The organism is Marinobacter sp. ATCH36, assembly GCF_023555055.1.
Classification (GTDB): domain Bacteria; phylum Pseudomonadota; class Gammaproteobacteria; order Pseudomonadales; family Oleiphilaceae; genus Marinobacter.
This window is the reverse complement of the sequence record NZ_JAMJPL010000001.1, coordinates 519,044-575,009: the sequence shown is the minus strand read 5'-3', so window position 1 is coordinate 575,009 and position 55,966 is coordinate 519,044. Positions and strand designations below refer to the sequence as shown.

At 58.0% G+C, this 55,966-nt stretch carries 55 protein-coding genes (2 of these 55 cut by a window edge); 32 read left to right on the top strand and 23 right to left on the bottom strand.

All coding sequences use genetic code 11. From position 1 onward, the window contains the following. Positions 1-761, bottom strand: partial view of a 1-acylglycerol-3-phosphate O-acyltransferase, YihG family gene (yihG, locus tag M8010_RS02545; protein ID WP_250087922.1) — the 5' portion only. It extends 136 nt beyond the left edge of the window; the window shows 761 of its 897 coding nt (coding positions 1-761); its start codon is at positions 759-761; its stop codon lies off the left edge, out of view. A gap of 153 nt (positions 762-914) precedes the next feature. Here yihG and M8010_RS02540 point away from each other — a divergent pair, with 153 nt between their 5' ends. Further along, a complete protein-coding gene (locus M8010_RS02540; RefSeq protein ID WP_250087920.1) occupies positions 915-1,217 on the top strand; it encodes a hypothetical protein in 303 nt (100 codons plus the stop codon). 148 nt (positions 1,218-1,365) lie between these two features. Here the strand turns inward: M8010_RS02540 and M8010_RS02535 are convergent, their stop codons facing one another. After that, entirely contained in the window at positions 1,366-2,037 is a 672-nt protein-coding gene (locus M8010_RS02535) for a haloacid dehalogenase type II (protein ID WP_250087912.1), read from the bottom strand. Between the two features lie 96 nt (positions 2,038-2,133). Between M8010_RS02535 and M8010_RS02530 the strand changes: the two genes are divergently transcribed. The 11 genes from M8010_RS02530 (at position 2,134) to M8010_RS02480 (ending at position 13,821) form a co-directional block, all read left to right on the top strand. Continuing rightward, on the top strand, positions 2,134-3,351 hold the full coding sequence (locus M8010_RS02530; protein WP_250087905.1) for an alpha/beta hydrolase: 1,218 nt from the start codon (positions 2,134-2,136) through the stop codon (positions 3,349-3,351). Positions 3,352-3,373: 22 nt separating this feature from the next. Then, on the top strand, positions 3,374-4,294 hold the full coding sequence (locus M8010_RS02525; RefSeq protein WP_250087903.1) for a LysR family transcriptional regulator: 921 nt from the start codon (positions 3,374-3,376) through the stop codon (positions 4,292-4,294). Between the two features lie 215 nt (positions 4,295-4,509). Next, positions 4,510-5,715, top strand: a complete 1,206-nt coding sequence (locus M8010_RS02520; protein WP_250087894.1) for a Bcr/CflA family multidrug efflux MFS transporter — start codon at positions 4,510-4,512, stop codon at positions 5,713-5,715. Positions 5,716-5,816: 101 nt separating this feature from the next. Next, positions 5,817-6,314, top strand: coding sequence for a thiol peroxidase (gene tpx, locus M8010_RS02515; protein WP_250087892.1), 498 nt, complete (start codon positions 5,817-5,819; stop codon positions 6,312-6,314). Positions 6,315-6,641: 327 nt separating this feature from the next. Then, complete coding sequence (locus tag M8010_RS02510; RefSeq protein WP_250090097.1) at positions 6,642-7,925, top strand: MATE family efflux transporter; 1,284 nt, start codon at positions 6,642-6,644, stop codon at positions 7,923-7,925. Positions 7,926-8,024: 99 nt separating this feature from the next. Next, the gene (locus tag M8010_RS02505) at positions 8,025-10,835 is read left to right on the top strand and encodes a monovalent cation/H+ antiporter subunit A (RefSeq protein ID WP_250087883.1); all 2,811 of its coding nucleotides are present in this window, start codon (positions 8,025-8,027) and stop codon (positions 10,833-10,835) included. Further along, on the top strand, positions 10,835-11,173 hold the full coding sequence (locus tag M8010_RS02500; protein ID WP_250087875.1) for a Na+/H+ antiporter subunit C: 339 nt from the start codon (positions 10,835-10,837) through the stop codon (positions 11,171-11,173). Before M8010_RS02505 ends, M8010_RS02500 begins: the two co-directional genes overlap by 1 nt. After that, positions 11,170-12,720 carry a monovalent cation/H+ antiporter subunit D gene (locus M8010_RS02495; protein WP_250087874.1) on the top strand — a complete coding sequence of 517 codons (1,551 nt, stop codon included), beginning with the start codon at positions 11,170-11,172 and terminating at the stop codon, positions 12,718-12,720. The genes M8010_RS02500 and M8010_RS02495 overlap by 4 nt, the downstream gene beginning before the upstream one ends. Next, on the top strand, positions 12,717-13,211 hold the full coding sequence (locus tag M8010_RS02490) for a Na+/H+ antiporter subunit E (RefSeq protein ID WP_250087873.1): 495 nt from the start codon (positions 12,717-12,719) through the stop codon (positions 13,209-13,211). Before M8010_RS02495 ends, M8010_RS02490 begins: the two co-directional genes overlap by 4 nt. Beyond that, positions 13,208-13,477: a K+/H+ antiporter subunit F gene (locus tag M8010_RS02485; protein ID WP_250087871.1), complete on the top strand. Its 270-nt coding sequence runs from the start codon at positions 13,208-13,210 to the stop codon at positions 13,475-13,477. The genes M8010_RS02490 and M8010_RS02485 overlap by 4 nt, the downstream gene beginning before the upstream one ends. Next, on the top strand, positions 13,474-13,821 hold the full coding sequence (locus M8010_RS02480) for a Na+/H+ antiporter subunit G (RefSeq protein ID WP_250087869.1): 348 nt from the start codon (positions 13,474-13,476) through the stop codon (positions 13,819-13,821). Before M8010_RS02485 ends, M8010_RS02480 begins: the two co-directional genes overlap by 4 nt. On the opposite strand, the gene M8010_RS02475 is transcribed toward M8010_RS02480, so the two are convergent. Beyond that, positions 13,815-14,246, bottom strand: a complete 432-nt coding sequence (locus tag M8010_RS02475; protein WP_250087867.1) for a thioesterase family protein — start codon at positions 14,244-14,246, stop codon at positions 13,815-13,817. The genes M8010_RS02480 and M8010_RS02475 overlap by 7 nt on opposite strands. Positions 14,247-14,534: 288 nt before the next feature. Here M8010_RS02475 and M8010_RS02470 point away from each other — a divergent pair, with 288 nt between their 5' ends. Further along, positions 14,535-16,172 carry an MBL fold metallo-hydrolase gene (locus tag M8010_RS02470; protein WP_250087866.1) on the top strand — a complete coding sequence of 546 codons (1,638 nt, stop codon included), beginning with the start codon at positions 14,535-14,537 and terminating at the stop codon, positions 16,170-16,172. Positions 16,173-16,209: 37 nt separating this feature from the next. Here M8010_RS02470 and M8010_RS02465 read toward each other — a convergent pair whose 3' ends face one another. After that, positions 16,210-16,368: a YqaE/Pmp3 family membrane protein gene (locus tag M8010_RS02465; protein ID WP_250087857.1), complete on the bottom strand. Its 159-nt coding sequence runs from the start codon at positions 16,366-16,368 to the stop codon at positions 16,210-16,212. Between the two features lie 221 nt (positions 16,369-16,589). On the opposite strand from M8010_RS02465, the gene M8010_RS02460 reads away from it, so the two are divergent. Both M8010_RS02460 and M8010_RS02455 read left to right on the top strand, forming a co-directional pair. Beyond that, a complete protein-coding gene (locus M8010_RS02460; protein WP_250087849.1) occupies positions 16,590-17,861 on the top strand; it encodes a succinylglutamate desuccinylase/aspartoacylase family protein in 1,272 nt (423 codons plus the stop codon). Positions 17,862-17,917: 56 nt separating this feature from the next. Next, complete coding sequence (locus M8010_RS02455) at positions 17,918-18,841, top strand: DMT family transporter (RefSeq protein WP_250087846.1); 924 nt, start codon at positions 17,918-17,920, stop codon at positions 18,839-18,841. Between the two features lie 14 nt (positions 18,842-18,855). Here the strand turns inward: M8010_RS02455 and M8010_RS02450 are convergent, their stop codons facing one another. Beyond that, complete coding sequence (locus M8010_RS02450; protein ID WP_250087839.1) at positions 18,856-20,037, bottom strand: MalY/PatB family protein; 1,182 nt, start codon at positions 20,035-20,037, stop codon at positions 18,856-18,858. 116 nt (positions 20,038-20,153) lie between these two features. Here M8010_RS02450 and M8010_RS02445 point away from each other — a divergent pair, with 116 nt between their 5' ends. Further along, positions 20,154-21,041 carry an AEC family transporter gene (locus tag M8010_RS02445; RefSeq protein WP_250087837.1) on the top strand — a complete coding sequence of 296 codons (888 nt, stop codon included), beginning with the start codon at positions 20,154-20,156 and terminating at the stop codon, positions 21,039-21,041. Then, entirely contained in the window at positions 21,034-21,924 is an 891-nt protein-coding gene (locus M8010_RS02440) for a prenyltransferase (protein ID WP_250087835.1), read from the top strand. Before M8010_RS02445 ends, M8010_RS02440 begins: the two co-directional genes overlap by 8 nt. Here the strand turns inward: M8010_RS02440 and M8010_RS02435 are convergent. Then, a complete protein-coding gene (locus tag M8010_RS02435; RefSeq protein ID WP_250087833.1) occupies positions 21,914-23,557 on the bottom strand; it encodes a methyl-accepting chemotaxis protein in 1,644 nt (547 codons plus the stop codon). The genes M8010_RS02440 and M8010_RS02435 overlap by 11 nt on opposite strands. A 238-nt stretch (positions 23,558-23,795) precedes the next feature. Here M8010_RS02435 and M8010_RS02430 point away from each other — a divergent pair, with 238 nt between their 5' ends. Further along, on the top strand, positions 23,796-26,303 hold the full coding sequence (locus M8010_RS02430) for an acyl-CoA dehydrogenase (protein WP_250087831.1): 2,508 nt from the start codon (positions 23,796-23,798) through the stop codon (positions 26,301-26,303). Between the two features lie 156 nt (positions 26,304-26,459). Here M8010_RS02430 and M8010_RS02425 read toward each other — a convergent pair whose 3' ends face one another. Continuing rightward, positions 26,460-27,419, bottom strand: coding sequence for a LysR substrate-binding domain-containing protein (locus M8010_RS02425; RefSeq protein WP_250087830.1), 960 nt, complete (start codon positions 27,417-27,419; stop codon positions 26,460-26,462). Positions 27,420-27,656: 237 nt separating this feature from the next. Between M8010_RS02425 and M8010_RS02420 the strand changes: the two genes are divergently transcribed. Next, positions 27,657-28,562: a DMT family transporter gene (locus M8010_RS02420; RefSeq protein ID WP_250090096.1), complete on the top strand. Its 906-nt coding sequence runs from the start codon at positions 27,657-27,659 to the stop codon at positions 28,560-28,562. Here the strand turns inward: M8010_RS02420 and M8010_RS02415 are convergent. From M8010_RS02415 to M8010_RS02390, 6 genes are all read right to left on the bottom strand, one after another. Continuing rightward, a complete protein-coding gene (locus tag M8010_RS02415; RefSeq protein WP_250087822.1) occupies positions 28,535-28,990 on the bottom strand; it encodes a hypothetical protein in 456 nt (151 codons plus the stop codon). The genes M8010_RS02420 and M8010_RS02415 overlap by 28 nt on opposite strands. Before the next feature lie 206 nt (positions 28,991-29,196). Beyond that, a complete protein-coding gene (locus tag M8010_RS02410) occupies positions 29,197-30,693 on the bottom strand; it encodes a hypothetical protein (RefSeq protein WP_250087812.1) in 1,497 nt (498 codons plus the stop codon). A 136-nt stretch (positions 30,694-30,829) separates the two neighbouring features. Continuing rightward, positions 30,830-31,387 (bottom strand): gamma-glutamylcyclotransferase, encoded by a 558-nt coding sequence (locus M8010_RS02405; RefSeq protein WP_250087804.1) that lies wholly within the window; start codon positions 31,385-31,387, stop codon positions 30,830-30,832. A gap of 26 nt (positions 31,388-31,413) precedes the next feature. Continuing rightward, positions 31,414-32,037, bottom strand: a complete 624-nt coding sequence (locus tag M8010_RS02400; RefSeq protein ID WP_250087801.1) for a MarC family protein — start codon at positions 32,035-32,037, stop codon at positions 31,414-31,416. A gap of 79 nt (positions 32,038-32,116) precedes the next feature. Next, positions 32,117-33,064 (bottom strand): 23S rRNA pseudouridine(2604) synthase RluF, encoded by a 948-nt coding sequence (gene rluF, locus M8010_RS02395; RefSeq protein ID WP_250087791.1) that lies wholly within the window; start codon positions 33,062-33,064, stop codon positions 32,117-32,119. A 35-nt stretch (positions 33,065-33,099) separates the two neighbouring features. Further along, on the bottom strand, positions 33,100-34,104 hold the full coding sequence (locus tag M8010_RS02390; RefSeq protein ID WP_250087788.1) for a GlxA family transcriptional regulator: 1,005 nt from the start codon (positions 34,102-34,104) through the stop codon (positions 33,100-33,102). Positions 34,105-34,214: 110 nt separating this feature from the next. Between M8010_RS02390 and M8010_RS02385 the strand changes: the two genes are divergently transcribed. Further along, complete coding sequence (locus tag M8010_RS02385; protein ID WP_250087778.1) at positions 34,215-35,123, top strand: alpha/beta hydrolase; 909 nt, start codon at positions 34,215-34,217, stop codon at positions 35,121-35,123. A gap of 65 nt (positions 35,124-35,188) precedes the next feature. Beyond that, complete coding sequence (locus tag M8010_RS02380; RefSeq protein WP_250087777.1) at positions 35,189-36,061, top strand: alpha/beta fold hydrolase; 873 nt, start codon at positions 35,189-35,191, stop codon at positions 36,059-36,061. Between the two features lie 4 nt (positions 36,062-36,065). Here M8010_RS02380 and M8010_RS02375 read toward each other — a convergent pair whose 3' ends face one another. Continuing rightward, complete coding sequence (locus M8010_RS02375) at positions 36,066-36,884, bottom strand: hypothetical protein (protein ID WP_250087775.1); 819 nt, start codon at positions 36,882-36,884, stop codon at positions 36,066-36,068. Then, complete coding sequence (locus tag M8010_RS02370) at positions 36,874-37,494, bottom strand: TetR/AcrR family transcriptional regulator (protein ID WP_250087766.1); 621 nt, start codon at positions 37,492-37,494, stop codon at positions 36,874-36,876. The genes M8010_RS02375 and M8010_RS02370 overlap by 11 nt, the downstream gene beginning before the upstream one ends. 337 nt (positions 37,495-37,831) lie before the next feature. Here M8010_RS02370 and M8010_RS02365 point away from each other — a divergent pair, with 337 nt between their 5' ends. The 5 genes from M8010_RS02365 (at position 37,832) to M8010_RS02345 (ending at position 44,698) form a co-directional block, all read left to right on the top strand. Further along, positions 37,832-39,928 carry a 3-hydroxyacyl-CoA dehydrogenase NAD-binding domain-containing protein gene (locus M8010_RS02365; RefSeq protein WP_250087764.1) on the top strand — a complete coding sequence of 699 codons (2,097 nt, stop codon included), beginning with the start codon at positions 37,832-37,834 and terminating at the stop codon, positions 39,926-39,928. A gap of 31 nt (positions 39,929-39,959) precedes the next feature. Further along, positions 39,960-41,141 carry an acetyl-CoA C-acyltransferase gene (locus M8010_RS02360; protein ID WP_250087763.1) on the top strand — a complete coding sequence of 394 codons (1,182 nt, stop codon included), beginning with the start codon at positions 39,960-39,962 and terminating at the stop codon, positions 41,139-41,141. 419 nt (positions 41,142-41,560) lie between these two features. After that, the gene (locus tag M8010_RS02355; protein ID WP_250087760.1) at positions 41,561-42,748 is read left to right on the top strand and encodes an acyl-CoA dehydrogenase family protein; all 1,188 of its coding nucleotides are present in this window, start codon (positions 41,561-41,563) and stop codon (positions 42,746-42,748) included. A gap of 9 nt (positions 42,749-42,757) precedes the next feature. Continuing rightward, the gene (locus tag M8010_RS02350; RefSeq protein ID WP_250087748.1) at positions 42,758-43,906 is read left to right on the top strand and encodes an acyl-CoA dehydrogenase family protein; all 1,149 of its coding nucleotides are present in this window, start codon (positions 42,758-42,760) and stop codon (positions 43,904-43,906) included. Positions 43,907-43,924: 18 nt separating this feature from the next. Then, a complete protein-coding gene (locus M8010_RS02345) occupies positions 43,925-44,698 on the top strand; it encodes an SDR family oxidoreductase (protein WP_250087740.1) in 774 nt (257 codons plus the stop codon). Positions 44,699-44,716: 18 nt separating this feature from the next. Here M8010_RS02345 and M8010_RS02340 read toward each other — a convergent pair whose 3' ends face one another. Next, positions 44,717-44,914, bottom strand: a complete 198-nt coding sequence (locus M8010_RS02340; RefSeq protein WP_250087738.1) for a hypothetical protein — start codon at positions 44,912-44,914, stop codon at positions 44,717-44,719. Positions 44,915-44,938: 24 nt separating this feature from the next. Then, complete coding sequence (locus M8010_RS19920; RefSeq protein ID WP_284047933.1) at positions 44,939-45,061, bottom strand: hypothetical protein; 123 nt, start codon at positions 45,059-45,061, stop codon at positions 44,939-44,941. A 181-nt stretch (positions 45,062-45,242) separates the two neighbouring features. Here M8010_RS19920 and M8010_RS02335 point away from each other — a divergent pair, with 181 nt between their 5' ends. Together M8010_RS02335 and M8010_RS02330 are read left to right on the top strand one after the other, a co-directional pair. After that, positions 45,243-45,842: a nucleotidyltransferase domain-containing protein gene (locus M8010_RS02335; protein ID WP_250087728.1), complete on the top strand. Its 600-nt coding sequence runs from the start codon at positions 45,243-45,245 to the stop codon at positions 45,840-45,842. Next, positions 45,823-46,275, top strand: a complete 453-nt coding sequence (locus M8010_RS02330; protein WP_250087726.1) for a hypothetical protein — start codon at positions 45,823-45,825, stop codon at positions 46,273-46,275. The genes M8010_RS02335 and M8010_RS02330 overlap by 20 nt, the downstream gene beginning before the upstream one ends. Here M8010_RS02330 and M8010_RS02325 read toward each other — a convergent pair. Next, positions 46,175-47,752: a flavin-containing monooxygenase gene (locus tag M8010_RS02325; protein ID WP_250087724.1), complete on the bottom strand. Its 1,578-nt coding sequence runs from the start codon at positions 47,750-47,752 to the stop codon at positions 46,175-46,177. The genes M8010_RS02330 and M8010_RS02325 overlap by 101 nt on opposite strands. A 320-nt stretch (positions 47,753-48,072) precedes the next feature. Here M8010_RS02325 and M8010_RS02320 point away from each other — a divergent pair, with 320 nt between their 5' ends. The 3 genes from M8010_RS02320 (at position 48,073) to pntB (ending at position 51,794) form a co-directional block, all read left to right on the top strand. Beyond that, the gene (locus M8010_RS02320; RefSeq protein ID WP_250087716.1) at positions 48,073-48,705 is read left to right on the top strand and encodes a TetR family transcriptional regulator; all 633 of its coding nucleotides are present in this window, start codon (positions 48,073-48,075) and stop codon (positions 48,703-48,705) included. Between the two features lie 104 nt (positions 48,706-48,809). Beyond that, positions 48,810-50,387: a Re/Si-specific NAD(P)(+) transhydrogenase subunit alpha gene (locus M8010_RS02315; RefSeq protein WP_250087706.1), complete on the top strand. Its 1,578-nt coding sequence runs from the start codon at positions 48,810-48,812 to the stop codon at positions 50,385-50,387. 12 nt (positions 50,388-50,399) lie between these two features. Further along, positions 50,400-51,794 carry a Re/Si-specific NAD(P)(+) transhydrogenase subunit beta gene (pntB, locus tag M8010_RS02310; protein WP_250087703.1) on the top strand — a complete coding sequence of 465 codons (1,395 nt, stop codon included), beginning with the start codon at positions 50,400-50,402 and terminating at the stop codon, positions 51,792-51,794. 4 nt (positions 51,795-51,798) lie between these two features. Here pntB and M8010_RS02305 read toward each other — a convergent pair whose 3' ends face one another. From M8010_RS02305 to M8010_RS02285, 5 genes are all read right to left on the bottom strand, one after another. Further along, positions 51,799-52,929: a patatin-like phospholipase family protein gene (locus M8010_RS02305; RefSeq protein WP_250087702.1), complete on the bottom strand. Its 1,131-nt coding sequence runs from the start codon at positions 52,927-52,929 to the stop codon at positions 51,799-51,801. Positions 52,930-52,960: 31 nt separating this feature from the next. Continuing rightward, entirely contained in the window at positions 52,961-53,500 is a 540-nt protein-coding gene (locus M8010_RS02300; protein WP_250087701.1) for a hypothetical protein, read from the bottom strand. Between the two features lie 69 nt (positions 53,501-53,569). Then, on the bottom strand, positions 53,570-54,157 hold the full coding sequence (locus M8010_RS02295; protein WP_250087694.1) for an exopolysaccharide biosynthesis protein: 588 nt from the start codon (positions 54,155-54,157) through the stop codon (positions 53,570-53,572). Positions 54,158-54,184: 27 nt separating this feature from the next. Further along, positions 54,185-54,496 (bottom strand): outer membrane protein assembly factor BamE domain-containing protein, encoded by a 312-nt coding sequence (gene bamE, locus M8010_RS02290; protein WP_250087689.1) that lies wholly within the window; start codon positions 54,494-54,496, stop codon positions 54,185-54,187. Positions 54,497-54,625: 129 nt separating this feature from the next. Further along, positions 54,626-55,738: an NADH:flavin oxidoreductase gene (locus tag M8010_RS02285; protein ID WP_250087688.1), complete on the bottom strand. Its 1,113-nt coding sequence runs from the start codon at positions 55,736-55,738 to the stop codon at positions 54,626-54,628. Between the two features lie 90 nt (positions 55,739-55,828). Between M8010_RS02285 and M8010_RS02280 the strand changes: the two genes are divergently transcribed. Beyond that, positions 55,829-55,966 carry the beginning of a winged helix-turn-helix transcriptional regulator gene (locus tag M8010_RS02280; RefSeq protein WP_250087686.1) on the top strand. The gene runs 345 nt beyond the window's last position, so 138 of the gene's 483 nt are visible here — the first part of the coding sequence; its start codon is at positions 55,829-55,831; the stop codon falls past the right edge of the window.

Below are 55,966 nucleotides of genomic sequence, written 5' to 3'. Positions count from 1 at the left end.
GTGTCGATCTCCATTTTCACTTCGCGAACCCGACCGCACATGAAATCCCAGAACGTCGGCGCACCGCCCGGGTAGGCTATGGTCACATCCACCAGCGTTTCGATGGTATCGCCCATGGCATCCAGCACAAAGGCTGCACCGCCGGCTTTGGGCGTCAGAAGGTGGGTGTATTTAGATTTCTGCTGGTCGTGCTTGGCCTGGGTAAACCGGGTGCCTTCCACGAAGTTCATGATACTGACCGGGGTATAGCGGAATTTTTCACAGGCCTGGCGGGTCGCTTTCAGGTCTTCCCCGCGCTTTTCCGGGTGTTTGATCAGGTATTCACGGCTGTAGCGTTTCATGAACGGGAAATCCAGCCCCCACCAGGCCAGGCCGATAACGGGTACCCAGATCAACTGTTGCTTGAGGAAGAACTTGAGAAACGGCGCGCGGTGATTGAAGACCCGCTGCATGGCGAAGATGTCGACCCAGCTCTGGTGGTTGCTTAGTACCAGGTACCAGCTTTCGCGCTCAAGTTTTTCATCGCCATGAACGGTCCATCGAGTGCCCTGAGTGAGTTTCATCCAGCCGGTGTTGCAGGCGACCCAGGCTTCGGCGATCCAGATGATGGCTTTGGTGCAGAGCACGCGGAAGCCTTTGTGGGGGATGATGAGTTTGAGAATTGCCGGGATGTAGAGCAGCAGGCACCAGAACAGGGTGTTGAGACCCAAAAGGATGGAGCTGATAACGCCGATGACCGGGGCTGGCAGGAAGCTGAGCATGGTTGTCCTGTTGTTGGTTTTGTTTCGGTGCGTGAATGATACCAATGGTTGGCGTGTTTGGGCAGTGGCGCGAAGTGACCGGTTTGCCAATTACGGTGGACGTTCTTGCCATAGTTTTAACTTGTGCCGGTAGTCTAGTCTTATCCGACACTGGTGGCTGTGCAGGACGCGGTAGTCCGCCTGTGGATCGACAACGAACTCTCCAAAGGCCAGATCCAGATCGGCGAAGACATCGCCCGCCTGGAAAACGTCAACGCCAACCTCCTCGCCATCGCTGGCGACACCGACACCCTGGCAACCCCCGACGCGGCCAAACGCATTGAAGACCACGTCAGCTCCAAAGACGTCACCTTCCGGGTTACCCCTGGCGGGCACATGGGTATTCTGGCCGGCAGTAAAGCGCCGAAGGAAAGTTGGCTGGAAATGGCGGAGTGGTTGGCTGAAAGGTCAGACTGAACTGACAAAACCGACTCCCAACTATGGGCGGAGTGCGTCTAGGGCTTTCCAAAACTGTGCGGAGCCAGGGATGGCGGAGCCCAAGCGTACATGGACGTATTCACAGCGTGTTTTGGAAAGCCCTAGACGCACTTCGCTTCCACCAGGGTCAGAGGTTAGCCAAGGTAGCAGGCAACTCCGAAAGACTACGAATCACCGCATTAGGCTGAATCCCCCAGTCCTCAAAAACCTTCCCGGGGTCCCGCTGCACCCAAATAGCCATCAACCCCGCCGCCCGGGCCCCGATCACATCCCAGGCATTACTCGATACCAAACACAACGGCTGATCCATCGCCCCCGTAGCACGCCGCGCATAGGCATACACCGCAGGGTCCGGCTTGAAACTTTTAATGTCATCCACCGACACCAGCCCGTCAAACATCGCCAGCAGATCATTGTGCCCCAGCACCTTCTCCAGCGCCGGATAAGTTCCGTTGGAGAAGGCATACATCAGATAATCCCCCTCCAGGGACAGCAACGCCGGCAGCGCATCATCAAACGCCGGCAGCGAAAGATAGGCAGCCATAAGCTCATCCTCCCTCTCCTGGCTTAACGCAAAACCATGGCTGGCTATCGCATACCGCAGTGCCTGACGGGTACAGGCCCCGAAATCCTCGTACATCCGCATCAACCCCTTGCGGAAGGAAAACTCCAGCTGCTTCTCACGCCACTGGGCGCTGACCGATTCCGCCGCCTCGCCGGCATCCGGGGCCAGCAGTTCGGCCATACCAAGCGGGTCCACCAGGGTTCCGTAAACATCGAAGGCCAGAATTGGCTTCATCAGGTGCTCCTTTGTCATCCAGTCAGGTTTGATTCATCGTAAACTATTCGACACTACATTTTGAATGAACATTCAAAACTGTTCGCAAGGGAACTCATGACCAAAGCCCCCACCAGAGCTCTACTGATCATCGCGCTGGCACTGGTATCCGCGTGTAGCTCATCACCAGTGATGTATGAACCTGCAAATGAGCAACTGACCGTGGGTAATGGAGAGGACTTCGCCCAATACCTGGAGCAAACGCGCAAGCACCTGGATGACAACCTGGTTGCTGTACCCGACTTCCCCCGGAAACAGCAAATTGAATGGAACATGCCTTTCCGGATAACACCTGCCGCGCACTGCAAGTCAGAGCAAACCCGGGGAATACTGCTGGTGCACGGCCTGAGCGATTCTCCCTTTGTGTTTCGCGACTTCGCTAGAGTACTCGCTGACCAATGCGTGGAAGTCCGCACGGTTCTGTTACAGGGCCATGGCACGCGGCCCGGCGATCTGGTGACTGCCGATGCAGATGTCTGGCGAGCGCAGGTTCGCGAACATTTCGATGCCCTCGCAGAAGACGTGGACATTCCCTTTATCGGTGGCTTCTCCCTCGGCGGGGCCCTTGCCACCGAGCGCGCCCTGGCAACTGACAGCGCCAGGCCCGCTGGCCTGGTGGTGCTGGCACCGGCCTGGGAGCTCAACGGCCTTAAGGACTATCTCTGGCTGGCCAGTACTGCGCGGCTGTTCAGGGATTTTGTAGAAGAAGAGCCGGAGCTTAATCCGGTCAAGTATGAGTCGTTTGCCACCAACTCCGCAGTCCAGCTGTCCGATGTGCTCAATAATGTTCAGAACCTGCTGTCGCAATACCGGCAAATCGACCTGCCCGTGCTGGTGGCGGCAACAGAGGCGGACTCGGTGATCAACCTGGAATTCCTGGTCAACCAGTTCCGCACCCGCTTCACCAACCCGGACAACCGCATGCTGGTGTTCCGCGACCTGCGGGAGCCCTGGCCGGAAGCCTGGCGGGATGATCGCATCGTCAGCTTTAACAGTTATCTGCCGGATAACAACATCCTGGAATTCTCCCATCAGTCGCTCGCCATTGCGCCAGACAACGAGCTCTACGGGCTTGGCAAACCGCTACAACGTTGCCTGGAACCCAACCTCATCAGCCTTAAGGATTGCCGCCAGCTGGCAGAGAAAGACCTGTGGTTCAGTGCCTGGCACGACACTGAAAAGCCGGTACTCACCAGCCGCCTGACCTACAACCCCTGGTTCAACGAAGTAGCCGAAGCATTAACGGAATTTGTGCTGACACAGGAAAAGCTCTGAGTCCTGGCGTACAATTCCACTCATGAACCCCATTGATACATTTAACCTGGACATCCGCTCCCTCAGCACCTTTATCGCCGTGTTGGACGAGGGCAGTGTCTCCAGAGCCGCCGTGCGCCTGGGCGTGAGCCAGTCAGCAGTCAGCCACACTCTGGACCGCCTGCGACAGGCCCTGGGCGATGCCCTGTTCGTAAAATCCGGCCGCGGCATTGTGCCCACCCGTTACGCTGTGCAGGCCGGCCCACACGTTCGCCAGATCCTGGACGACCTCCACTCCCTGTCCTCCGGCCCGCCGTTCACCCCGGCCAGCGCCGAATTCACCTTCACCATCGCCGCCAACGACTACCAGCGTGACCTGCTGCTACCCGGCCTGCTGTCGGTTCTCCGGCGGGAAGCGCCCGGCATCCGCCTGCAGGTGATTCCTTCCGGAATCCCCACGGCTGATATGCTGCGCAAGGACCTGTGCGACCTGATTCTCTCGCCCCATGCCCCGGAAGCTACGGACATCATGCAACGGGGCCTGATGGCGGATCGAATGGTGGTTTTTTATGACCCCGCCCGCCGGCAACCTCCCGAATCCCTGGCGGATTACCTGAAAGCAGACCACATCGGCATCCTTTTCGGCACCGGCGAGAAAACCGCCTTTGAGGGCTCCCTGTCCGCCCGGGGCCTGACCCGCAAAACAGCAGTCACCGTATCCAACTTCTCCGGCCTGCCCGGCTTCCTGCACGGAACCGACATGCTGGCCACGGCACCCAGGCGCATGAGTGAGCACTTACTGAAGGACTTTGCCTGGGTACACCTGCCTTTCGACTACAAGCCGTTCACCATGCTGATGCTGTGGCACAAACGAAACCAGAATGACCCCGCCCACCGCTGGATCCGCAACCACGTAAACGGTGTTGCTGCCGCCATGAACAGCCAGAATGACCATTCCATCTGATTTGTTCATATATTGTATGAAACGTTAGATAGTTATCTCATCAAAAGCACGAGCGTAAACTGCCCGGATCTGATCAAGCGCTGGGTGTGAGCCGGCCTTCTGAAACCGTGCGGAGCCAAGGATGGCGGAGCCGAGCGTACAGGGACGTATTCACAGCGTGTTTCAGAAGGCCGGTTCACACCCAGTGCGATACTCCGAAGATTCCGGGAAAAGCAATGCTTGCACTTACCAGTGTATGGACAACGATATTATTGGCAGCAGCTGTCGCCCTGGGACCGCTGGCGATTGATATGTATCTGCCGGCGCTGCCCAGCATGGGGGAGTCCCTGGCGGCGAGTACCGGACAGGTTCAGTTGACGCTGAGCGTCTACATGGCGGGTTTCGCCCTCGCTCAGTTGATCTGTGGGCCGTTGGCGGATCGCTTTGGTCGCAAACCGATCATGATTGGCGGCTTCCTGCTGTTTGCGGTTGCCAGTGTTATCTGTGCTCTGGCCACCAACATTGAAACCCTGATCCTCTCCCGCTTCCTGCAAGCCCTTGGTGGCTCTGCCGGACCGGTACTGGGCCGAGCGGCTGTCAGGGATATTTATTCACCCCGGGAGGCGGCAAAAATCATGGCAATTCTGGCCAGCATCATGGCGCTGGCACCGGCCATTGCGCCGACCCTGGGTGGCTTCATGGTGGTCGGGCTTGGCTGGGAGTCAATCTTCCTCGCACTGGGCGGTTATGCCCTGATTATGGCGGCCGTGATTGCTGTTGGTATTCCCGAGCCCATGCGCCCGGAAAACCGACAGTCCCTGCGCATTGGCAACCTGGTAAAAAACTACCGGGCCATTGCCTCGGATATCAGTTTCCTTGGCTACACCCTGACCAATTCCCTGACGTTTGCCGGCCTGTTTGCTTTCCTGTCCGGGTCGTCGTTTGTGCTGATCGACTTCCTGGGCGTAAAGCCGGAACACTTCGGGCTGTTCTTCGCCTGCATGGTAGCCGGCTATATCGGGGGTAATCTCAATGCCGTTCGCCTGGGCCGCCGCCTGGTGCCAGACCAGATCCTGATCAGGGGTCTGGTTGTTTCGGTAGCGGGTGGCGGGCTGATGGCTGCGCTGGCGGTAACAGAGGTCTACAACGTCTGGGCCGTGATCCTGCCTCAATCCCTGTTCATGATTGGCGTTGGCATGGTGCTGCCCCAGACCATGGCCGGAGCCCTGGCCAACTTCCCCCGCATGGCGGGCTCTGCTTCTGCGCTTTTCGGCTTTACCCAAATGGTCGTTGCAGCCATCATCGGTATGCTGGTGGGGTATCTGCACGACGGTACTTCACTGGTAATGGCCGCTACCATCGCTACCTGCGCTGTAGCGGCCCTGGCCAGCTACCTATTGCTGGTACAACGTCACCCGGCGCCGGGATTCGAGCCCGCCTGAAAGCAACTTAATCCTGCCGCTGGGTGAAAAAGCATCCAAAATGAACTACACAGAGTAAGTTGTTACGCACTAATTCATTAAGCCAGCGAAGGGAGTTCTCTATGAGCAATGTAACACTCGGCGGCGATCCGATTACCGTCAGCGGCAACTTGCCGCAAAAAGGCGACACCGCCCCCGATTTCACCCTGACCACCCAGGGCCTGGAAGACGTCAACCTCGGCAACTGGGCCGGCAAACGCAAGGTCCTCAACATCGTTCCCAGCGTCGACACCCCAACCTGCGCTACTTCTACCCGCAAATTCAACGAAAAAGCCAGTAGCCTCGACAACACCGTCGTGCTCGTTATTTCCGCAGACCTTCCATTTGCCGCCGGTCGTTTCTGTGGTGCTGAAGGCCTGAAAGACGTTATTACGCTGTCCAGCTTCCGCAACTACAGTTTCCAGCAGGATTATGGCGTTGCCATTCAGGACGGCCCCCTGGCCGGTCTTACCGCCCGTGCGGTGGTGGTTCTGGATGAAGACAACAAGGTGTTGCACAGTCAGATGGTCGGTGAGATCAAGGACGAGCCGGATTATGAGGCGGCTTTGGCAGTGCTTTGATTTTTGATCGGTCAGCTTTGTTGTCGGATTACGGCTTCGCCTTTTACGCCCTTCACGGGTAAATCCGACCTTGGGAGATAACTGTGTTGTTAGGTCGGGTCCGGGGTGGGGTGTATTTTCTGGCGGGAAAAGGTGTCTGAGCCAAGCGAGTTCTTTTCCCATAAGAAAAAACACCCCACCCCGGACCCAGCCCCGTAACCCGCAGCCTGCCACCTCCCAAGACAACAAACCTGCTAGAATCGCCCTCCGAACAAAAGACCAGGAACCAAAGCCCTCAAAGTGACCAACGCCGAACCCCAAGCCAGCCTGCCACGCCAGTTGTTTACCATGACCTGGCCCATGCTCTTCGGCGTGCTGTCACTGATGACCTTCCAGCTGGTGGACAGCGCCTTCATCGGCCAGCTAGGCCGCGACCCACTGGCGGCGCTGGGCTTCACCCTGCCCATGCAACAACTGATCATCGGCCTGCAAGTGGGCCTCGGCATTGCCACCACCGCCATCATCTCCAGAACACTGGGTGCCCGCGATCAGCTCCGGGCAGAGCGCCTGGGCGGCCTGGTGGTTACCGTGGGCGCCGCCCTGGTCTTCATTCTTTGTATCGGCCTGTGGCTGCTTCAAACCCGGATCATGGACATGCTCGGGGCCGAGGAAAGCCTGCTTCCCCTGATCCGCAACTACTGGATACCCTGGCTGATTTCCGCCTGGACCGGTGCCATGCTCTATTTCGGTTACAGCGTGTGCCGCTCCCACGGCGACACCAAACTGCCCGGCTACATGATGGTGGCCACCAGCCTCGCCAATATTGCCCTTGATCCACTGTATATCTTTGTCTTCGGCTGGGGTCTGCCCGGTGCCGCCCTGGCCACCATTACCGCCTTCGGCATAGGCTGTCTGTTTATCTACCCCAAACTGCTCCGTTGCGGCTGGTTGCGATTCGATCTGAAGCAACTGGCTCTTGGCAAAGCACTCAGGCAGCTGAACGGCATTATGGCCCCCGCCATGGTCAGCCAGCTGATGCCGCCCGTCTCGGCGATGGTGGCTACGGCACTGGTGGCCGGTTTTGGCTCCGCCGCGGTGGCTGCCTGGGGCCTGGGTACGCGCCTGGAATTTTTCTCCATTGTGGTGGTGCTGGCACTGACCATGTCGATGCCACCCATGGTCGGGCATATGCTCGGCGCCGGCGAACTTGGGCAGATCCGCAAACTGGTCCGGCTTGCGGTTCGTTTCGTGGTGATATGGCAGCTGGCCATTGGTTTGATCTGGCTGATGGCCTCGGGGCTGGTATCCGAGTTGTTCACCAGCGACCGCGATGTGAGCGATGTGCTGGGCAGCTATCTGATTCGGGTGCCGCTAAGCTATAGCGGCCTGGGTATCTGCATGCTGATGGTGTCTGTGTGCAACGCTCTCGGACTGGCGATGCGTGCCCTGCTGGTATCTACCCTTCGCCTGTTCATCTGTTTTTTGCCTTTTCTCTGGATCGGTGCCCAGGTTGGCGGCATCGAAGGGCTGATGAGTGGTGCCTTGGCTGGTAACCTGTTGGCAGGCGCCATGGCTTATTCATTTTACCGCCAGGGCATCCGGAAACTGGCGGATCTGCACGCTGTTTCTTGACTTATAAGAATGAAAAAGCCTCAAAAATTAGCTATACATGAAGATTGCTAATAAGCTGAATACATTTAAGAACTCACTCCTGACCGGCTGAATTCCGTTATGGACATTGGGCTTCTCGTCTTTTTGCCCGTATTGGGAGCCATTGCTTCGCTCCTCTCAAGACAGAAGCGGCCCGGCCCGGATCATGTGTCGACCCACGCGCTGGTTGCGCTGATCGCCCCGGCCATCTGCCTGCTGCTTCTGCTCAGTTATCTTCCCCGGATCCAGTCCGGAGAAGCCCTTGTCTATTCCCTCAACTGGGTGCCCGAGATTGGCCTTGGCCTCGCCTTCCGGCTGGACGGCCTGAGCTGGTTATTTGCCACCCTGATTACCGGTATTGGCTGCCTTATTATTCTCTACGCCCGCTATTATTTCGCCGGCAAGGACACGGCAGGCCGATTCTTCATTCTGATCCAGCTGTTCATGACCGCCATGCTCGGCATCGTGCTGTCAGAGAACCTGCTGTTCATGCTGGTGTTCTGGGAACTTACCAGCCTGGTGTCCTTTCTGTTGATCGGTTTCACCTGGTCCAGCCGGGATGCCCGCCGGGGTGCGCGCATGTCGCTGGTGATCACCGGCGGGGGTGGCCTGGCCCTGCTGGGGGGAATCCTGCTACTGGGGCAGATTGTTGGCAGCTACCAGATCAGCGATGTACTGGCGGCTACCGATACCATTGTCAGCGATGACCGCTATCCGCTGACTCTGTCACTGATTCTGCTCGGTGCCTTTACCAAGTCCGCCCAGGCGCCATTCCATCTCTGGCTTCCACACGCCATGGCGGCGCCCACGCCAGTGTCAGCCTACCTGCACTCGGCCACCATGGTGAAAGCAGGCCTGTTCCTGATGGCCCGCCTGCATCCGGCCATGGGTGATACCGAGCTCTGGTTCAGCCTGATTACCATCACCGGTATGGTTACCCTGATGGTTGGCGCGTTTGTGGCCATGTTCATGCATGACATCAAGGGCTTGCTGGCCTATTCGACCATTTCCCACCTGGGGCTGATCACGCTGTTAATTGGCATGGGCAGTGAAATGGCGATGGCCGCTGCCCTGTTCCATCTGACAACCCACGCCCTGTTCAAGGCTCCTTTATTCATGATGGCGGGCATTGTTGACCAGGCAACCGGCAGCCGGGACATGCGCAACATCAACGGTCTCTGGAAAGCTATGCCGGCGCTGATGCTGATAACGGCCATACCGGCGGCGGCCATGGCGGGCCTGCCACTGATGAGCGGCTACCTGAGCAAAAAGATGCTGTTTTCCGAAAGCCTGCTGGTAACCGCACCCCATTGGGCCAACACGCTGATTCCGGCGTGGGTGACCATCGCCGGACTGTTTTCCGTGGCCTATTCCGTGCGTATTTTCCATAACGTGTTTTTCAATGGCCAACCGGTAGATCTGCCCCATTGGCCACCCCGCAAAAAGCCGGCGGGTATGCTGATACCGCTGTTTATTCTCGCATTCGCCTCATTGCTGGTGGGGCTGGCACCTCAGGCAACCTACGACGGGTTGATTCATCTGGCCGTCATGGCCACTTCCATGACTCACCTGCCACTGTACGACTTCTCTGCGCTGGCTGATGCCCAGGTGCCTGCCATGATGAGCATGATCGCTATGGTTGGTGGGATTGTGTTCTATCTCGCCCGCGGTCCTCTTTTCGCGATTCACCGCCAGTTACCGGAAGTGGATGCCAAGAATATCTTTGAGCAGATCATGCAGCAGAGCATTCGCTTCGCCCAGTCGCTCGTCTATCGACTGGAAAACGGCTCTTTGCAACGCTACCTGGCGTTTATTCTGGTCGCGGCTATCGCACCGGCGCTGTGGATGCTCAGCGGTTACAGTGGCTGGCAGGGGCCGTCGGAGTTGACGGAGGTTAACCCGATGGTGGCTTTCGGTGCTCTCATCCTTTGCCTGTCTGCACTCGGTGTTGCACTGTTTCACCATCAGCGCCTGCCAGCACTGCTTCTGTTATCAGTCACCGGCCTGTTCGTCACCCTGGCCTTCGCCCAGTTCTCGGCCCCTGACCTGGCACTTACCCAACTCTCCGTAGAGGTCATGGCGGTGGTCATCATGATGCTGGCGCTGTCGTTCCTGCCCCAGACCTCGCCCAGGGAATCCGGATTTGGCCGGATATTCCGCGACCTGAGCCTGGCCGGGCTGGCAGGGATCGGCGTTGCACTCTTCGCCTACGCGGTGCTGACCCGGCCCGCCGAGACCATTTCCGGGTACTTCCTGGCCAACAGCGTTCCCGGAGGCGGCGGCACCAACGTGGTCAACGTCATACTGGTGGATTTCCGGGGCTTTGATACCCTTGGAGAAATTACTGTGCTGGGCATCGCCGCCGTGGCGGTATTCGCCTTCACCCGTGACCTGCACCTGAAAGAACGGGTTGCCAGTGCCGGCTCCGCAAAAGGGTTCGCCGAGCCTCATCCGGTGATCCTGCAAATGGTATCCCGCATGGCCCTGCCCATTGCCCTGCTGGTTTCCGCCTATATCTTCCTGCGCGGCCACAACATGCCCGGCGGTGGTTTCATCGCCGGGCTGGTGACTGCGGTTGCACTCACCCTGCAGTATATGGCTGGTGGGCTGGTATGGGCCCAGGAGCGGATGCTGACGCATTTCCGCCCATTGATTGGTGCCGGCCTGCTGATTGCAACCATCACCGGGCTGGGGAGCTGGTTTGTCGGCTACCCGTTCCTTACGTCCGCCTTCAGCCACATGGACTGGCCGCTGATTGGCGAGTTCGAGCTCGCTACCGCATTGTTGTTTGATCTGGGGGTCTATACAACCGTGGTAGGGGCCACGCTGCTGATTCTGGCGAACCTTGGCAAACTGATGACCGTGGCCGGGCCCGGCCAGGAGGTGGGCTGATGGAGCTGTTGGTTGCCATCACCTTGGGTGTTCTGACCAGCACCGGTGTTTACCTGATGTTGCGGGCCCGCACTTTCTCTGTAGTGCTGGGCCTGACGCTTCTGTCTCACGGCGTGAACCTGTTCCTGTTCAGCATGGGCCGCCTGACTACGGCCTCCCCGGCTGTGATCGGGCTGGTAGAGAAGTATACCGACCCGCTCCCCCAGGCACTGGTGCTCACCGCCATCGTAATCAGCTTTTCGATGACGGCATTTGTCGTAGTACTGGCCCTGAAAGCGGCGGTGGAACTGCGCAGTGATCACGTGGATGGCGAAGATCCGAACGAGGACCGCCAATGAACCACCTGATGATCATGCCCATCGTCATTCCCCTGTTGACTGGCGCATTCCTGCTGGTGATGTATCGCTACAACATCGGCCGCCAACGGTCGCTGAGTATTGGCTCAACCCTTTTGCTCGTGGTCTTAGCTGTGTGGGCCGTGCTTCAGGCGGGTGTCACGGACTACACCCTCTATTATCTTGGCAACTGGCAACCGCCATTCGGGATCGTGCTGGTACTCGACCGGCTCAGCGCCATCATGCTGCTGCTGACCGCCCTTCTCAGCCTGTTCTGCGTTCTCTACGCCAGCCGTGGATCGGATCGCGAGGGCTCGCACTTCCACGCCCTGCTGCAGTTTCAGCTCATGGGTATCAATGGTGCCTTCCTGACCGGTGATCTGTTCAATCTGTTTGTGTTCTTCGAAGTGTTGCTCATCGCCTCGTATGCTCTGCTGCTGCACGGTGGTGGACGTGCCCGCAGCCGCGCCGGGTTGCATTATGTAATCATCAATCTGGCGGGTTCGGCACTATTTCTGCTGGCGCTGGGCATCCTTTATGGCCTGGCCGGCACCCTGAATATGGCGGATCTGGCCCATTCTATTGCCAACGCGCCTGAGACAGATCTGCCCTTATTAAAAGCGGCCTCGCTCCTGCTGATGGTCGTGTTCGGTATCAAGGCAGCACTGTTGCCACTGCTGTTCTGGCTACCGCGGGCCTATTCCGCTGCCAGCGCCCCGGTCGCTGCGCTGTTCGCCATCATGACCAAGGTGGGTTTTTACGCCATGGTGCGGGTATTTCTGATGGTGTTCGGTCTCGATGAAGGGGCGCCCGCCAACGACACGGTATTGGCATGGCTCTGGCCTACGGCGTTGATCACGCTGGCGCTTGGCGGTATCGGGGTGCTGGGCGCGGCCAGCCTGCGGACACTGACGGCCTACATGGTGATCGTGTCCGTCGGAATACTGCTGGCGACCCTTTCACGCAACGACGAACAATTGCTGGCCGCCAGCCTGTTTTACCTGCTGCACAGCACCTGTATGACGGCGGTTTTCTTCCTGTTGGCGGATTTGATCGGCCGCTACCGTGATGATGGTTACGACCGTTTTTCTGTGATCTCACCTCTTTCCCATCGCTGGGTTCTCGGTAGCGTATTTCTGATTGCGTCCGTCAGCATTGCCAGCCTGCCCCCCTTCAGCGGGTTCGTCAGCAAGGCCTGGATTCTGCAAGCATCCTCCCGGCTGCCGGACTATCTGTGGCTGTGGGCGGCCATTCTGATCTCTGGCCTGTTGATTATTGCCGCCCTGAGCAGGGCCGGCTCAGGCTGGTTCTGGCGGCCGGAAGAACATTCCACCGCCAGAACCCGGGCCATTGAGAAAACCCAGCAGCTCGATCATGCCCGCATGGCCACCGTGTGCGTAATGATTGCCATCAGTTTCGCGCTAGCCCTTTTTGCCCAGCCGGTAATGGACTACCTGGACGCTGCCACAAAACTGATCTATCAGCCTTCCGGTTATGTGGATACGGTGCTGGGTGACTATGTCAGCCAGGGCGAGGAGGTGACAGAATGAATCGCCGCGAATTCTGGCTGCCCAGACCACTGTTCTCGCTGTTTCTGGCTCTGCTCTGGCTGCTGATGGTTAACAGTTTCTCGGTCGCCCATACGCTGCTGGGGCTGGCTCTGGGTATGTTTATTCCATTCATTACCCGGGCGTTCTGGCCGGAACAGGCCAAAGTGCACTACCTGCTGCCATTACTGAAATATTTCATGGTGTTGATGGTGGATATTGTGCTCTCCAACCTGGTGGTGGCAAAACGTATTCTGTTCTATCCCAACCAGCTCACGCCCAGCTTTTTCACTTACCCGCTGGAGCTCGATGATGACTTCGCTATCACCATTCTGGCCAGTACAATTTCGCTGACACCGGGAACGGTAACCGCTCATTACGATACCGAAGCACGAACACTGCTGATCCACTCGCTGCACGTTACGGATGAAGAGGCACTGATCCGGCAGATCAAGGATCGTTACGAACGGCCATTGCAGGAGATTTTCCGATGATTGAGACCGTTATTCCGTTCGTCATTGGCATTTTCTGCATTGCCATATTGCTGAATCTATACCGGCTGGCGATCGGCCCGGATATTGTCGACAGGATTCTGGCGCTGGACACACTGATGATTAACAGCATTGCGCTGATTGTGCTGGCGGATATCCAAATGTCGCTGGGCATTCTGTTTGAGGCGGCCCTGCTGATTGCGTTGATGGGCTTTGTGGGTACGGTCGCCATGACCAAATATCTGTTACGGGGGGATGTAATCGAATGAACAGCCCGGATATACCCCTAGTTCTGGAACTGATCATTACTTTTTTTCTGGTGGCAGGCGCCATAGTGGCGTTGATCGGCTCTATCGGCCTTGCCCGCCTGAAGGATGTCTACATGCGGCTGCATGGTCCCACCAAGGCCAGTACGCTGGGTGTGGGCTGTATTCTGATCGCTTCGCTGCTGTATTTCAGCTTTCTGAAGAGCGGGCTTTCGGTTCAGGAGGCACTGATTACGCTGTTCCTGTTTGTGACCGCGCCGGTCAGTGCCCACATGATGGCCAAGGCGGCATTGCACCGGAAACTGCCTTGTTCCCCCCGGACCCGTCAGGGCCCGCCGGATCAGTGACCACCAAAACGTGCCCGGAAGCGTTCGGGCATGGGCACAACGGACTTGCGCTGGTAGTTGAAAAACACGAAACCATATTTCGCCAGCGCCACCGGTTGGCCACTTTCAGCCTTGGTCACCCGGAACACGAAGTCCCCGCCGTATTTGTTGAAGTCCATCAGGCCTACCTCGAACCTGAGCATCTCGGGAAAGAAGGATTCCGACTGGTACATGGTTGCCAGGTCAGTGACGATTATACCCATGCCGTTTTGGTCGGCCTCCTGGACACCATAGTTCACCAGGAACTGGGCCCTGGCTTCGGAAAGCATGGAAATCAGGGCGTCATTACCAAGATGGTTGGCACCGTTGATATCGGTGATGCGAACCGGCATCTGGGTTTCAAAGTAAAATACGTCGTCCGGGAAAGAGAGCTTGATTCGAGCCAAGTTTAGAATCCTGCTTGGTAGCGGTAATGAGGATGGGCAATGATACTTGGTTGTCTGTCTTCGTTCATCCCGGGACATCAAGTTCAATATTGGTTATCTTGGTTTTTATTTCAGGCGCGTCTAGCTTGGGGCACCGGGGATTGGGATAGCTCTTTCAAAACACGCTCAAGCACATCCCTGTGGCGCTTGAGCTCCGCCATCCATGGCTCCGCACAGTTTTGAAAGAGCTATCCCAATCCCCGCCTCAAATTTTGACGCGCACGAACATACAAATACAACGGATGCTTTATGGATATTCGCCCTGCTGCGACGCTGGTTCTGACAAGAGACACTGCCGAAGGTCTACAAGTGCTGCTATTGCAGCGGACCTGGGAAGCGGTATTTATGCCCGGTTTCTTCGTATTTCCCGGTGGTTCCGTGGACGAGCAGGACATCGGTGGGCGGGTTCATGCCATCGGGCGGGGTGATAGCGATATCAGTCAGACCATGAGTCTGGATGAGGGCGGGGCTGATTATATGCTGGCAGCAGTGCGCGAATGTTTTGAGGAAGCCGGCGTTCTGTTGGCACTGGACAAGCAGGACCAACCGGTTGCCACCGATCATCCGGTTCATGACGATCGGGATGCGCTGTTCCGGGGCGAGCTGACGCTGTCGGAACTGTGCCAGCGGCACAAATTGTCGATTCCGTTGGACCGGCTGGCTTATCTCGGCCACTGGATAACACCGCCAGGGCCTCCGCGGCGGTTTGATACGCGGTTTTTCGTGACCGTCGCACCTGACGACCAGCTTGCCAGCCACGACGGGGTGGAGACGATTGACCATGTCTGGATCAGCCCATCGCAGGCGTTGGAAGATCATCGTTGTGGGCGGCGTCTGTTGGGGCTGCCTACCATTCGCACGTTGCGGATTCTGAGTGATTTTGACACTACCGAGTCGCTGATGCGCTACGCCCATGCTAATCCCCCTGAACCCTATCCCAGCAAGCCTTGGCCGGCGGTGAAGAAGGGCAAGCCGGTGATGCTGGAGCCCGGGGCGCCGGCTTATGACGAGGCAGCGAAGCTGGACCCTGAAGGCGAAGGCTCAACCCAAGCGGAGATTGTTCCCGGCGAACCGGTGGAGGTGGCTGCCGGTGTGGTGCGATTGACGGCGCCCAATCCGGGAATGATGACCGGCCCTGGCACCAATACCTACGTGCTGGGGCACAAACGCTTCACCGTGCTGGATCCGGGCCCGGATAAAGCAACTCACATTGAGCGGATTCTGGAGGTGACAGGTGGGGCGATCGACAAGGTGGTGGTCACCCACACCCATCAGGACCACTCCCCGGGCGTGGCGGCACTCAAAGCCAGCACCGGTTGTCGTGTTTATGGCTGGCCGGCGCCTGAAGGCGCTGCTCAGGACCGGACGTTTGCGCCTGATGACGAGCCGGCGCACGGTGACCTGATCCAGACTGACGCAGGCACCCTGAAAGTACTCCACACACCCGGGCACGCCTCCAATCACTTGTGTTACGTGCTTCTGGAGCAGGAGCTGCTGTTTTCCGGCGATCACATCATGCAGGGGTCCACGGTGGTTATTAATCCCCCGGACGGGGATATGAAGGCCTATCTGGAATCCCTTTATGATCTGCTGGACGAGCCGGTTCGCTACATCGCCCCCGCACACGGTTTCCTGATGGGACATCCTGAAGCGGTGATCGATTATCTCATCACCCACAGGCTGGCCCGGGAGCACAAGGTGGCGAAGGTATTGAAAACCCTGACCACCGCCAGCCTCAGGGATCTGACGGCCGAAGCGTACGATGACGTTCCCGCGGCCATCCATGGTGTCGCTGCACGATCAGCACTGGCGCACCTGCTGAAGCTGGAAGCGGACGGCAGGGCGGCCAGGGAGGGCGAAACCTGGCACGCCACTTCGCATACCTGAGCCCGGCGGGGCTTCGATGCCCCGTGGGAGGGGCGGGTTACTTTTTGGCGATGATATAGACAGCGTGGACGATACCCGGAATATAACCAAGAAGGGTCAACAGGATGTTGATCCAGAAATGCTTGCCTATCCCCACTTGTAAAAATACACCCAGGGGCGGTAACAAAATCGCAATCAAAACTCGCAAAAGATCCATACAGTTAACTCCCTTTCAGACGTATAACGGGTACAGAACCGTAATATGCGTCCTGTCGCCTCAATGAATAGGCCATTTTGCGGAAATACACAAAGAATTCATGAAAGTGGCATTAAAACTTTGTCACAGGCGTATTCATGGAACTTTGGGGCCTCTATCCTTGTGCCGCCTTACACATTCCGGGCACCAGGCCCCGACTGGCCAACAACCTGAGAGGAACTATGTTGTACCGCTGGCTAACAGACCTGTTTCGCGCTGGCCTGATTTCCACACTCTGCGGCAGTCTGGTAGCCCTGCCGGCTGCCAACGCGGAGCAGTCGAGTCATTCTGAAAAGCAGGAAGTCCTCGTTGCCGAGCTCGCCAAGGACGAAAGTGTTGAAGACGTTGAACACTCCGAACCCCTGCAGTCATCAGGACGAAAACCTGAACAGGAACCACACGAGCCGGTGGCGGAAAGTGAGAAAATCACTGCAACCGCGCCTGACGCCCCAGAACAGCCTGAAGAACCCGACCAAACCGAGCGCACAGAAGAAGCCTCAAGCCTTGAGCTGCTGGGCTCGGAAGTACCACCGGGAACGGCCACCCGCCTGTCCTGGTCACCGGCCATACAGATTGCCGGGCTGTCTCAACCGACACCGGTGCTGGTAGTCAATGGTACCAAACCCGGCCCCAACCTGTGTCTGACCGGAGCGGTGCACGGCGATGAGCTCAACGGTATAGAAATCATTCGCCGCACCATGTATGACCTGGAGCCCGATAAACTGTCAGGCCGTGTTATCGGTGTGCCGATTGTTAATCTGCCCGGTTTTCAGCAAGGCAGCCGCTACCTGCCGGACCGCCGCGACCTGAACCGGCATTTTCCGGGCAGCACCGATGGCAGCCTGGCAGACCGCATCGCGCACTCGCTGTTTGAAAGCGTGATTCGCCATTGCGATATGCTGGTGGATATCCACACCGGATCGCTCAAACGTACCAACTTGCCCCAATTAAGGGCTGATATGAATAACCCCGAGGTAGCGGAGCTTACCCGCGGGTTTGACCGTATGGCCGTGGTCCACAGCACCGGCAGTTCCGGCATGCTTCGCTACGCCGCGATTGATGCCGGCATCCGTGCGGTCACCATGGAAGCGGGCGAATCGCTGCGAATTCAGGAGCATCAGATAAAAGCCGGCGTAAACAGCCTGACCAGCCTGATGGACAAGGAAGGCATGATTTCGAGGATGTTCGTCTGGGGTGATCCGGAGCCGGTGTATTACGACTCGGAATGGGTGCGAGCCGAACACGGCGGCATACTGTTCAGTGAAATCAAGCTTGGCGACAAGGTCGGCGAAGGGGAAATTCTCGGCTACGTCTCGGACCCGATTACCAATAAACAACACCCGATCCGGGCGAGAAGCGATGGCCGGATTATCGGAATGGCGGTGGACCAGGTCGTCATGGCTGGCTTTGCAGCCTACCACGTTGGTACAGAGGCAAAAGTACCGGGAGAGTAGTACCCTGTCGGATCCCTGAAATTCGTCAGGGGCGAAGAATTCTGACAGGAGCCGGTGTGACTTCAGAAACCTCCAAACCATTGTGGCTGGCCTACACGGGCCTGGTTCTGACTCCGCTATTCTGGGCTGGTAATGCGGTTGTTGCCAAAGGCGTGGTGGGGGAGATTCCGCCACTGTCCATGTCATTCTGGCGCTGGGTTATAGCGCTGGCGATTCTGTTGCCCTTTGGCTTACCGGGAGTCTGGCGTCAGCGCCAATTGATTCGTCAGTACTGGCTGTCGATACTGGCCCTCGCCACCTTCAGCGTGGGTGCTTTCAACTCACTGCTCTATTTTGCTGCCGTGACCACCACGGCCACCAATATTGCCCTGATCAACGCCACCATCCCCATTATGGTGGCGTTGCTGGCGTGGATACTGCTGGGTGACCGAACCCGCCCGGTACAGGCCCTGGGTATTGCGCTTGCGGTTCTGGGTATTCTGGCGGTTGTCGCCCGGGGGGATATTTCCGTACTCACGGGCCTGCAGGCACAGCCCGGGGACCTTATCATGGTGCTGGCGGTATTCAGCTGGGGCCTGTTTTCGGTGCTGTTACGCCGTCAGGCGGTGCCCCTGCCACCATTAACCTTCCTGACGGTTCAGATTGCCTGCGGCACCATGGTGATATTGCCGTTTTACCTGGTGGACCTGCTGTTTTTCTCGGGCGGGTTTGAGCTGAACCGTTCCACTGCCCTGCCAATGATGTATTTTGCGATCTTCCCCGGTATTCTGGCCTACGGGTTCTGGAACCACGGCGTGCACCGGATCGGCCCGGCGAAAGCCGCCATCTTCATGTATCTGACGCCGGTTTTCGCGTCGGTGCTGGCGGGCATTTTCCTCGGTGAACGACTGGGCGTATTCCACATTGTCGGTGGCCTGCTGATCCTCGCCGGCCTTTTCCTGGCCACGCGCACCAACGAGCTTCGCCGCAAATACCGCTGAAAGCGTGAATGGGATTATCCCGGCAGCGCTTCCAATGCCTGCCGGATTTGATTCAGTGCCGTTTCCAGCACCTGCCGCGGGCAGCCAATGTTCATGCGCATGAATCCACTCCCCGCTTCCCCGAAGGTAATGCCCGGGTTCATGCCGATGCCGGCCTGATGCACGAAGAATCGCTTCAGGTCCGAATCGTCCATCTCCAGGGCCCGGCAATCCAGCCACAACAGATAGGTGCCCTCCGGTTCCGTCACCTTGATCGCGGGCAGATGCTGCTGAACGTAACCCATCACGTAATCACGGTTGCCCTGTAGGTAGCCCATGAGCTGGTCGAGCCACTGGCTACCGTTTCGGTAACCCGCCTCGAAACCTGCGATGCTGAACGGGTTGCACTGGATCATGTGCATGGCGTCGAACACGTCTTTCAATGCCTTGCGATGCTCTGCATTTGCCACCACCAGCGCCGACAGGCCCAGCCCGGGCATGTTGAAGGTTTTAGTGGGCGCCACGGCCGTGACCAGTGCGTCGTCCTCCCGGGCGAGGTTTGCCAGCATTTGATGGGCGGAGGCATCCGGATACGTCAGATCACAGTGGATCTCGTCCGAGAGAACCACCAGGTTGTGACGCCGAGCAATCGTCAGTACCGCCATCAGTTCGCTTTGGGTCCATACACGGCCCACGGGATTATGGGGTGAACACAGTAACAGCACCCTGGCGTCTTCCCGCGCCGCGCAGGCCTCCAGATGCTCAAGGTTCATCTGATAGCGGCCATCCACTAGCTCAAGCGGGCTCTCGATTACGACGCGACCGGTTTTCTGAATGGAACTGAAAAACGGAGGATAGACCGGCGGCTGAATAATGATGCCTTCACCCTTCCCGGCAAACGCCATGGCCGCTGCATGGATTGAAGGCACCACACCGGGTGCCATCAGTAACCAATCACGCTTGATGGTCCAGCCATGGCGGCTTTTGAACCAGTCGATGATGGACTCGTACAGGCTCTCCGGAAACAGTGTATAGCCGTAGACCGGGTGCCTCGCCCGATCTTCCAGAGCTTGCGTAACCGCCTCCGGTGCCGGAAAATCCATATCCGCCACCCACAGCGGAATCACATCCTCGCGGCCAAATACTGCTTTACGGGCATCAAACTTTACCGAGCAGGTATTTTCCCGCCGAAGAAGCCGGTCAAAGGATTCTGGCACGAAAAGCCTCCGTTGTTACGATATTGGTTTAAGGGTGGTAGATACGAACGTCATTCTGGGGCAGGATCGATACCCCCCGCAACCGCCAATACTTGCGAAACTGACGGAGCCTTTGAATGCTTGCCCAAATCCTGTCCACGATGTTGCCGGTATTTCTGATCGCCGGCTGTGGTGCTCTTTATGGTCGCTACCGCACACCCGATATTCAGGGTCTGAACACCCTCAACATGGAGCTGTTTGTGCCCATGCTGGTGTTTGCGGTACTGGCAGACCAGCAGGCCCCACTGCAGGAGTATACCAGCCTGGCGCTGGCGGCTTCGGTGGTGGTACTGGGCTCTGGCATCGTTCTCTACCCCGTGGCCAGAGTCCTGAACCTGAACCTGAAAACCTTCCTGCCGCCGATGATGTTCAACAACTCCGGCAACATGGGTATTCCGATCCTGGTATTAGCCTTCGGCGAGGCAGCCCTGCCGGCAGCCGTTGTGCTGTTTGTTGTGGAAATGCTGCTGCACTTCACCGTGGGCATCTATATGCTCGATCCGCACACCTCCATCATCAGAAGGCTGCGCCTTCCGGTCATTCTGGCCAGTATTGCCGGCCTTGCCGTCAATTTCGGCGGTGTGCCCATGCCTCAGTGGCTGCTGGAAACCCTGAACATGCTCGGCGGTGTCTGTATTCCACTGATGCTGTTTACCCTGGGGGTGCGCATGCTCGATGTGGATTTCGGTGACTGGAAACTGGGTATCCTCGGCGCTATTGCCTGCCCCGCCTCGGGACTGATCCTGGCCTGGCCGATGATTGCGATTCTGGACCTCCCCGGTTTGCAGGTGGCCGCCCTGTGGGTCTTCGCCGCCATGCCATCCGCCGTGCTGAACTACATGCTGGCGGAGCAATACCAGCAGGAGCCCGAAAAGGTCGCGTCACTGGTACTGATCAGCAACCTGGGCAGCATTGTGGTGATGCCCTTCGTTCTTGGCCTGGTGTTTGCGGCAGGCTATGTCTGAAACCATTGCCGTCGTTCGCGCCTCCCGTCCCAATTTTCTGGTGCTCGCGCCCCTGTGTGCGGGGCTTGGCGTTGCATTGGCCTGGCAGCAGGGCGAACCGCCCGCATTGCTGGATACCCTTCTGGTGCTTGTGGGTGCATTGCTGGCCCACGCCGCGGTCAACCTGCTCAACGAATACGAAGATTTTGTCTCTGGCCTCGACCTGATCACCCGGCGTACCCCGTTCTCCGGAGGCAGCGGAGCGCTTCCAGAAATACCTGAGGCCGCAACCAGAGTTCTGATTGCCGCTTTCGCAACGCTCGCCCTGGTGATTGCCATCGGGCTGTACTTCCTCTGGCTTCGGGGATTGCCAATGCTGGTGCTCGGTAGTGCTGGTGTTGTGCTGGTTCTGACTTACACGCGCTGGATTACGCGCTCGCCCCTCATTTGCCTGCTGGCGCCGGGACTGGGCTTCGGCCCGGTGATGATACTGGGCAGCCTGATTGCCCTTGATGCCCGGCTGGATTCCGTTGCTCTTATCCTCTCTCTGATCAGCTTGCTACTGGTAAGCGAGTTGCTGCTGATTAACCAGATCCCCGATGCCGATGCCGACCGCAAAGTCGGGCGCCGACACCTTGCCATTACCCTTGGAAAACCGACAGCCGCTCGACTCGTGGGGTGCATGTTGCTGGCCAGTTACGGCGCACTGGTGGCGGGATTATTGGCAGGCTGGCTGCCGGCATGGAGCATACTTGCCCTGATCCCGGCACCAGCGGCCCTGTGGATAAGCCTGAGGCTACCGAGGGTTCTTACCAACCCCTCACAGCTCAATACCGTCCTTGGCGTCAATGTTGCCGTACTGCTGGCCACACTTGCACTGCTGATCTGCGGCCTTAGCCTTTAAGCCGAAACACACTGACCCTGCCACTTAACTGCTCTGCCAAGGCGGCAAGATCGCGGCTGGCACCGGCAACCTGCTCGGAACCGGCAGATGTTTCCACAGTGGAGTCGTGTATGCGGCTGATGTTGCGGTTTACTTCTTCAGCCACACTGCTTTGCTCTTCCGCAGCGCTGGCAATCTGAGCGTTCATATCATTGATTTCGCCCACTTCCTGACGGATCTGAGCTAGCGCCTGCTCCGCCGAACGGGTCTTTTCCACGGTGGTTTTTGCCAGGTCCCGACTGGTTTCCATCACTTCCGCCGCTTCCGAGGCACCGTTCTGAAGTTTGCCAATCATTTCCTGGATCTCACGGGTGGAATCCTGGGTGCGGGTTGCCAATGAACGCACCTCGTCTGCCACGACTGCAAAACCGCGGCCATGGGTGCCGGCACGGGCGGCTTCAATCGCCGCATTCAGCGCCAGCAGGTTGGTCTGCTCGGCGATGGCGTTGATCACTTCAATGATCTTTTCGATATTGGCGCTGTCGTCGGAAACCCGGTGCACGGTTACCGCTGCTTTCTCGAGGGTGTCTGCCAGTTCGCCGATGGCGACAGCCGTTTCCTGCACCACCCGGTTACCGGTTTCAACTTCCTGATCAGCCTTGCCTGTCGCTGTCGCGGCGCTGGAGGCAAACCCTGCTACTTCGTTCACCGTTGCCGCCATCTGATTGATGGCCGTTGCCATCTGCTCCGCTTCCTCGGACTGGATGCGGATCTGATCGTTATTGTTGTCCGAGGTCGACAACAACTCCGATGAGCTCCTGGACAATTCCATTGCGGATTGGCGGACTTCGCTGATTATTCCGGCGAGTTGCTCCACCGTGTCCTTCAGGGCGCCCATAACGCTGTCCGGATACTTCGTCTGGATGTCCTGGTCAAGGAGGCCATCCGAGAGCCTGCGAATGGCATCTGCCACGTCATCCGGCTCCGCACCCAGGGTCGAACGGATCTTGCGGATGATAAGCACCGCCACAACAATACTCAGCAACACGGCAATACCGGTGACCAGAAAGATTAATTTATTAAAGTTACCGGCTGCTTCCCGCACTGCGTCCACATTGGTGGTAATAAAGCCTTCCTGATGGTCAATGAACGCGTTTATCCGATTAAGCCAGGTGGTATAGGCGGGAGATACGTCTTCCAGCAAAAATTCCCGGGCTTCGTCGATACGTCCTTCCTGACGCATCTCCAGTAATTCATCCGTCAACGCCAGCGTACTGCGTTCAATCTCCTTGATATCCGCCAGCAGTTGCTGTTCACGCTCAGAGGCTCCGGCCGACCTGAACAGCTGGTCCATGGGCCTGGCCGATTCCACGTAGAAATCCTTCAACCGCTGGATATCCTGGAGATGAGTTCTCAGAGCCCGGTCGTCCCGAACCAGAACCGCGTCGCGGATGGCGATGGCCCGGTCATGGACACTGCCACGAAAGTTGATGGCGTAACGCTGTTTCACAGCCGCATCATCGCCGACTTCGGTGAGCGTGCTGTCGATAAAACCGACTCGATGATTGCCAATCAGGCTGACCAGCACCATCAGCGAAAGAATAAGGCCAAAACCCAGGGTGAGTCGCTTGGCGACAGTGAATTTATTGAACATCATCTACTCCGGCTGTTCAGGATCATAAAAAGAATCTATGTATTCATGATTCATGCAACATCGGATCAATGGGTTTGCCGGATATTGGTGATCTTTTACAATTATTTTCAATGCTACATATTGTTACATTCTGTGCCGATTAGCCGGCATTACCAGCGGATGCGCTTGCAACCATTCCGGCTTTGGCCGAAGGTAAGACTATTCAGGTTGAATTTCATTTCGATACGGAGATCTGCCCATGAGCGTTCTGCTTCTCCTCCTCAGTGCGTTGGTACTGATTTATCTTGGAATTGGCGGCACCACTGCCGCTGCTGTTCTTGTCATCGCAACCGTTATCGGGCTGTTCCAGGATGGCTGGCACATCCTCAGCATATTATTTGGTGGTGGCTTGCTGGCTCTGGGCCTGGTGTTGGTAATGCCTGGGGATCTGAGACGGGAGAAGTTAAGTACGCCACTCCTTGGCTGGGTGCGCGGGAGGCTCCCCAAGCTCTCGGATACAGAGGCCGAAGCGTTGCGCTCGGGCACAGTGGACTGGGATGGCGAGCTGTTTTCCGGTCAGCCGGAGTGGTCGAAGCTACTGGATGCCAGGCCCGCCCACCTTTCCAGTGAAGAGCAGGCGTTTCTGGACGGTCCGGTGGAAACGCTCTGCGGCATGCTGGACGACTGGAAAATCACCCACGAAGACTATGACCTGCCCAACAAGGTCTGGAAGTTCATCCGCGAGAACGGTTTCTTCGGCCTGATGATCCCGAAGGAGCAGGGTGGCAAGGGCTTCTCCCACACGGCCCATTCGGAAATCGTGATGAAGATTTCCACTCGCAGCGTATCCGCTGCCGTGACCGTGATGGTGCCTAACTCCCTGGGGCCGGGTGAGTTACTGATGGAGTACGGCACTGATACCCAGAAAGAGTATTACCTGCCCCGGCTGGCTGGCGGAGAGGAAATTCCCTGCTTTGCCCTGACCTCCCCGGTAGCCGGTTCCGACGCCGGCGCGATCCCGGACAAGGGCATTGTCTGCAAGGGCCAGTGGGACGGCAAGGAAGTACTGGGTCTGAAAATCACCTGGAACAAGCGCTACATAACACTGGCCCCCGTCGCCACGTTGATTGGCCTGGCCATCAAGGTGTACGACCCGGACAAACTGTTGGGTGATTCCGATGAGATCGGCGTGACCTGCGTAATGGTTCCCCAGGATCTTGAGGGCGTTCACTCCGGTGCCCGTCACTTGCCGATGAACACGGTCTTCATGAACGGCCCGACATGGGGCAATGACGTCTTCATTCCCATGGACCAGGTCATCGGTGGCCAGGACATGCTGGGTAAAGGCTGGAAGATGCTGCTGGAATGCCTGTCCATCGGCCGCTCCATCTCCCTGCCTGCGCTGGGCACGGGTGCCGGCAAGGTCGCCAGCCTGGCGACCGGCTCCTACGCCCTGACACGGGAGCAGTTCGGCCGCTCCATCAGTCAGTTTGAAGGGGTTCAGGAAGCCCTCGAGCCGATCGCCGGCTACACCTACATGATGGATGCCGCACGATTGCTCACCTCCGGCATGCTGGACCGGGGCGTGCGGCCCTCAGTACCCTCGGCGGTGCTCAAGTACCGCAATACCGACCTGATGCGCACAGTGATCAACCATGCCATGGACGTGGTCGCCGGCCGCGGTGTCATTACCGGCCCCCGCAACTTCCTCGCCCGGGCCTACCAGGCGGTGCCTATCGGCATTACGGTTGAGGGCGCCAACATTCTCACACGCAGCCTGATGGTGTTTGGTCAGGGGGCGATCCGCTGCCACCCGTTCATCGTCGAGGAAATCGAGGCGGCGGGCATGGAAGACAAGAAGGCCGCGGTTGAAAAGTTCGACGGCATTTTCTATCGCCACATTGCCCACACCACCCGTAATGCACTGCGGTCATTCCTGCTGGCGCTGACTGGCGGTATTCTCGAACCGGTGCCACGCCAGGGCAATATCCAGTCCAGTTACCGCCAGCTTGCCCGCTTCTCGGCAGCCTTTTCGCTGATGACCGACGTCACCCTGCTCACGGTCGGCGGCGGCCTCAAGGCTCGCCAGCGGCTGTCGGGCCGCATGGCGGACTGCCTGGTGCATCTGTATTACGCCACGGCGGTAATCAAGCAATGGCACGAGGAAGGCTACCCGGATGACCAGCGCCCGCTGGTGGACTGGTGTCTCCAGACCAGTCTGCGGGACCTGAAGACATCCATGCGCGAGCTGATCATCAACTTCCCGGTGCCACTGTTGCGCTGGCCGCTGCGGGTGCTGGTGTTCCCGCTGGGTGCTACCGGCCTGAATGGCCCGGACGATAAGCTGGGCACCGAGGTTGCCGCGAGTATCGTCAAGGATACTCCGCTGCGCCAACGCATCAGCCGCGGCAGTTACGTCAACACCGACCCTGATGATCCGCTGGGCCGGGTGCTGAACGCCTACCGGCTGGCCAATGAGACCCGTGAAATGCGCGAACGGCTGCACGAGGCCCTGCGCAACCGGGATGAAGATGAGTTGGGTGGTATTGACCTGCTGATGGGTCATCAGCGCAAGGAATTGGTGGACTGGGCCTGCGACCAGGGTGTTGTGAAAGGCGAAGAGTGCGACAAGCTGCTGGAGGCGCTGGAGGCACTCTATGACGTCATCCGCGTCGATGCCTTTGAACCCGATGGTCTGAAGGCGCTGTCACGATGCGCCAAGGGCAAGCGCACGGTAGTGGAGCGTCCACCTCGAGACGAGGAATAGCCCTTCAATAGGTGGCCTGAAACTTTGAGAGGAGCGTTTGGCTGGACGGAGCCTCCCAAAACACGCTCCTTCGGCACATCCTTGTGACGCTTGGGCTCCGCCATCCATGGCTCCGCACAGTTTCGGGAGGCTCCGCCCAGCCAAGCGCCCTAGCAATCAGGTAGCTTCATCTTTATTTCTTAAGCCGCTGTGGATGGCTTCGTCCACTAACCATCGCCGCAGCAGTTGAATTCCCTTTTCTCTCCGGCGGCTGGTTTTCCAGGCGAAGTAGAACTTATCGCCGGTCATAACCGAGTGGCAGGGTAAACGGACGAAATCCCCGGAATCCTTTCGTGTGCTGAGCATGTAATCGTTGGTCAGGGCGATGCCCTGATGGAAACGCGCCGCCTCCAGAGACAACAGCATATGGCTGGAATGCAGCAACCGGCTTGAAGCGGGCAGCTTCAGGCCAGCCTCTTGATACCAGGCCTCCCAGTCACCCCCCTGCTTGTCGTAGATACTGTGGGTAGACAGCAACGGAAACTGTGCCACCATCTCCGGCGTTAACGACACCGAATCAGGATCAGCATTGACCTCATCCAGCCCCAGCTCACGACGAATCCGCTGCCAGTAATCCTGGCTGCACACCGGAAACAGCCGCTCGGTATACAACAGGTCATAACTGAACGCTGCCGACGCGGGCTTGATGGTGATAAAACAATCTGCCACACGATCGGACAACGTCGGGTTCTCGCTGCTCATCTCCAGCGACAGCTCCAGTTGCGGATGCAGCCTCTGCAGGTCCGGCAACCTTGGCGCCAGCCAGCGCACCGCAAAGGAACTGAACACCGACAGCCGCAACCGCGACTCCTCGTGCCCCAGCAATTGCTCACTGACCCGCTCAATCTGCAACAACGCCGACCCCACACCATCCAGATACTGCCGCCCCTCATCAGTCAGCGTCAGCGTCCGCCCACTACGCCAGAACAGCTTCTCGCCCAGGTAGGTTTCCAGCAGTTTGATCTGATGACTGACCGCACTCTGACTAACAGCCAGCTCCTCGGCCGCCAGCGAAAAACTGTTCAACCGCGCAACGGCCTCGAATACGGGCAGTGATCTCAGAGGTGGAAGCTTCATTATCTATTTTTCTAATACCTTTTGTTTAAAGATCATTTTATCGGATATTAGCACAGGCATAGAATGCTATCACAAAGGTCGGGGAGCTGAGCGGGTAGACCTCTCCAAAACCGTGCGGAGCCATGGATGGCGGAGCCCGAGCGTCACATGGATGTGCCGAAGGAGCGTGTTTTGGAGAGGTCTACCCGCTCGGCGAATGCTCCGAAGCCGGATATCAAAGAGTTCAAGGGGAGTCTAATGTCAGGCAAAACCATAAACAGCGCAATCCTACTGCTGGTGATTGGCAACGCCATGGCATTGATTAGCGACGTCTTCATCAAACTGCTGGAACCCGGCGCCCCCATATTCCAGTTTGCCTTCCTGCGCTGCGTCATCACCCTGCTGCTTTTGCTACCGCTGGCAGGCCAACTGAACCGCAAGCACCTGTTCTCCGGCTTCAAGGTTCACGCCGTGCGCGCGCACGTCCATCTCGTTGGCATCCTCTGCATGGTCGTTGCCCTCGCCAACCTGCCACTGGCCACCGCCAATGCCGTATTCTATGCCGCACCAATACTGGTGATGGTGCTGTCCGTCATAATCTTCCGCGAAAAGCTCACCCCATTGAGCGTATTCGCCGTATTCAGTGGCTTCGGCGGTATCATCGTTATCCTGCGGCCAATGGAATTCAATTGGGCCGCCATCGCCGCTCTGGCCTCTGCCTTTGCCCTGGCCATCAACGCCGTCATGGTGCGCAAGCTGCCCCGGGAGCAATCCACGGTCCACAAGCTGTTGCTGAACTACGTGCTGATCATACCCGCCGCCGGTGCCCTGGCCCTTTGGGAAGGCGCCGCCTGGGACAGTTCCATACTGGTCAGTGCTCTGGGTTCCGCCCTGTTTATCCTCGGTTACAACATCACCGTATTGCTGGCCTATCGGCAGGTGGATGCCAACCAGGTCACCAGCGCTGAATACACCGGGCTGATCTGGGCGGTAGGCATTGGCTGGATATGGTTTTCAGAAGTGCCAGATCTGTGGTTCCTGGCGGGCAGCACCATGATTGTGGTGCCACTGATACTGATCGGACTGCAGAGCCGGCGCCGCGCAAGGGCGCCGGCCAGGGGTTTTAACCCGGATACTCAGCGCGTCACTTCGATGAGCAGTTGAGCACCCTGCAACACCCGGTAATCCATTGGATAGGAACCGCTGTTGTAGCGGAAACGATAACGGGAGCCATGGTCATTTCTGTGGTGATAACGGCTCTTGTTCCAGTGGCGCTTATGGCCATGGTACCCGTGTTTACGCTTCTGATATTTCTTGTGCTTCCAGCCGTGATGGCGCTTGTTGTAGTGCTTTTGATGCCAGCCATGATCGCGGTCCCGGTAACCATGCTTGCGGTCACGGTGTCCATGGTAGGCATGCTTGTCGCGGTGCTGCGCCGACAACAGTTTCTTATGCTGAGGCGCGCCTTTTCCCTGGTCCACTTTCTGGTGGTACCCGGCCTTGTGATCCTGACGCTTGTAGGAATCCGCCATGGCGGGTGTCGCGGCCATCATCAGGCCGATCAGGCAACTGCCGATCAGAAACTTTTTCATCGTTCTTCTCCCGATCTTCTCAGATCCCGGATATCAGTACCCGCAGACACTTTGTGGGTACTCCCTGGATTCAGATTACGGGATTGGCGGGAGATGTCAGGCGATCAGAGCCTGCTTTGCATTTCTTTTACGCGATCCGGCCTTAACTGACACAAATTCTCATAAACCGGCCTGAAGGGTTTCGCCTCCCTCCAGGCCGGAGTCCATCAGCTGCCAGATGTCTTGAGGAACAGGAAGTGGCCTCGATAGGGGGTGACCACTACGCCTTCCGAGTCGCGTGCATCGTCAGGTGTACGCACATCGCTCACAGACCGATCGTTCCAGTTATACGTCCAGATGACACCGACACCGTCCTCGCGGACGACTGCAACATCGTATTTCGCGTTACCGGTATCAAAATCAGGGCTGATACCGACAGAAACATCTATCACGTTATTACTCGCTGCTTCAGGTACATCCAGGTAATTGCCTTCCCAGTCCCAGGCCACAACATCACCGTTTATGGTGATAGCAACGACAAACCTGGACTGCCAAACCTTGAATTTCGCGATCGGATCCAGGCCGGCGGGGATCTGCGCTACCTCTTCAGAGGGAAATCGAGACAGGTTCACGTCAGCGACACGCAGCATCCGATTATTAATATCGGTATAGAAGAAGGACCGGTTACTGATTGCAGCGCGATCGACATCCTGAATGTTAAATTGGTCCAGATTGTCGCGGTCAAAACAGTTGCTGGTGTCAAACTTCACACACACATTTTTCGGTTGGCGATCCGGGCCGGCAATAACGATTTTTCCTTGAGAGCCATCTACAATGCTATGGACCGGCGCTGGCAGCAGATCGTCTTCGCGAGGATCAAGATTGGACTCCCCGCTCCAGATCAAGTACTCACCATTTTCACTGAGCGCCCCACCCAATAATTTGCCAATTGCAGCTTCCTGGAATTTGCCGGACGGGGGGAACGGCAGGGTGACTGTCTGGTCTTCGCTAAAACCGCCCGGCGTCAGAACGTTCCTCGTTTTAAGGCTGGTATCCGCGACAAGCTCGCCGTTGCTATCGATGGCAACGTACGCGTTACGAGGAAGCTCCATGCTCACTGACGCAAGATCATTCCGCCGAGTCATTTGCTGAAGAATCGATGCCGCATCTTCAGACAGTTCTGCGGCGTTTTCAGCCCTGTAAAACGATACGTTATTTGGCGGAATAATGCGGTAATTGCCTTTCGCGCCGCCACCACAACACCCACCGGAGGTGACAACAGCCTCATAGTCGTAGGTACCCTGCAGAATCGAGTCGCCGGCAACGAGATCGTAATCCTCATAGCCCGCACCGCCATTGTCGTACTCGTAATAAAGGCGGATAGAGGCATTGCGCCCCTCGGGTGTGTATTCGTAGCGTACTGGTGTCAGAACCTGGCCGGTTTCCGGGTTGGTGCCCTGAACCTGGCCATCGGACGAGAAGTCGTAAACTACCGTAAGCCCCTCTGCCACACTGTTGGCACCGGCTTCGGTAACCGTAAACTCGATGCGCTCACCGACGATACTGCCCGGATAATCGCGATTCTCCGCAGAAGCCGTACCGTCACCAGACCCGCCTCCACCACCGCCGCCACAGGCAGTAAAAGCCATGCTGGCTGCCACAATCAGCGCCATGACGCCCCAACGGTCATTCTTGTTGTCGATTTTTTGAAACCCACTGTCCATCCGAAACCTCCTGATACTGGAATGGAACTGCGCCCTCAGTGGAAGGCATTCGGGATCAAGCTATCAACAGCGGTTGTCGGGCGCATGGCCCATTTGAGGTATGGGGAGCAAAAAAATCCCGATTAGCAGGGATGGTTTACGAAGTCAGCAAGCGTTCAATCGTGAACACGTGGACATCGTCGTCTCCCAAATGGCGCAGGGCCTGGGCGAGTTTCAGCAGGTATTCGTCGTTACGACCGCTGGGGCCCGCCGCCCCGGCAATCTGATGGGCAATATCCGCGTCTGGTGCGTCGCCCAGAAACGCCTCGTTATCCTCAGTGGCAATGTAGACCAGACCCTGCTCCTGGCTGCCATCGTTAAAGGTCATTGTGGTGCCGAAGCGCAGATAACCGTTCTTCTCCCGGTGATCCAGGTGCTCAAAAACATCCGGAGATACTCGGTAGGCCACGCCCTTGCATAACGCACCGGGCTGTTCGATGAGAGTCACCACCCGTCCTGGTGACTCGATGGTGCCCCGATGATCATGGGAGCCTTGCCAGAATCGACGAACCCAACCTTCAATCGCCGCAGGACGCTGCTCAAGGAACGGAAAATCCACCTTGTAGATCAGCGACCCATAACCGAACAGCCAAACCGAGGACACACCCTCGAAGCTCTGGCGTATACGGTTATGCTCGATAGTCGATACAGACATAATCCGCGATTACCTCCAAAACCTCTTTAAACCGAAGCCATGAAACCGGCAATACCCGTCAGTACGATCTCTGCCGCCATGGCAGACAGGATCAAACCGCTGATCTTGGACAGTATGTTCAAACCGGTTTTACCCAGCACCTTCTCAAGGTAACCCGACAGGTGCAGCAATACCGCCAGTATGACCAATCCCGACACCAAACCAAGAAGGCCTCCGGCCACCTCGGAGAGGCTGTTCAGTTCGGCGCCATACACCAGGATGGCACCGATGGTCGCCGGGCCGATCATCACCGGGATGGCCAGGGGTACCACGGCAATATCGTCGCGGTCTTCATCCGGCAGACCGGTGGCGTGGTTGCGGGTACCGCTGGTGACCAGGCTGATCGCGGTCAGGAACAGCAGGCTTCCGGCGCCAATCCGGAACGAGTTCAGCGTAATACCGATGGCACTGAACAGCAGCGGGCCTACAAAGAAGAGTATCAACCCCAGGATCAGTGCTGACAGGGTTGAACGGCGGATGATGGAGCTCTTTTCCGCCACCGGCAGCCCTCGTGTGAGCGCGAGGAACATGGTCACCACGAAGAACGGGGCCAGCAGGAACAGGAATCGGATGGTACTGCTGATATAGGTACTAAAAAACGCTTCAAACATTCAGGGTATCCGGCCAAGAGTAAAAACGGCACAGCATAGCGGCAGCGACGCCGAAGTGCCGTACGGAAGTAAACGTACTCTATCGTTTAATACTGGGTTTCCGGGCTTTCCGCGGTTTTCCGGATTTGGCAGGCTTTCCCGGCCGCTGGGGTTTGCCTCGTTTTCCAGCCGGCTTTACGGCCGCTGCATTCTTCCCTCGTGGCCCCTGCGGCGGTTTCGCATTCTTTTTACCCGGCTTTTTGCCTGGAAGCGTCTTCCTGCCGGGCGGATTTTTCGTTTCACTGCGGGTATCCGGGCTGACCTCCGATGACGAATCCCGGATCATATCAAACAGGCCCGCCAGTTCTTTCTCGCCCAGATCCCGCCACTCGCCCACTGGCAACCCCTTCAGGCTGATGTTCATGATCCGCACCCGCTCAAGCTTGGTGACGTCATACTCAAAAAATTCACACATGCGGCGGATCTGCCGGTTCAGGCCCTGGACCAGCGTAATACGGAAGACAAACCGGGAGACCTTTTCGACTTTACAGCGCTTGGTCACCGTGCCCAGTATCGGCACACCGGCGCTCATACCCTGCACGAATTCCGCGGTCACCGGTTTGTTGACGGTGACCAGGTATTCCTTCTCATGGTTGTTGCCGGCCCGCAGGATCTTGTTCACCAGGTCGCCGTTGCTGGTGAGGAAAATCAGCCCCTGGGAGTCCTTATCGAGACGGCCAATGGGGAAGATTCGCTCGCCGTGGCCCACATGGTTGACGATGTTCCGGGGTTCCGCCGGGTCGGTGGTGCTGACCACGCCCACGGGCTTGTTCAGGGCGATAAAGATCAGGTCTTCTTCGTCCCGGGGCTCGATCAACTGGCCGTTGACCGTCACCCTGTCACCGGGCAGGACCTGGTCCCCCACCTGAGCCGCCTTGCCATTGATGGCGACATTGCCATTCTCGATATAGCGGTCTGCCTCCCGCCGGGAACACATGCCACTCTCGCTGATGTATTTATTGAGGCGGGTCGAGTTTTTACCGGGCATGGGGTTCCTGTTCAGGGTCGATTAAGGTCGGGGTATTAGGCCGCATGCGGGGATACATAGCTGAATCGCTTGCGGTATTGCTCCATGGTACAACCTACCGTGCGTTTGAAAAGCCTTCGGAACGAACTGGCGTCTTCGTAACCCACGCTCCAGATGATGCGGGCGGTCTGGTCGCGGCTGGATTCCAGCAGATGTTTCGCAGCTTCTATGCGCAGGTGTTGCAGGTAGCCGATAGGGGTTTCCCCGGTGGCTTCCTTGAAGCGGCGCTTGAAGGTGCGGGTGCCTAGGCCGGCCACCGCCGCCACTTCGTCAATGGTCAGCGCCTCGGCATAGTGCTGCTCCAGCCAGGACTGGGCCTTGCGGATGGCGATGTCCTGATGGGCTTTCTGACTGTAGAACGCCATGTAGGGGGCCTGCTCCGTGCGGCGGCCATCCAACACCAGCATCTTGCTGCAGGCCAGGGCCACAGCGGGGGAGGCGAAACGCTCCACCAGATAAACACAAAGGTCCATAAACGCCGTGGCGCCACCGGCACAGATGACCTGCCCGTTGTCCACCAGCAACTGCTCTTCCTCAAGGCGAATATGCGGGTACCGACTGCGGAACAACGATGCGGCCCGCCAGTGGGTAGTGGCGACCTGATCCTCCAGCAACCCCGCTTCCGCCAGTACGAAACTGCCGGTGCAGACGCTCGCCAGCACGGTCCCCTGTTCCAGGGCCTCTTGCAGCCAGCCATGCAAGGGTCTGGCAGGAGCCAGGGTTTGCTCCAGGCGCTCTGCGCGCACAGTAGCTTCCACCGAGGAGCCGACCACAATCAGATCCGCACGAAAGTCGCCCCGTCGAATCGTCGGTGTCACCACTGCTCCGCTGTATCCGCGAACGGGTTCATCATCCACCGTCACCACCTGACAGTTGAACAATGGTTCACTGCGGCCAGCCGGGGCCCGGCCGCAGTAATTGGCAACGGTAAAGAAATCCATGATGCCGTGGACGCCCGATGCGTGACAGTTGGGAAAGGCAATGATGGCTACGTTGAACATGGAAATGGCCCTTTCAGCATTTTATATGTCAAATATGACACTCCTACTGGCATCCCGCAAGCCCTAACCTGAACCTGTCATCCACCAACGCAGGAAGAAGGACTTTCACCATGACCTCACAACTGAACACCCAGTCAGAGATCTTCCAACGCCCACTCACTCAAAATGCCCCGAAAAGCGTCGGGCTTTCAGCAACCCGGCTCGCGCTGCAGCTGTATTCCCGGGTGTCCCCCCGGAAAGCGGGGCATCTGGTAAATCGCATGGCGTTCAGGCCTTCCCGCCTGCCCATGCCGATCCGTTATGAATACCTTCTGGACAACGCCGACAGCTACACGCAGCTCCAGCATGGCAGCCGCACCATCCCGGTGTATTCCTGGGGCCAGGGCCCGGTTGTTCTTGGCGTCCATGGCTGGGCCGGTGCCGGCATCCAGTTCGGCGCCTGGATCCATCCGCTGGTGGAAGCCGGCTATCGCGTGGTGCTGTTCGATGCCCCGGCCCATGGCCGCGCCCAGGGCGAGAGTACGGACCTTTTCGAAATGTCCGAAGTCACTGCGAAGGTGGCGGCCAGTGTCGGCCGGATCCATGGGGTGCTGGCCCATTCCATTGGCTGCATCGCCGTCGCCAGAGCCATCGCGGATGGCCTTCAGCCCAACTACCTGGTGATGCTGGCACCCCCAGTCGGCCTTACCGCTGTGATGAATAACCTGGGGCAGCAACTGGGACTGAGCGAGGAGGTTCTGGCAGTTCACCTACAGTTGATGGAAGAGCGTTTCGGCAAATCGGTCTGGGAGCAAATGAACCTGGAAGCCCTGTCCCGGTCACTCACCCAACGGGGCCTGATCGTGATCGATGAGGACGACACCTCTATCTCGCCGGATGAAAGCGAGCGGATTTACAACAACTGGGAAAACGCTGACGTGTTACGTACCCGTGGCCTCGGCCACCATCGCATGCTCTGGAGCCCCATGGTTGTGGAAACCGTGCTCAGGGATCTGGGCCGACCAGTGGACACAGTCTGATTGCGCCGTAACCGCTGGCCGTTTATGGTTTGGCACCAGACTTTTCCAGAACCTGGAGCCCCGCCATGCAACTGTCCGACCCGAAACAGCAACAAACGCCCCGTGGCCGCTTCGCCTGGCGTGAAGGCGGTAACCCCGAAGGCCAGCCGCTGGTAATGATCCACGGCTGGCCGGAGAGCTCCTACTGCTGGGAGCATGTGGCAGCACACCTGAAACCGGGCTTTCGCATCGTTGCGCCGGACCTCCGGGGGCTGGGCGACAGTGAACGCACACCGGAACAGAAGCACTACAGCAAACAGGAAATGGCACAGGATGTGATCAGCCTGCTGGACAGCCTCGGCATCGGGGACTTCCAGCTCGTGGGCCACGACTGGGGCGGCATAGTCGCCCAGGAAGTCGCCCTGGCCATCCCCGACCGGGTGCGCAAACTGGTGATCATGAACATTGCCATCATCAACAACCTGAAGGGCAACCAGGAAGTGATCGAGAAGGTGCGTTCCGGCAGTGGCGCGGCCTACTGGTACCAACACTTCATGCAGACGCCGGACCTGCCAGAAGCGATGATCCCCGGCGCCGAGGAAGCCTGGCTGGGGTTTTTCCTGAAAACCTGGAACAAGGAACCCTTCCCCCGGGACGCGCTCGACGAATACCTCCGCACCTTCCGGATTCCGGGCACGGCCCGCACGAGCTCCAATTACTACCGGACGTTTCCCGAAGACGCCAAACGCTGGGCCACCACAGCAGGCCATCGCTGGCCTATGCCCGCAATGTATGTGTATGGCAACAAGGATAAGGTGATCATTCCGGAATACCTCAATCATATTGAGGAATGCTTCGAGTCAATACGTGTAGAGCAGGTGGAAGCGGGGCATTTTCTGCAGGAAGAGCAGCCCGCCGCCGTCGCCGGCCACCTCAACGATTTCCTGGAAACCGACTGACGGGCTATCGGGACGGGCTGACGTAAACCCAGTTGGTGCCGACGTTGTCACACACGATGATATCTGGATTGATCACCGTGCACAGCGATAGATCCTCCGGCAGTTCATCGTGGTAACGAGCCTTTACCGCCAGGGTTTTCTTGTCCTGTTTGAGCAGTGAATAGGTCCGCTCCATGCGCTCGGCGAAGTCGACACCGCCGGCTTCCATGGTGTGGAAGGCGTTATGGAAAGCGGTAAAACTCATGGTGTTGGCGCCCAGGCCAATGTCCAGCATTCTGGGGATATAGCGATCGTAGGCGTCTGACAGGTAGCGGCGTACCGCTTGTTCATCGTTGCGATCACCCCTGAACGGGCTCAGCCCCAGGCGATTGTCTTCACCAAGAACGTCACTCTCCAGCTTGCTGTTAGGCTGATTCATCGCCAGGTTGTATCGCTGTTGGGGACAGGCAATGCGCTCACCTTGCAGGCGACAGTCCGCCAGCTGCCCGTACTGTGGCTGATCAACTTCCGGCTCGGGGCGGTCGGGCTCCGATTCTGTGTCAATTGGTCTTGGGGCAGGCGCTGCCGCGGCTGGAGCTCCGGGTTCCGGGACTTCCAGGCCGAGCCGACCGGCGGGGCGTCGCAGCAGCAGCGCCTGCACCTGCGGGTCGTTGCGTTTGAAGTCAGTAGGTGAAGGCAGCCCCGCACCCTGTCCTTCACTGACTACCTGGCAGTAGAGTTTTTCCAGGTCGGTTTTGGCACCGCCCATGCAATCATCACTGGCGGCGTGGACGGCGCCAGGGCATAGGCAAAGCACCAGCAGGACCAGCCCTCTAGTTGTCATCACGCTGTCCCAGCGCCACCCGGGCCATCAGGTCTTCCACCCGACGAATCGTCTCGGCATCGCCTTTCTTGCCCGTGAGCACCACCTGCGATCCGATGGTGGCGACATACATCAGCAGCGACAGATCCCGGATGCGCTGGGGGTCACTGCTCAGGCGTTCGTAGAGTTCGCAGTTCTGGTTGATCCGTGCCTCGTCAACCTCGTTCACCAGATCCGCTGCATAATCATTGCGCCGGGCGAAATCCCGAACTGCCAGCTCTACCTGCAGGCGACGGATGTTTCTGGAAGCATCGGTCAGCAGCAGCTCAAGAATCTGCCGCAGCTCGGTTTCAAGATCTCCGCCTTTCGGCTTCCAATACTGCAACTCGTGAATTCGGCGATCTCTCCAGCGATTCAGAAAACTCACCACCAAGTCTGCATGGTCCTTGAAATGCCAGTAAAAGCTACCCCGAGTCACTCCCAGTTTTTTCGACAACGTCAGTACCCGCAAGTTGCTGAAGCCGCCGGCTGCGACTTCACCGGCAGCGGCGTCAAGCCAGTCATCGCGGGTTAGCTGCGTTTTGTCTTTAGACGTACGGCGACTGGCTTTTGTGGGTCTAATGTCGGTCATTCTGGAATTACATCCTGTTGCTGTCGATCAATGTGCATTTTACATGAGCAGGCTATGAACCGAGTGTGAGTAAGCGGACAGGTGATTCCAGAACCGTCCGGAGCCATGGATGGCGGAGGCCGAGCGTACAGGGACGTATTCACAGCGTGTTCTGGAAACACCTGTCCGCTTACTCCGGCGTTCACTCGCAAGCATAAGGCTTAAGGAGGTCCGAAACCATTGACCACATGTGAAACATACATTAGTGTACGGATCAACAATACACCAGTGTATGGAGATTCCAAGAAGGGTCTTCACGCCATCGATCAACCCGATTCCAGCATCAGGGAGCTGAATAATGAGTACCGCCCACTACGAAGTGAACGGCCACACCACCGTCATCCGCCTGGATAACCCACCGGTCAACGGCCTTGGCCTTGAACTGCGCCGGGGGATTGTAAACGGCATTCAGAAAGCGGAAGCCGACGATGCTGTTAAAGCCGTTGTGCTGATTGGTTCTGACCGCGCCTTCTCCGGCGGCGCCGACATTAGCGAATTCGGCTCCGATAAGGCCACCACCGAGCCCAACCTGAACACCGTGATCAACTATGTGGAAAGCAGCCGCAAGCCGGTGATCGCCGCCATTAGCGGTGCCTGCATGGGTGGCGGTCTGGAGCTGGCCCTGGGTTGTAATTACCGCATTGCCAAGCCGGACGCGCAGATTGCGCTACCGGAAGTAAAACTGGGCCTGCTGCCCGGCGCCGGTGGTACCCAGCGTTTGCCAAGGGTGATTGGTGCCGAGCACGCCCTGAACATGATCGTATCCGGCAGTGTAGTGCCAGCGAAGCAGTTCAAGGGCAGCGCGCTGTTTGATGAAATTATTGACGGTGAACTGCTGGATGCGGCCATCGCCTACGCCACTAAAGTGGTCAGCGAAAACCTTCCGCTGAAAAAAGTGCGCGACCTGAAAGCCAAGCATCCGAATCCGGAAGGCTTCTTCATGTTCACCCGCAACACCGTGGGTGCCATGGCCAAGAACTACCCGGCCCCGCTGAAGTGCGTGGACGCGGTGAAAGCCGCCGTCACCATGCCCTTCGACAAGGGTATGCAAGTCGAGCGCGAAGCCTTTGTGAACCTGATGCAGACCCCGGAATCCCGCGCCCTGCGCCACGCGTTCTTCTCCGAGCGCCTGACCAGCAAGATTGCCGATGTGCCATCGGACACACCAACTCGTGATATCAAGTCCATGGGCATGATCGGCGCCGGAACCATGGGCACTGGCATCAGCATCAACTTCCTCAACGCCGGTATTCCGGTCACCCTGATCGACATGAAGCAGGAAGGTCTGGATCGTGGCGTTGAAGCCATTCGCAAAGTCTATGAGGGCCGCGTCAAGAAAGGCCGCATGAGTGAAGACGATGCCAAGGCCAAGATGGCCTTGCTGACACCGTCCCTGACCTATGACGACCTGAGCAACGTGGACCTGGTGATTGAAGCGGTCTTCGAGGATATGGGCGTCAAGCAAGCCGTATTCGGAAAACTGGACGAAGTCTGCAAGCCCGGCGCCATCCTGGCGTCCAACACTTCCACCCTGGACTTGAACAGGATCGCCAGCCTGACCAAGCGCCCCGAGGACGTTATTGGCCTGCACTTCTTCAGCCCCGCCAACATTATGAAGCTGCTGGAAGTCGTGCGCGGCGAGAAAACCGCCAAGGACGTACTGGCAACCGCAATGAAGCTGGCCAAAGTCATCAAGAAGACCGCTGTGGTCTCTGGCGTGTGCGACGGCTTTATCGGCAACCGCATGATCAACCAGTACCAGCGCGAAGCCCTGTTGATGCTGGAAGAAGGTGCCAGCGTGCAGCAGATCGACAAGGCCATCGAGAAATTCGGCTTTGCCATGGGCCCGCTGCGCATGGCCGACCTGGCCGGCGGTGACATCGGCTGGGCAATCCGCAAGCGCCAGTACGAAGAAAACCCGCACATGGTGAAGATGGTGGTGGCCGACCGCCTGTGCGAAATGGGCCGTTATGGTCAGAAGACCGGCGCCGGTTTCTACCGCTACGAGCCGGGCAACCGCAACGCCCTGCCGGATCCGGAAGTGGACAAGGTGGTGGACGAGGTCCGCACCGAGCTGGGCATTACCCCGCGCAAAATCAGCAACCAGGAAATCGTCGAGCGCTGTGTGTATGGGCTGGTGAACGAAGGCGCACAGATTCTGGACGAAGGCATCGCCCAGCGCGCCTCCGACATCGACATGGTCTACCTGACCGGTTACGGCTTCCCCGTGTTCCGCGGTGGCCCCATGCACTACGCCGAGGAAGTCGGGCTGCCTAACGTGGTGCGCGCCATGCAGGCCTTTACCGAAGACCGCCACACCCAGCCAGGCTTCTGGGAGCCAGCCGCCTTGCTCGCCAAGCGCGCTGAAGACGGCAAGGGTTTCGACGCTAAATAAACCGGTCCACGAATTTTTTCGGAGAATTATTATGTCCAATGACGTTGTCATCGTATCCACTGCCCGCACGCCCCTGGCCAAATCCTGGCGCGGCGGCCTGAACATGACCCACGGCGCCACCCTGGCGGGCCACGCCATCCAGCACGCAGTCGAGCGCTCCAAGGTCGACCCCAACGAAATCGAAGACGTACTGATGGGCTGCGCCCTGCCGGAAGGCTCCACGGGTAACGATGTGGCCCGCATGGGCGCGATTCGCGCAGGTCTGCCAGTCACCGTCGGCGGCGCTACTATTAACCGCTTCTGCTCCTCCGGCCTTCAGGCCATTGCCATGGCCGCACATCACATTGCCGTGGATCGTGTACCGGTGATGGTCGCAGGCGGCGTGGAGTCCATCTCCACCGTGCAGGCCAACGTCAACCAGAACTACTTCATGGAACCCTGGCTGGCCAAGAACAAGCCGGAGCTCTACTGGTCCATGCTGGACACCGCCGAAACCGTGGCCAAGCGCTACGGCATCAAGAAAGAAGACATGGACGAATACGGTGTCCGCAGCCAGAACCTGGCCGCCAAAGCCCGTGAAGACGGCAAATTCGACGACGAAATCGTGCCGATCACCACCACCATGGGCGTCGCCGACAAAGCCACCGGCCAGCTCAGCAGCCAGGAAGTCACCGTCAGCCAGGACGAGGGCATCCGTCCGGACACCAACCTGGAGGGCGTCAGCAAGATCCGCTCGGCGATGGAAGGCGGCGTAGTCACCGCCGGCAACGCCAGCCAGTTCTCCGACGGTGCGTCCGCGTGCGTTCTGATGGACAGCAAAATCGCCGAACAGCGCGGTGCCACTCCGCTGGGTATCTTCCGCGGCTTCGCCGTTGCCGGTTGCGAGCCCGACGAAATGGGCATCGGCCCGGTTTTCGCCGTTCCCAAGCTGCTCAAACGTGCCGGCCTGACCGTAGATGACATCGGCCTGTGGGAACTCAACGAAGCCTTCGCCGTTCAGGTTCTCTATTGCCAGCGCAAACTGGGCATCCCGATGGACCGCCTGAACGTCAACGGCGGCGCCATCGCAGTCGGCCACCCCTACGGCACCACCGGTTCCCGCCTGGTCGGCCACGCCCTCATCGAAGGCAAGCGCCGCGGTGTGAAGTACGTTGTGGTCACCATGTGCGTCGGTACTGGCATGGGTGCGGCTGGGTTGTTCGAAGTAGCCTGATTTTATTGGCCTGAGGCTTTGGGGGGTAGCGGCTGGCAGGTAGGGCTCGTCCAAAACGCGCTCCTTCGGCCCATCCCTGGGGCGCTCGGGCTCCGCCATCCATGGCTCCGCACGGTTTTGGACGAGCCCTACCTGCCAGCCGCCCATAGCTCCGTGCAATGCGCAACAAGTGCAACTTTTGAACGGTGAGGCAACATAAATGCCTTATGCAATCTAAAAAAGCAGGCACGAACAAACTCGAAGCGTCGGATGGGTATCCCCTTTCAAAACTGTACGGAGCCATGGATGGCGGAGTCCAAGCGTCACATGGATGTGCCGTAAGGAGCGTGTTTTGAAAGGGGATACCCATCCGACGCCTACTCCAGGTTTGAAGACAACGCTTTGAGAACTCTCAGGCAACTCCAAAAAAGAGGTGCAATATGGACCTGAATTACACACCAGAACAGGAAGCCTTCCGAACCGAAGTCAGGCAATTCCTGGATGAAAACCTCCCGGACGACATCCGTGAACGGGTACAGAAACGACTGCGCCCGGACAAAGCGATGACCGAACGCTGGCAGAAGATTCTGTTTGATAAGGGCTGGGGCGCCTCCACCTGGCCGGAAGAATTTGGTGGCACCGGTTGGGATCCGATTCAGCAGATTATCTTCGAGGAAGAGTGTGCGATTGCCGGTGCGCCGCGCCAGTTGGATTTCGGGCTGCGTATGGTCGCGCCGGTGATAATGACGTTTGGCAACGATGAGCAGAAACAGCGCTTCCTGCCGGGCATTCTCAGTGGCGAAGACTGGTGGTGTCAGGGTTACTCCGAGCCAGGCGCTGGGTCAGATCTGGCATCACTGCGTACTTCCGCCAAGCTTGAAGGTGACCATTACGTCGTCAACGGCCAGAAAACCTGGACCACCCTGGGACAGCATGCAGACTGGATTTTCTGTCTGGTGCGGACCAGCACTGAAGGCAAGCCGCAGCAGGGGATTTCGTTCCTGCTGATTGATATGAACACCCCGGGCATCGAGGTGCGGCCGATCATCATGCTGGACGGTGAGCATGAGATTAACGAGGTCTACTTCGACAACGTAAAGGTGCCCGCTGAAAACCTGGTTGGCGAGGAGAACAAGGGCTGGACCTACGCCAAGTTCCTGCTGGGTCATGAGCGCACCGGCCTGGCCAATGTGGGGCAGTGGAAGGCGTTGATGAAGCGCCTGAAAGAAGTGGCGCGGCAGGAACAGGACGGCCAGCGGCCTCTGATCGAGAACATCCGCTTCCGCGACCGGCTGGCGCAGCTGGATATGGAGCTGCGAGCTCTGGAGCTGACGGTGTTGCGCGTGCTGACGGACAAGAACGGCCCTGGGGCACTGGCATCAAGCCTGAAAATTCGTGGCACCGAGGTTGGCCAGCAGCTGTTCGAGATGCTGATGGAAGCGGGCGGCCAGGACTCCATCGCCCATATTCCGGAGGCGCTGGAGCTGGAATACAACGGCCCGCGTGCCGGCTCGCTCGATGCAACGCCGTCGGCAGGGGATTACTTCAACATGCGCAAGCTGTCGATCTTTGGCGGGTCTAACGAGATCCAACGCAACATCATTGCCCAGCTAGTGCTTGGCCTTTAAGGAGGCGATATGAACTTTGATCTGACCGAAGAACAGCAAATGCTGAACGATTCCCTGCGTCGCTTCGTGGCCAACGAGTACGGCTTCGAGAGACGACAGGAAATCATCCGTTCCAGTTCTGGTACCGACAAAGCCACCTGGTCGGCTTTTGCGGAAATGGGGCTGCTGGGCTTCACCTTCCCCGAGGATTTTGACGGCCTGGGCGGTAATGCCATCGACACCATGGTGGTGATGGAAAACGTCGGCCGCGGCCTGGTTGTAGAGCCTTACCTGGCCACAGTTGTGCTAGCCGGCGGGCTGATCCGGGATGCCGGTAATGATGCCCAGAAAGCCGACATCCTGCCGGGCATCGCCAGTGGGGAAAGGCTCCTGGCGCTTGCGCACTACGAACCGGGCGCCCGCTACAACCTGAGCCACGTGCAGACCACCGCGCGCAAGGATGGCGACCATTTCCTGGTCAGCGGGCAGAAAACCGCTGTGCTGCACGGCGGCCAGGCAAACCAATTGGTTGTATCCGCTCGCACCAGCGGCGGAATCAGCGATGAAACCGGGTTATCCCTGTTCCTGGTGGATGCCAGCGCCAAGGGCGTGCAGGTAGAGGACTTCACCACCCACGACGGCCACCGAACCGCTGAAATCAGCTTTAACAACGTTACCGTCAGTGCCGACAACCTGATTGGCACCATTGATGACGCCTTTTCCGCGATTGAAAAAGCCGTGGACCTGGGTATTGCGGCCCTGTGCGCGGAGGCGGTCGGCGCCATGGAAGCCATGAACGCGGCTACCCTGGAGTACATCAAGACCCGCAAACAGTTTGGTGTGCCCATCGGCAAGTTCCAGGTGCTGCAGCACCGCATGGCCGACATGTTTATCCAGACCGAACAGGCCAGAACCATGGCGATCCTCGCCGCCAGCGAGGCTGATTCGAACGACCGCGCCAGCCGTCGGGAGGCCATCTCCATGGCCAAAACCCTGGTGGGTCAGGCCGCGCGGTTCGTGGGCCAGGAAGGGGTACAATTGCACGGTGGCATGGGCGTGACCGACGAGATGTTCGCCGCCCATCTGTTCAAGCGCTTGACCCTGATCAACCTGCTGTTCGGTGATGCCGATCACCACCTGGCAAAGGTCAGCGACGGCCTGCTGGCCAGGACGGCCTGAATTCCCAAGGAGAGCACCATGAGCGTAAAACAACTACTGGATCTGACCGGCAAGGTCGCCTTCATCACCGGCGGCTCCCGCGGCCTCGGCCTGCAGATGGCCGAAGCCCTAGGTGAGCTGGGGGCAAGAATCGCCATCAGCGCCCGCAAGCAGCATGAACTGGACGAGGCCAAGGCGCACCTTGAAGGTCAGGGCGTGGAAGTGATCACCATTGCCGCCGACCTATCCGACCTGGAAGGGATTCCCGGCGTGGTGGATCAGGTGGTCAGCCAGCTTGGCGACATCGATATCCTGATCAATAACGCCGGCGCCACCTGGGGTGCCCCGGCCGAGGATTACCCGGCGGAGGGCTGGATGAAGGTGATGAATCTCAACGTCAACGCCTCCTTCTTCCTCACCCAGACCGTGGGCAAACGCTGCATGATTCCCCGCAACACCGGCAAAGTGATCAACATCGCCTCCATTGCGGGCCTGTCGGGCAACCCGGAAGGCATGAAGACGATTGCCTACAACACCAGTAAGGGCGCCATGGTGAACTTCACCCGTGCTCTGGCGTCCGAGTGGGGCCATTACAACATCAATGTGAATGCGCTTTGCCCGGGCTTTTTCCCGTCCAAGATGTCCCAGGGACTGCTGGATGCCCAGGGTGAGAAAATGCTGGAGCGCATCCCGCTGAATCGCTTTGGTGGCGAAGAGGACCTCAAGGGCGCCGCGGTGTTGCTGGCCTCCGAGGCCGGGCGGCATATCACCGGGCAATGCCTGGCAGTGGATGGTGGCACGTTGGTCAGTTAACCGCGCCCCAATGGTCGGTCACAGGCACTGGCTGACCTGCTCCGGGTCCAGGTTGCCACCGGTAATTATCAGAACCGTGGTCCTGTCCGGAGCAGGCGGGACCTGGTTTTCCAGTAACGCCGCCAGGCCCGCGCTGGCGCCGGGCTCGACGTAGAGCCGGGCCTCAGTCAGCACGCGGCGAGTAGCTTCCCTGATACCCGCCTCGGTAACCGTCACGATACGGTCCACCACCTGGCGTGATTACTGGCCGATAGCGGCATCCAGATCAGGTACATTCAGCAGCGGCGTTTCGCCCAGTTGCGGCCGGATGCGCTGCTCCGCTGCCAGGATATGGTCCAGGCCGGGAAGGGTTGGTTTGGTCATGGTGCGTGCTCCTGTTGTTCCCGTATGCAAACCATGGTGCAGGAACGACTGGCTATCAAGATACATCGACCAAACGGAATCGGATGCACAAACACACATTTTGCTTAATGCCCAAATTGGGTATAATGTTACCCAAATTAGGTATTAATCTGAATGAACTCGATAACACGGGTGGCCCTCGATGTCGTCAAACTCCAGCCTTGCGGATGCCTTGTTTTCAGGCACCCGACAAAAAGTGCTTGGCCTCCTATTCATGCAGCCCGATCACGACTTCTCACTAGCCGAATTGATCGAACGCGCAAGGGCCGGCTCCGGGGCAGTTCAACGGGAAATAGGCCGATTCGTGGACAGCGGGCTGGTCACTGTCGAAGTCAAGGGGCGCCAGAAGCGTTATAGAGCCAATCAGGAATCGCCCATCTTTCCGGAATTGTGCTCTCTGGTTGCAAAAACCCTTGGGCCGGCTCAAGTGGTCAAGGATGCTCTGAGCGCCATGGATAGTGAAATCGATGTAGCACTGGTTTTTGGTTCCGTTGCCAAGAATACAGATCGGGCGGACAGCGACATTGATCTGATGCTGGTTTCCGATACCCTGACCCTCGAAGAAGTGTTCACGGCACTGGAGCCCGTGGAGAGAGAGCTGTCACGGCCCGTAAACCCTGCGCTCTATACCCGGCACGAATTTGCGAAGCGCCGTGCCAACGATAATCCATTTATCAGAAAGGTACTGCATGGACCGTACCTGTTATTGAAGGGAATCATTGATGAACAAGGAAGCACTTGAGAATCTGGTCAACATCCGCAAACTCCATCACGAAGCGACTGACACCAGCGAAGTAAATGGCCTTATCCAGTCCGGTAGCATTCGACTGCAAGACGCACAGTTGGAATCACTCAGCTTGGAAAGCCGCTTTGATCTGACCTACAACGCCGCTCACGCGCTGTCACTCGCAGCCCTGCGTCATCTTGGTTATCGCTCTGACAATCGATACCTCGTTTTTCAATGTCTGCAGCACACACTCGACCTGCCCTCTGCAAAGTGGCGCATTCTTGATCAAGCACATCGCAAACGAAACCTGGCGGAATACGAAGGGCTTGTCGATGTGGTTGAGTACTTTACAGTACTGGCGCAGCTTCACCCAGATCTACAGTCTCGGGCTCACACACATACTGCGGTGCATCAAACCGCCGCGTCTGCTGGCGGAACTGCCAGGTAAAGCCCGGCCACAGGGTGGTGTTCTTGCCGTTCTCGTTTACATACCAGCTCTTGCAGCCGGTCTGCCAGACCGAGTCACCGAGCTTGGCGTGAATGGAGGCGTTGTATTGGCTCTGGGCGTCTTCTTTTACTTCCACGCTCTTCCAGCCGTGCCTGTCCATCTTCTTCAAGGCGTCCAGCACGTATTGGATCTGGCTTTCGATCATGATCACCATGGAGCTGTGGCCAAGGCCGGTGTTGGGGCCCATCAGCATAAAGAAGTTGGGAAACCCGGCGATGGTACTGCCCTTGTAGGCTTCGGCGCCGTCTTTCCAGGCATCCAGCAGGTCCTGGCCATTGCGGCCGAATACCATGCCGGCGGGCATCGGGTCCTGGGCGCGGAAGCCGGTGCCGTAGATGATGCAGTCCACTTCCCGTTCGTTGCCATTGTTATCGACAATCATGTTGCCGCGTACTTCACGAATGCCATTAGTGAGCACGCCCACGTTGTCCTGGGCCAGGGCCGGGTAGTAATTGTTGGAGATCAGTACCCGTTTGCAGCCGAAGTGGAAGTCCGGGGTGACCTTTTTGCGCAGTTCCTTGTCCTTGATCTGGTTGCGGATGTGGCGGCGGGCCTGTAACTCACCAATCTTGAGGATGCGAGGATTACCCACAAAGCCCAGCACACGAGCTTCCAGCATCCAGTAGATGCTTTGGCGGAAGGCATTCAGGGTTTGTGGGAACCTGCGGAACATCATTCGTTCCAGTGGGCGGATCTCACGGTCGGGCTTGGGCACAATCCACGGCGGGGTGCGCTGGTACAGGTCCAGGTGGGCGGCGTCTTTGGCTACTTCCGGCACAAACTGGATGGCCGAGGCGCCGGTGCCGATCACGGCAACCCGCTTGCCTTTGAAGTCGTAGCTGTGGTCCCAGTCCTGGGAATGGAAGCTTTTGCCAGTGAAGGTGTCGATGCCTTTGAGGTCCGGATAGGCCGGGGTACTCAGGCCGCCCATGCCGGAGACGACGATGTCTGCCTTGAAGGAGCTGAATTCGGGCAAACCCTTGTCCCTGCGATTGAGCTTGTCGCCGGGGTTCAGGCCTTTGTCCTGCATATAGGCCCAGAGTTTGGGGCTGTCGCAGGTTTCTACGGTCCAGCTCTGGTTTTTTTCGTCGAACCTGGCGCCGGCTACGTGGGTGTTCAGTTTGATATGTTTCGTCAGGCCGTATTTTTCGGCGCAATGGCGCAGGTATGCCTGGATTTCTTTTTGCTGGGCGAACATCCGGCTCCAGTTGGGGTTCTGTTCGAACGAGAAGGAGTAGAGGGCAGACTGGACGTCGCAGGCGCAGCCGGGGTAGTGGTTCTCATGCCAGGTGCCGCCGATGTCGTCGCTTTGTTCGAGGATAACGAAGTTGTCGTAGCCGGCTTCCTTGAGTTTGATGCCCATGCCCAGGCCGGAAAATCCAGTGCCGATGATGGCGATTCGTGCTGTCTGACTCATGTTTCTACCTCGTTGTTCGCTGGCCTTTTGGCCTTGCCTGTTGTTGTGTGTTTCGCCATGATGATTGGCGGTATACACATGTATACACAACGAAGTAGACAGCTGTATACTTCCGGTCAGCTGGATCTGGCTGATTGGCCTGGTTTGATAAACGACTGTCCTCTTTGTCCTTCTATTTGGGAGTTTGGGGCAATTGGGGAGGCCTTTCCGAAACACGCTCCTTCGGCACATCCATGTGACGCTTGAGCTCCGCCATCCTTGGCTCTGCACAGTTTCGGAAAGGCCTCCCCAATTACCCCTTCAAACCAAGGTGATATTTCATGACTGTTTTGACTGGCGGCAAACTGAAGCTGATACAGGCTGCGCTGAGGCTCATAACCCAGAGCCGCAGCCTGTCCTCACTCGGGCTCAGGGAACTGGCCCGGGAGGCCGGGTTGAACCCGAATACCTTTTATCGACATTTCAGGAACCTGGACGAGTTCGGGTTGCAGGTGCTTGGTTACATAGCCGAGGACATGAAAGCCGGGGTACGGGAGTTGCGGCGGATGGCGGAGTCGTCGGAGCAGGCATCCCATGACACGGTGGCTTTTGTGTACCACTACTTTCTGACAAACCCGGCCGCAACCACTGTTGCCGTTCGGGAACTGCATGGGCCGTCGGCTTTGCTCAGAAAGGCTCTCGAATCGCAATTGGAGGCCAGTGCACGGGAGATGGCGGAGGACATTATTGATCGGCAGCTGGTCAGTGCCGTGGCGCCGGAGACGATTCATGAGATTTCCCGTATGACCATTCGCTACATCCTGTTCCGATCGATGGATTACATTGACAAGCCCGGGCAGCGGGAGGTCATTCAGCAGGAGACGGAGCGGTTTATTAACCGGCAGTTCCGGGGTGCAATGCTGGATGATATGTCTGAGGAAGACATGGCGACCCTGCTGCGATCGTGTTCCTGAGTTTCGTTTTAACCTTCCGTTTTTCGGGCAGATCCGGGATCTTGCACTAGTATGTAGGTATCCAGGCATCTGGTTCATCGGGCAATCCGGAGGACGAAACAACAATGAAAATCGGTATCCCCAGGGAAATATTCGAGGATGAGCGGCGGGTGGCCGCCACGCCGCCCTCTGTTCACAAACTCATCGGGCTTGGTTACGAGGTGTTGGTCGAGGCCAGTGCCGGCGAAGCCGCAAACTATTCAGACGAGGCCTACGAGAAAGTTGGGGCGGCCATCGCCGCCGATACCAAATCTCTGTGGCAGCAAGCGGATTTCATCCTGAAAGTCCGCGCCCCGATGGAGAATTCCACGCTCGGGAAGCACGAAGTGGACCTGATGAAGGAAGGGGCGTTTCTGGTCAGTTACATCTGGCCGGCACAGAACCCGGAGCTGCTGGAGAAGCTGGCAGCGCGGAAGATAACTTCCTTTGCCATCGACAGCCTGCCCCGCATCAGCCGTGCCCAGAAGATGGATGCGCTCAGTGCCATGGCCAATATTGCCGGCTATCGGGCGGTGATTGAGGCGGCCAATAACTTCGGTCGTTTCTTTACCGGCCAGGTAACGGCAGCGGGCAAGGTGCCACCGGCAAAGATCATGGTGATCGGCGCCGGGGTGGCGGGCCTCGCTGCGATCGGCGCTGCCAACAGTATGGGCGCCATTGTGCGGGCCTTTGATACCCGGCTGGAGGTAAAGGAACAGGTCGAGAGCATGGGCGCCGAGTTTCTGGAGCTGGATTTCGGTGACGAGGAAGGCAGCGGCAGCGGCGGCTATGCCAAGCAAATGAGCGATGAGTTCATCAAAGCGGAAATGGCGCTGTTTGCGGAGCAGGCGGAAGAGGTGGATATCATCATCACTACTGCGCTGATTCCCGGCAAGCCCGCGCCTAAACTGATCACCGCCGACATGGTGAAATCCATGAAACCCGGCAGTGTGATTGTCGACCTGGCCTCCGAGCGTGGCGGCAACTGCGAGCTGACCGAGCCAGGCAAGGTCGCCCATCACCACGGCGTAACATTGATCGGCTACACCGACCTGCCCAGCCGGATGTCCAAAGTGGCCAGCGATCTCTACGCAACCAACCTGTTTCACCTGTTGACAGAGCTGACCCCCGAGAAAGACGGCCAGCCCGTGGTGAACATGGACGACGACGTGATCCGTGGCCTGACCGTGGTTAACGGTGAGGACGTCACCTGGCCACCACCCCAGCCGGAAGCACCGGTCAGCCCCAAACCGGCGCCGGGCACGGAGGAACCCTCGGCGGAACAGAAAGCGGCCGCGAAAAAAGCCGCTGACCGTCGCAGCCAGATCGGCAAAGGCATCCTGCTGGTGGTAACAGCCCTGGCACTTTACGGCGTTGGCGCCCATGCGCCGGAAAGCTTCCTGCAGCACTTCACGGTGTTTGTGCTGGCCTGCTTTATCGGCTGGCAGGTGATCTGGAACGTGACACCGTCACTGCACACGCCCCTGATGAGTGTCACCAACGCCATCAGCGGCATCATAGTGATCGGTGCCATTCTGCACCTGGCCCAGGCGGAGAACCTTGCCGTCGGTATCATGGCCTTTGTCGCGGTGCTGATTGCCAGCATCAACGTGGGGGGCGGCTTCCGGGTCACCCATCGCATGCTCAAAATGTTCCGCAAGTAGGAGGCGCTCGATATGAGCACAGGATTGGTGAGCGTGGCCTACGTGGTCGCAAGTATCTGTTTTATCCTCAGCCTGGGCGGTCTCAGCCACCAGGAATCGGCACGGCGCGGCAACTGGTATGGCGTCGCCGGCATCATCATTGCGGTAGGAGCAACCCTGGCCAGTGTCGGCGACGGTGGCATTACCGCCATCGTGATTGCCGTGTTGGTGGGTGCTGCAATCGGGATTCCCATCGCCAACAAGGTGGAAATGACCCAGATGCCGCAACTGGTGGCCCTGCTCCACAGCTTTGTGGGTCTGGCCGCGGTTCTGGTGGGCTTCTCCGGCTATATCGAGCCATTGATCGCAACCGCCGGCGCGGAGCACACCATCAAACTGGTGGAGGTGTTTGTGGGCATCTTTATCGGTGCCGTGACCTTTACCGGGTCGCTGGTAGCCTGCGGCAAGCTGGACGGCCGCATCGACAGCAAGGCCCTCACCCTGCCCGGCCGGCACCTGATGAATCTGGCCGCGATCATCGCCTGCGTATTCCTTGGCGCCTGGTTTCTGGGCACCGATAGCATGGCGTTGGGAATCATTGCTCTGGTGATTATGACGGTCATCGCCTCGGTGCTCGGCATCCATCTGATCATGGCAATCGGCGGGGCCGACATGCCGGTGGTGGTATCCATGCTGAACAGCTACTCCGGTTGGGCTGCGGCTTCCATCGGCTTCATGCTGGGCAACGATCTGCTGATTGTTGTTGGTGCCCTGGTGGGCAGCAGCGGTGCCATCCTCAGTTACATCATGTGCAAGGCCATGAACCGGTCATTTATCAGCGTGATTCTTGGCGGCTTCGGCCAGACCACCAGCAGCTCCGCAGTCGCGGATTCCGACCAGACGGTGCACGAATCCACCGTGGACGATGTCTGTGAAGAGCTGCGCAACGCCGACTCGGTAATTATTGTGCCGGGTTACGGCATGGCGGTGGCCCAGGCCCAGAACGGGGTCAGCGATATGACCAAAATACTGCGGGACCGGGGCGTGAACGTGCGTTTCGGCATTCACCCGGTTGCTGGCCGGCTGCCCGGGCACATGAACGTGCTGCTGGCGGAGGCCCACGTGCCCTATGACATTGTGCTGGAAATGGACGAGCTGAATGCGGACTTCCCGGACACTGATGTCGTGTTGGTGATCGGTGCCAACGACACCGTGAACCCGGCCGCCGCCGAGGATCCGGGGAGCCCCATTGCGGGCATGCCGGTACTGGAGGTCTGGAAAGCCCGGCAGGTAGTTGTCCTCAAGCGCGGCATGGCCACCGGTTATTCCGGCGTGGAGAATCCACTGTTCTTCAAGGACAACACCCGCATGTTGTTTGGCGACGCCAAGGAAAGCATCGACAAGCTGGTGGGCGGTTTACGGGCCTGAGTAGTCAGGCCTCCCTGGCAAAAAACCGTTCGATCTGCCGGGCATGGCTCTGGCCATCCCGGTAGCCTAGTTGGATCAGATCGCGGCAGAAGCGCTTGTCGAACAGCAGGAAACTGGCAAGGTTAGCGCTGGAAAACGGCGCCGTATCCGACGCCCCGGTCAGCCGCCTCAATACAAGCGGCATCGCATCAATGTATTTCATCGCCAGATCGTTAATGGGTTCGGAGGGTGAGATTTCCAGAATTTCCACAGGGCTCAGGCCGAGCCCTGATTCCTCCAGCCTTTCCTCGGGTATCAGCTCCAGCAGTCGGTTGATCAGCCGTGAACGATCGATGTCATAGTCAAGTGTGTCCAGGAACATGCCGTTAAACACATGGGCCAGCACCTGAGTCAGAGTGGGCATTCCGGGCTTGTCCGGACGCTCCGGCGGGCACATGGCGTTGGCGCTGACGCCGATAACCAATACCTTGTGCGCTCCCAGCCGCAACGCCGGACTGATGTGGGCCATTTGCCGGGTAACACCGTCTCCAAAGTACTCACGGTTGATTTTAACCGGCCTGAACAGGGTGGGAATCGCAGAGGAGGCCATGATGTGATCTATCGTCAACTCCGTGCGGGTGCCACCGCGCTGCCCTACCGACCAGCCCTCCAGCCCCTCGATACCCTCAAAGAAACAGATGTTCTGCCCGGACGCATAGCCACAGGCATTCAGGCCTACCGCGTCGATGTGACCTTCCCGGATTGTATTGCGAATGCTCTGGAGGTCAATTTCCTGCTCCAGCATCTTTCGCAGTGGTGAATTGTTCAGAAAAGACACCGGCCCGGTCTCGATCGGTCCGCTGATCATTTTGCGGGCAACATTGCTGAAGCCGCGCATCAGGTTGATTGTGTCGGCCCGGAACACCCGTTCCATGGCCAGCTCTGACCAGATTTTTTCCAAGTGGTCGATATTGTGGCGGAAAAGACCGCGATTACCCGCCAGAGCCATGGCATTGATCGCGCCGGCTGAGGTACCGACAATGACATTGAAGGGGTGGCTCCAGTCCGGATACATATCGGCGATGGCACGCAGAACGCCAACCTGGTAAGCCGCCCTGGCGCCGCCACCGGTCAGCACGACACCGGTCTTTCTCACACTGCTGTCTCAGGCATTTGCGCGCTGTCAGTCAAGCCTGCTTCATCCGTCGGCGCTTGCTCGCAAACGGATTGTTGAAGCTGGAGTCATGCCCCTGCAGTTTGGCTTCCGGGTGGTTCTTCGTCATCAGCTCCTTGACCTTGGGAATATGTTCCTTCGGTGAATCCACCATAATCAGGTATTTTCCCGCTTCAATGTCGTCGTGGAAGGGCTCGATCCGGTAGTTCTCTCCCTGGATCCCGCCAAAGCCACCAACCCAACCGCCGGCAACAACCACGAAGATAAACAGGGCAATCCAGGCAGCCGCAGGCATATCCAGAACGTTCAGCAATGCCAGTGGAAGTATGAATGCGAGCGCCAGGATACACCCGATGATGGCCCCACGTTCCACATAACGGGGCAGGTCCGTGCGGTCAAGGATGGAGGCTGAGTGAAGCTGGTGGGTGTAAAGGCCGGCTTCATCCTTGCTGACAATATGAAACCGCCAGTCGGTGACGCCGTGCTCGTGAAGGTCGTCGGAAATTTCCTTCGCACTGTCAATCGAAGATACCAGATAGAATAAACGTATCACGGTGTTTCTCCTCTTCCGCCAATGAATAAGGCGATCCTCTTATGACAATCTAGTTCAAAATCTCCGATTTTACGTAATTCGGGCCAGCATTACTGGCCCCGCGAGCACAATTCCCCAGGCAACCAGGGCGAGAAAGCCATCCTTCGAAATCATCGCCAGACCAAAGGTCATAAGCGCCAGGCCGGCAATACTGGCACTGAAAGGCACGATCTCGGTTGCCGGCATAAACGCCGATATGACCATACAGGCCAGAGCCATCACGTAAAGCCCGGGGCCTTTGACCAGCAGCGAAAATCGCGGGCGAATCATCCGGTCAATCGTCCGGGCAGTCGGGCGCAACAGCTCCAGCCCCCGAACCAGCTTCTTGCGCGGCACCTGACGATTCACCAGCCAGTGCGGCAGCCAGAAGTGCCTTCGCCCAACAAGGATCTGTCCCAGAGTTAAAAACATGACGAGCCCCATCAGAGTCGGCATTCCCGGCAGACCACTCAATGGAGTCACCAGAATCAACCCTACGAGAAGCACTACCGGACCAAACGTCCTGCGCCCTACCGAATCCATCATTTCGCCGATGGAAACGTGAGACTGGTCGGCAGCCCCGGCTTCTATCCGATCCAGCAGTTCCCCTATATCAGCCGGATCACGCTGGTCATCCATTTCCACTAACTCCGGATAGTCCGACACTTATTCGGTGGTGTTATAGACATAGGAAGACACGGTACCATCCTGATTGAACCGCACGACCAGATCTGTCGTTTCGGCATCACCAAAGGCGGACCAGCGGTACTTGCCATAAGTCCAGGTACGTTTGCCATCCTCAACACCGGTGCGCCACGGCTCACCAAACATTTCCTGGATATCCGAGCGCGTGGTCTCCCCGATCTCGATCTGGTCAATGTTGTGAGTGGCGAAATCCTGACCCACAGTGGCACAGCCTGCAAAAGTTAATGACAACGCCAGCAGAACAATGGCAGAAAAAGATTTTATGGAACTCATGGTGTATCCCTTCTGTTATTAGCAGGATCATCAATCATACGGGTTTTGGAGGCAGGTTAAATTACAACACGGACAGGCACACAAAAGCCCCGGCGGTTAGCCGAGGCTCATCATCAACATATTGTTTACTCAGTAAAGCTTTGCCAACGACTTCTTGGCAAACGGCTCTACTTCAGCAATGCGGCCTTCCTTCACTTTAACCAGCCACTCCGGGTCCTGCAGCAGTGCGCGTCCCACTGCAATAAGCTCGAACTCGTTGTTGTTCATGCGCTCAACCAGTTCGTCGATGCCGGACTGCTCTACCGCTTCCTTCTTGCTGGCAAAGGTGCCGCTGATAAAGTCCTCCGTCAGGCCCACGCTGCCTACCGACATCGTCGGCTTTCCAGACAGTTTCTGGGTCCAGCCCGCCAGATTCAGGTTTGAGCCTTCAAACTCCGGCTCCCAGAAGCGTCGTGTGGAAGCGTGGAAGATATCGACGCCAGCTTCGACAAGTGGCTTCAGGAACTGTTCCAGTTCTTCCGGCGAATTAACCAGCTTAGCTTCGTAGTCCTGCTGTTTCCATTGTGAGAAACGCAGCATGATCGGAAAGTCCGGGCCCACACGAAAACGGACGGCTTCGATGATTTCCACCACAAAGCGCAGACGGTTTTGCATACTGCCACCATACTCGTCGTCACGCTGATTGGTGCCTTCCCACAGGAACTGATCCAACAGATAGCCATGGGCACCATGGATCTCAACACCGTCAAAACCCAGGGCTTTTGCGTCCTGCGCTGCATCGGCGAAAGCAGTGATCACGTCGTCAATGTCTTCCTTGCTCATAGCTTTACCGTTGGGCTTACCCGGTGCGAACAGACCAGACGGGCTGTAACCGGGCACTTTCGGATCGGGCTCCGTGCCTTCCTTGCGCACTGCGCCCACATGCCACAACTGCGGAAAAATCGCACCGCCGGCTTCATGAACCGCGTCCACTACATCCTTCCAACCGGCAAGGGCTGTGTCACCGTGGAAAAACGGGACATTCGGATAACCGTTGGCGCCGGGGTGATTCACCGTCGTGCCCTCGGTGATCAGCAAGCCAACGCCCCCTTCGGCACGGCGGCGGTAGTAGTCCACCACCTGCTCATTGGGCGCATTGCCCGGGGAGAAGTTGCGGGTCATCGGAGCCATGGCAACGCGATTGCGCAGGATCAGGTTATGGATTTCAAACGGCTCAAACAAAGGGCCAAGATTCATGCTCATGGTAATTCGCAACCTCACTAATCTGGTTTCTTTACGCAACTCTATTAAATCTGGTTTTAAAATGCAACCCTATTCGGTAGACTGCAGGTTATGGCCAGAAAACGTTTTGATGATTCCAGTTGCTCCGTCGCCCGTGCCCTGAATGAAGTGGGGGACTGGTGGTCTTTGCTTGTAGTGCTGCATGCCATGTATGGCACCCGCCGCTTTGTGGATTTTCAGCAGGAACTG

What these genes read in the sequence shown, in the direction of transcription:
- M8010_RS02535 (WP_250087912.1), bottom strand. Translation starts at nt 2,037, where the DNA reads ATGAAGCCAATTCTGGCCTTCGATGTTTACGGAACCCTGGTGGACCCG.
- M8010_RS02530 (WP_250087905.1), top strand. Translation starts at nt 2,134, where the DNA reads ATGACCAAAGCCCCCACCAGAGCTCTACTGATCATCGCGCTGGCACTG.
- M8010_RS02525 (WP_250087903.1), top strand. Translation starts at nt 3,374, where the DNA reads ATGAACCCCATTGATACATTTAACCTGGACATCCGCTCCCTCAGCACC.
- M8010_RS02520 (WP_250087894.1), top strand. Translation starts at nt 4,510, where the DNA reads ATGCTTGCACTTACCAGTGTATGGACAACGATATTATTGGCAGCAGCT.
- tpx (WP_250087892.1), top strand. Translation starts at nt 5,817, where the DNA reads ATGAGCAATGTAACACTCGGCGGCGATCCGATTACCGTCAGCGGCAAC.
- M8010_RS02510 (WP_250090097.1), top strand. Translation starts at nt 6,642, where the DNA reads ATGACCTGGCCCATGCTCTTCGGCGTGCTGTCACTGATGACCTTCCAG.
- M8010_RS02505 (WP_250087883.1), top strand. Translation starts at nt 8,025, where the DNA reads ATGGACATTGGGCTTCTCGTCTTTTTGCCCGTATTGGGAGCCATTGCT.
- M8010_RS02500 (WP_250087875.1), top strand. Translation starts at nt 10,835, where the DNA reads ATGGAGCTGTTGGTTGCCATCACCTTGGGTGTTCTGACCAGCACCGGT.
- M8010_RS02495 (WP_250087874.1), top strand. Translation starts at nt 11,170, where the DNA reads ATGAACCACCTGATGATCATGCCCATCGTCATTCCCCTGTTGACTGGC.
- M8010_RS02490 (WP_250087873.1), top strand. Translation starts at nt 12,717, where the DNA reads ATGAATCGCCGCGAATTCTGGCTGCCCAGACCACTGTTCTCGCTGTTT.
- M8010_RS02485 (WP_250087871.1), top strand. Translation starts at nt 13,208, where the DNA reads ATGATTGAGACCGTTATTCCGTTCGTCATTGGCATTTTCTGCATTGCC.
- M8010_RS02480 (WP_250087869.1), top strand. Translation starts at nt 13,474, where the DNA reads ATGAACAGCCCGGATATACCCCTAGTTCTGGAACTGATCATTACTTTT.
- M8010_RS02470 (WP_250087866.1), top strand. Translation starts at nt 14,535, where the DNA reads ATGGATATTCGCCCTGCTGCGACGCTGGTTCTGACAAGAGACACTGCC.
- M8010_RS02465 (WP_250087857.1), bottom strand. Translation starts at nt 16,368, where the DNA reads ATGGATCTTTTGCGAGTTTTGATTGCGATTTTGTTACCGCCCCTGGGT.
- M8010_RS02460 (WP_250087849.1), top strand. Translation starts at nt 16,590, where the DNA reads ATGTTGTACCGCTGGCTAACAGACCTGTTTCGCGCTGGCCTGATTTCC.
- M8010_RS02445 (WP_250087837.1), top strand. Translation starts at nt 20,154, where the DNA reads ATGCTTGCCCAAATCCTGTCCACGATGTTGCCGGTATTTCTGATCGCC.
- M8010_RS02440 (WP_250087835.1), top strand. Translation starts at nt 21,034, where the DNA reads ATGTCTGAAACCATTGCCGTCGTTCGCGCCTCCCGTCCCAATTTTCTG.
- M8010_RS02435 (WP_250087833.1), bottom strand. Translation starts at nt 23,557, where the DNA reads ATGTTCAATAAATTCACTGTCGCCAAGCGACTCACCCTGGGTTTTGGC.
- M8010_RS02430 (WP_250087831.1), top strand. Translation starts at nt 23,796, where the DNA reads ATGAGCGTTCTGCTTCTCCTCCTCAGTGCGTTGGTACTGATTTATCTT.
- M8010_RS02425 (WP_250087830.1), bottom strand. Translation starts at nt 27,419, where the DNA reads ATGAAGCTTCCACCTCTGAGATCACTGCCCGTATTCGAGGCCGTTGCG.
- M8010_RS02420 (WP_250090096.1), top strand. Translation starts at nt 27,657, where the DNA reads ATGTCAGGCAAAACCATAAACAGCGCAATCCTACTGCTGGTGATTGGC.
- M8010_RS02415 (WP_250087822.1), bottom strand. Translation starts at nt 28,990, where the DNA reads ATGAAAAAGTTTCTGATCGGCAGTTGCCTGATCGGCCTGATGATGGCC.
- M8010_RS02410 (WP_250087812.1), bottom strand. Translation starts at nt 30,693, where the DNA reads ATGGACAGTGGGTTTCAAAAAATCGACAACAAGAATGACCGTTGGGGC.
- M8010_RS02405 (WP_250087804.1), bottom strand. Translation starts at nt 31,387, where the DNA reads ATGTCTGTATCGACTATCGAGCATAACCGTATACGCCAGAGCTTCGAG.
- M8010_RS02400 (WP_250087801.1), bottom strand. Translation starts at nt 32,037, where the DNA reads ATGTTTGAAGCGTTTTTTAGTACCTATATCAGCAGTACCATCCGATTC.
- rluF (WP_250087791.1), bottom strand. Translation starts at nt 33,064, where the DNA reads ATGCCCGGTAAAAACTCGACCCGCCTCAATAAATACATCAGCGAGAGT.
- M8010_RS02390 (WP_250087788.1), bottom strand. Translation starts at nt 34,104, where the DNA reads ATGTTCAACGTAGCCATCATTGCCTTTCCCAACTGTCACGCATCGGGC.
- M8010_RS02385 (WP_250087778.1), top strand. Translation starts at nt 34,215, where the DNA reads ATGACCTCACAACTGAACACCCAGTCAGAGATCTTCCAACGCCCACTC.
- M8010_RS02380 (WP_250087777.1), top strand. Translation starts at nt 35,189, where the DNA reads ATGCAACTGTCCGACCCGAAACAGCAACAAACGCCCCGTGGCCGCTTC.
- M8010_RS02375 (WP_250087775.1), bottom strand. Translation starts at nt 36,884, where the DNA reads ATGACAACTAGAGGGCTGGTCCTGCTGGTGCTTTGCCTATGCCCTGGC.
- M8010_RS02370 (WP_250087766.1), bottom strand. Translation starts at nt 37,494, where the DNA reads ATGACCGACATTAGACCCACAAAAGCCAGTCGCCGTACGTCTAAAGAC.
- M8010_RS02365 (WP_250087764.1), top strand. Translation starts at nt 37,832, where the DNA reads ATGAGTACCGCCCACTACGAAGTGAACGGCCACACCACCGTCATCCGC.
- M8010_RS02360 (WP_250087763.1), top strand. Translation starts at nt 39,960, where the DNA reads ATGTCCAATGACGTTGTCATCGTATCCACTGCCCGCACGCCCCTGGCC.
- M8010_RS02355 (WP_250087760.1), top strand. Translation starts at nt 41,561, where the DNA reads ATGGACCTGAATTACACACCAGAACAGGAAGCCTTCCGAACCGAAGTC.
- M8010_RS02350 (WP_250087748.1), top strand. Translation starts at nt 42,758, where the DNA reads ATGAACTTTGATCTGACCGAAGAACAGCAAATGCTGAACGATTCCCTG.
- M8010_RS02345 (WP_250087740.1), top strand. Translation starts at nt 43,925, where the DNA reads ATGAGCGTAAAACAACTACTGGATCTGACCGGCAAGGTCGCCTTCATC.
- M8010_RS19920 (WP_284047933.1), bottom strand. Translation starts at nt 45,061, where the DNA reads ATGACCAAACCAACCCTTCCCGGCCTGGACCATATCCTGGCAGCGGAG.
- M8010_RS02335 (WP_250087728.1), top strand. Translation starts at nt 45,243, where the DNA reads ATGTCGTCAAACTCCAGCCTTGCGGATGCCTTGTTTTCAGGCACCCGA.
- M8010_RS02330 (WP_250087726.1), top strand. Translation starts at nt 45,823, where the DNA reads ATGAACAAGGAAGCACTTGAGAATCTGGTCAACATCCGCAAACTCCAT.
- M8010_RS02325 (WP_250087724.1), bottom strand. Translation starts at nt 47,752, where the DNA reads ATGAGTCAGACAGCACGAATCGCCATCATCGGCACTGGATTTTCCGGC.
- M8010_RS02320 (WP_250087716.1), top strand. Translation starts at nt 48,073, where the DNA reads ATGACTGTTTTGACTGGCGGCAAACTGAAGCTGATACAGGCTGCGCTG.
- M8010_RS02315 (WP_250087706.1), top strand. Translation starts at nt 48,810, where the DNA reads ATGAAAATCGGTATCCCCAGGGAAATATTCGAGGATGAGCGGCGGGTG.
- pntB (WP_250087703.1), top strand. Translation starts at nt 50,400, where the DNA reads ATGAGCACAGGATTGGTGAGCGTGGCCTACGTGGTCGCAAGTATCTGT.
- M8010_RS02295 (WP_250087694.1), bottom strand. Translation starts at nt 54,157, where the DNA reads ATGGATGACCAGCGTGATCCGGCTGATATAGGGGAACTGCTGGATCGG.
- bamE (WP_250087689.1), bottom strand. Translation starts at nt 54,496, where the DNA reads ATGAGTTCCATAAAATCTTTTTCTGCCATTGTTCTGCTGGCGTTGTCA.
- M8010_RS02285 (WP_250087688.1), bottom strand. Translation starts at nt 55,738, where the DNA reads ATGAGCATGAATCTTGGCCCTTTGTTTGAGCCGTTTGAAATCCATAAC.